General features: G+C 35.5%; 51 protein-coding genes and 2 pseudogenes (1 of these 53 running past the window's edge). 50 read left to right on the top strand and 3 right to left on the bottom strand.

What is annotated here, in order from left to right; translation table 11 throughout:
• A protein-coding gene (locus ABS911_RS03020) for an efflux RND transporter periplasmic adaptor subunit (protein ID WP_350466233.1) crosses the window boundary here: on the bottom strand, positions 1-133 show its 5' portion. 731 nt of this gene lie to the left of the window's left edge; 133 of the gene's 864 nt are visible here — the first part of the coding sequence; it begins with the start codon at positions 131-133; the stop codon falls past the left edge of the window.
• 194 nt (positions 134-327) lie between these two features.
• Here ABS911_RS03020 and ABS911_RS03015 point away from each other — a divergent pair, with 194 nt between their 5' ends.
• The 15 genes from ABS911_RS03015 to ABS911_RS02945 all read left to right on the top strand — a co-directional run bounded on the left by ABS911_RS03015 (position 328) and on the right by ABS911_RS02945 (position 18,330).
• Positions 328-1,062, top strand: a complete 735-nt coding sequence (locus ABS911_RS03015) for a metallophosphoesterase (protein WP_350466240.1) — start codon at positions 328-330, stop codon at positions 1,060-1,062.
• A gap of 39 nt (positions 1,063-1,101) precedes the next feature.
• Positions 1,102-2,082 carry an ABC transporter ATP-binding protein gene (locus ABS911_RS03010; protein WP_350466232.1) on the top strand — a complete coding sequence of 327 codons (981 nt, stop codon included), beginning with the start codon at positions 1,102-1,104 and terminating at the stop codon, positions 2,080-2,082.
• A gap of 1 nt (position 2,083) precedes the next feature.
• Entirely contained in the window at positions 2,084-3,601 is a 1,518-nt protein-coding gene (locus ABS911_RS03005) for an ABC transporter permease/substrate-binding protein (RefSeq protein ID WP_350466231.1), read from the top strand.
• A 64-nt stretch (positions 3,602-3,665) separates the two neighbouring features.
• A complete protein-coding gene (locus ABS911_RS03000; protein ID WP_350466230.1) occupies positions 3,666-4,502 on the top strand; it encodes a metallophosphoesterase in 837 nt (278 codons plus the stop codon).
• A gap of 154 nt (positions 4,503-4,656) precedes the next feature.
• Positions 4,657-6,834, top strand: coding sequence for a Tex family protein (locus ABS911_RS02995; RefSeq protein WP_350466229.1), 2,178 nt, complete (start codon positions 4,657-4,659; stop codon positions 6,832-6,834).
• A 171-nt stretch (positions 6,835-7,005) separates the two neighbouring features.
• Positions 7,006-7,458 carry a SprT family protein gene (locus tag ABS911_RS02990; RefSeq protein ID WP_350466228.1) on the top strand — a complete coding sequence of 151 codons (453 nt, stop codon included), beginning with the start codon at positions 7,006-7,008 and terminating at the stop codon, positions 7,456-7,458.
• Between the two features lie 33 nt (positions 7,459-7,491).
• Positions 7,492-8,913: a glycosyl hydrolase family 28-related protein gene (locus tag ABS911_RS02985; protein ID WP_350466227.1), complete on the top strand. Its 1,422-nt coding sequence runs from the start codon at positions 7,492-7,494 to the stop codon at positions 8,911-8,913.
• Positions 8,914-8,993: 80 nt separating this feature from the next.
• Entirely contained in the window at positions 8,994-10,472 is a 1,479-nt protein-coding gene (locus ABS911_RS02980) for a nicotinate phosphoribosyltransferase (protein WP_350466226.1), read from the top strand.
• 126 nt (positions 10,473-10,598) lie between these two features.
• Entirely contained in the window at positions 10,599-11,426 is an 828-nt protein-coding gene (gene nadE / locus ABS911_RS02975) for an NAD(+) synthase (protein WP_350466225.1), read from the top strand.
• A gap of 125 nt (positions 11,427-11,551) precedes the next feature.
• Positions 11,552-12,502 (top strand): glycosyltransferase family 2 protein, encoded by a 951-nt coding sequence (locus ABS911_RS02970; protein ID WP_350466224.1) that lies wholly within the window; start codon positions 11,552-11,554, stop codon positions 12,500-12,502.
• Between the two features lie 38 nt (positions 12,503-12,540).
• Positions 12,541-14,439 (top strand): LTA synthase family protein, encoded by a 1,899-nt coding sequence (locus ABS911_RS02965; RefSeq protein WP_350466223.1) that lies wholly within the window; start codon positions 12,541-12,543, stop codon positions 14,437-14,439.
• A 74-nt stretch (positions 14,440-14,513) separates the two neighbouring features.
• Complete coding sequence (nagA, locus tag ABS911_RS02960) at positions 14,514-15,644, top strand: N-acetylglucosamine-6-phosphate deacetylase (RefSeq protein ID WP_350466222.1); 1,131 nt, start codon at positions 14,514-14,516, stop codon at positions 15,642-15,644.
• Positions 15,645-15,676: 32 nt separating this feature from the next.
• Complete coding sequence (gene nagB / locus ABS911_RS02955; protein ID WP_350466221.1) at positions 15,677-16,384, top strand: glucosamine-6-phosphate deaminase; 708 nt, start codon at positions 15,677-15,679, stop codon at positions 16,382-16,384.
• Positions 16,385-16,394: 10 nt separating this feature from the next.
• Complete coding sequence (locus ABS911_RS02950; RefSeq protein ID WP_035021369.1) at positions 16,395-17,111, top strand: GntR family transcriptional regulator; 717 nt, start codon at positions 16,395-16,397, stop codon at positions 17,109-17,111.
• A 139-nt stretch (positions 17,112-17,250) separates the two neighbouring features.
• Positions 17,251-18,330 (top strand): glycosyltransferase family 4 protein, encoded by a 1,080-nt coding sequence (locus ABS911_RS02945; protein WP_350466239.1) that lies wholly within the window; start codon positions 17,251-17,253, stop codon positions 18,328-18,330.
• Between the two features lie 44 nt (positions 18,331-18,374).
• On the opposite strand, the gene ABS911_RS02940 is transcribed toward ABS911_RS02945, so the two are convergent.
• Both ABS911_RS02940 and ABS911_RS02935 read right to left on the bottom strand, forming a co-directional pair.
• Complete coding sequence (locus ABS911_RS02940; protein WP_350466220.1) at positions 18,375-19,430, bottom strand: LCP family protein; 1,056 nt, start codon at positions 19,428-19,430, stop codon at positions 18,375-18,377.
• 146 nt (positions 19,431-19,576) lie between these two features.
• Positions 19,577-20,215, bottom strand: a complete 639-nt coding sequence (locus ABS911_RS02935) for a YigZ family protein (RefSeq protein ID WP_350466219.1) — start codon at positions 20,213-20,215, stop codon at positions 19,577-19,579.
• A 182-nt stretch (positions 20,216-20,397) separates the two neighbouring features.
• Here ABS911_RS02935 and ABS911_RS02930 point away from each other — a divergent pair, with 182 nt between their 5' ends.
• From ABS911_RS02930 to trxB, 35 genes and pseudogenes are all read left to right on the top strand, one after another.
• On the top strand, positions 20,398-21,249 hold the full coding sequence (locus ABS911_RS02930; protein WP_350466218.1) for a DegV family protein: 852 nt from the start codon (positions 20,398-20,400) through the stop codon (positions 21,247-21,249).
• 130 nt (positions 21,250-21,379) lie between these two features.
• Positions 21,380-22,729 (top strand): ATP-dependent helicase ComFA, encoded by a 1,350-nt coding sequence (locus ABS911_RS02925; protein ID WP_350466217.1) that lies wholly within the window; start codon positions 21,380-21,382, stop codon positions 22,727-22,729.
• Complete coding sequence (locus ABS911_RS02920) at positions 22,726-23,412, top strand: ComFC family protein (protein ID WP_350466216.1); 687 nt, start codon at positions 22,726-22,728, stop codon at positions 23,410-23,412. Before ABS911_RS02925 ends, ABS911_RS02920 begins: the two co-directional genes overlap by 4 nt.
• Positions 23,413-23,548: 136 nt before the next feature.
• Positions 23,549-24,091, top strand: a complete 543-nt coding sequence (gene hpf, locus ABS911_RS02915) for a ribosome hibernation-promoting factor, HPF/YfiA family (protein ID WP_350466215.1) — start codon at positions 23,549-23,551, stop codon at positions 24,089-24,091.
• Positions 24,092-24,379: 288 nt separating this feature from the next.
• Positions 24,380-26,762, top strand: a pseudogene (gene secA / locus ABS911_RS02910) (preprotein translocase subunit SecA); the annotation flags it as partial.
• A gap of 65 nt (positions 26,763-26,827) precedes the next feature.
• A pseudogene (locus ABS911_RS15370) lies at positions 26,828-26,908 on the top strand (SEC-C metal-binding domain-containing protein); the annotation flags it as partial.
• A 110-nt stretch (positions 26,909-27,018) separates the two neighbouring features.
• Positions 27,019-28,132 (top strand): peptide chain release factor 2 gene (prfB, locus tag ABS911_RS02905; protein WP_350466213.1). Its coding sequence is split into 2 segments (ribosomal slippage): positions 27,019-27,090 and positions 27,092-28,132, totalling 1,113 coding nucleotides; the frame shifts between segments, so codons are not numbered across the junction.
• A gap of 367 nt (positions 28,133-28,499) precedes the next feature.
• Complete coding sequence (gene ftsE, locus ABS911_RS02900) at positions 28,500-29,186, top strand: cell division ATP-binding protein FtsE (protein ID WP_350466212.1); 687 nt, start codon at positions 28,500-28,502, stop codon at positions 29,184-29,186.
• Entirely contained in the window at positions 29,176-30,063 is an 888-nt protein-coding gene (ftsX, locus tag ABS911_RS02895; protein WP_350466211.1) for a permease-like cell division protein FtsX, read from the top strand. Before ftsE ends, ftsX begins: the two co-directional genes overlap by 11 nt.
• 55 nt (positions 30,064-30,118) lie before the next feature.
• Positions 30,119-31,324 (top strand): C40 family peptidase, encoded by a 1,206-nt coding sequence (locus tag ABS911_RS02890; RefSeq protein WP_350466210.1) that lies wholly within the window; start codon positions 30,119-30,121, stop codon positions 31,322-31,324.
• 230 nt (positions 31,325-31,554) lie between these two features.
• Entirely contained in the window at positions 31,555-32,733 is a 1,179-nt protein-coding gene (locus ABS911_RS02885; RefSeq protein ID WP_350466209.1) for a PDZ domain-containing protein, read from the top strand.
• Positions 32,734-32,780: 47 nt separating this feature from the next.
• On the top strand, positions 32,781-33,509 hold the full coding sequence (locus tag ABS911_RS02880) for a response regulator transcription factor (RefSeq protein ID WP_350466208.1): 729 nt from the start codon (positions 32,781-32,783) through the stop codon (positions 33,507-33,509).
• Positions 33,506-35,281, top strand: coding sequence for a two-component system histidine kinase PnpS (pnpS, locus tag ABS911_RS02875; RefSeq protein ID WP_350466207.1), 1,776 nt, complete (start codon positions 33,506-33,508; stop codon positions 35,279-35,281). The genes ABS911_RS02880 and pnpS overlap by 4 nt, the downstream gene beginning before the upstream one ends.
• Before the next feature lie 283 nt (positions 35,282-35,564).
• Positions 35,565-36,467 carry a substrate-binding domain-containing protein gene (locus tag ABS911_RS02870; RefSeq protein WP_350466206.1) on the top strand — a complete coding sequence of 301 codons (903 nt, stop codon included), beginning with the start codon at positions 35,565-35,567 and terminating at the stop codon, positions 36,465-36,467.
• Between the two features lie 239 nt (positions 36,468-36,706).
• Complete coding sequence (pstC, locus tag ABS911_RS02865; RefSeq protein ID WP_350466205.1) at positions 36,707-37,567, top strand: phosphate ABC transporter permease subunit PstC; 861 nt, start codon at positions 36,707-36,709, stop codon at positions 37,565-37,567.
• Between the two features lie 2 nt (positions 37,568-37,569).
• Entirely contained in the window at positions 37,570-38,385 is an 816-nt protein-coding gene (pstA, locus tag ABS911_RS02860) for a phosphate ABC transporter permease PstA (protein WP_350466204.1), read from the top strand.
• Positions 38,385-39,137: a phosphate ABC transporter ATP-binding protein PstB gene (gene pstB / locus ABS911_RS02855; protein WP_350466203.1), complete on the top strand. Its 753-nt coding sequence runs from the start codon at positions 38,385-38,387 to the stop codon at positions 39,135-39,137. The genes pstA (ABS911_RS02860) and pstB (ABS911_RS02855) overlap by 1 nt, the downstream gene beginning before the upstream one ends.
• Before the next feature lie 30 nt (positions 39,138-39,167).
• Positions 39,168-39,833: a phosphate signaling complex protein PhoU gene (gene phoU / locus ABS911_RS02850; RefSeq protein WP_350466202.1), complete on the top strand. Its 666-nt coding sequence runs from the start codon at positions 39,168-39,170 to the stop codon at positions 39,831-39,833.
• Between the two features lie 296 nt (positions 39,834-40,129).
• Positions 40,130-40,993, top strand: a complete 864-nt coding sequence (locus tag ABS911_RS02845) for a phosphate ABC transporter substrate-binding protein PstS family protein (protein ID WP_350466201.1) — start codon at positions 40,130-40,132, stop codon at positions 40,991-40,993.
• A gap of 116 nt (positions 40,994-41,109) precedes the next feature.
• On the top strand, positions 41,110-42,030 hold the full coding sequence (gene pstC, locus ABS911_RS02840) for a phosphate ABC transporter permease subunit PstC (protein ID WP_350466200.1): 921 nt from the start codon (positions 41,110-41,112) through the stop codon (positions 42,028-42,030).
• Positions 42,030-42,914: a phosphate ABC transporter permease PstA gene (pstA, locus tag ABS911_RS02835; RefSeq protein ID WP_350466199.1), complete on the top strand. Its 885-nt coding sequence runs from the start codon at positions 42,030-42,032 to the stop codon at positions 42,912-42,914. The genes pstC (ABS911_RS02840) and pstA (ABS911_RS02835) overlap by 1 nt, the downstream gene beginning before the upstream one ends.
• A gap of 55 nt (positions 42,915-42,969) precedes the next feature.
• The gene (pstB, locus tag ABS911_RS02830) at positions 42,970-43,776 is read left to right on the top strand and encodes a phosphate ABC transporter ATP-binding protein PstB (protein WP_350466198.1); all 807 of its coding nucleotides are present in this window, start codon (positions 42,970-42,972) and stop codon (positions 43,774-43,776) included.
• A gap of 11 nt (positions 43,777-43,787) precedes the next feature.
• Positions 43,788-44,552 carry a phosphate ABC transporter ATP-binding protein PstB gene (gene pstB / locus ABS911_RS02825; protein WP_350466197.1) on the top strand — a complete coding sequence of 255 codons (765 nt, stop codon included), beginning with the start codon at positions 43,788-43,790 and terminating at the stop codon, positions 44,550-44,552.
• 41 nt (positions 44,553-44,593) lie between these two features.
• The gene (gene phoU, locus ABS911_RS02820) at positions 44,594-45,274 is read left to right on the top strand and encodes a phosphate signaling complex protein PhoU (RefSeq protein ID WP_350466196.1); all 681 of its coding nucleotides are present in this window, start codon (positions 44,594-44,596) and stop codon (positions 45,272-45,274) included.
• A 142-nt stretch (positions 45,275-45,416) separates the two neighbouring features.
• Positions 45,417-46,061, top strand: coding sequence for an HD domain-containing protein (locus ABS911_RS02815; RefSeq protein ID WP_350466195.1), 645 nt, complete (start codon positions 45,417-45,419; stop codon positions 46,059-46,061).
• 166 nt (positions 46,062-46,227) lie between these two features.
• Entirely contained in the window at positions 46,228-49,080 is a 2,853-nt protein-coding gene (uvrA, locus tag ABS911_RS02810; protein ID WP_350466194.1) for an excinuclease ABC subunit UvrA, read from the top strand.
• A 443-nt stretch (positions 49,081-49,523) separates the two neighbouring features.
• Entirely contained in the window at positions 49,524-51,119 is a 1,596-nt protein-coding gene (gene liaX, locus ABS911_RS02805) for a daptomycin-sensing surface protein LiaX (protein ID WP_350466193.1), read from the top strand.
• Between the two features lie 32 nt (positions 51,120-51,151).
• A complete protein-coding gene (locus ABS911_RS02800) occupies positions 51,152-51,457 on the top strand; it encodes a PspC domain-containing protein (protein ID WP_502880491.1) in 306 nt (101 codons plus the stop codon).
• Positions 51,457-51,807: a phage holin family protein gene (locus ABS911_RS02795; RefSeq protein ID WP_035021419.1), complete on the top strand. Its 351-nt coding sequence runs from the start codon at positions 51,457-51,459 to the stop codon at positions 51,805-51,807. The genes ABS911_RS02800 and ABS911_RS02795 overlap by 1 nt, the downstream gene beginning before the upstream one ends.
• Before the next feature lie 325 nt (positions 51,808-52,132).
• Positions 52,133-53,068, top strand: coding sequence for an HPr(Ser) kinase/phosphatase (gene hprK / locus ABS911_RS02790; protein WP_350466191.1), 936 nt, complete (start codon positions 52,133-52,135; stop codon positions 53,066-53,068).
• A gap of 16 nt (positions 53,069-53,084) precedes the next feature.
• On the top strand, positions 53,085-53,933 hold the full coding sequence (lgt, locus tag ABS911_RS02785) for a prolipoprotein diacylglyceryl transferase (RefSeq protein ID WP_350466190.1): 849 nt from the start codon (positions 53,085-53,087) through the stop codon (positions 53,931-53,933).
• A gap of 15 nt (positions 53,934-53,948) precedes the next feature.
• On the top strand, positions 53,949-54,953 hold the full coding sequence (locus tag ABS911_RS02780; protein ID WP_350466189.1) for an NAD(P)H-dependent glycerol-3-phosphate dehydrogenase: 1,005 nt from the start codon (positions 53,949-53,951) through the stop codon (positions 54,951-54,953).
• Between the two features lie 45 nt (positions 54,954-54,998).
• Positions 54,999-55,880 (top strand): UTP--glucose-1-phosphate uridylyltransferase GalU, encoded by an 882-nt coding sequence (gene galU / locus ABS911_RS02775; protein ID WP_350451132.1) that lies wholly within the window; start codon positions 54,999-55,001, stop codon positions 55,878-55,880.
• Positions 55,881-56,019: 139 nt separating this feature from the next.
• The gene (locus tag ABS911_RS02770) at positions 56,020-56,451 is read left to right on the top strand and encodes a tetratricopeptide repeat protein (protein ID WP_013710053.1); all 432 of its coding nucleotides are present in this window, start codon (positions 56,020-56,022) and stop codon (positions 56,449-56,451) included.
• Between the two features lie 105 nt (positions 56,452-56,556).
• Positions 56,557-57,522: a thioredoxin-disulfide reductase gene (gene trxB, locus ABS911_RS02765; RefSeq protein WP_350466188.1), complete on the top strand. Its 966-nt coding sequence runs from the start codon at positions 56,557-56,559 to the stop codon at positions 57,520-57,522.
• Positions 57,523-57,671 lie beyond the last annotated feature (149 nt).

The raw sequence follows: 57,671 nt of genomic DNA, 5'->3' as shown, positions 1-57,671 counted from the left end.
CCGTTTCTTGTGATACTTTTGCTGTTTGTACCTTTAGCGTTTCGTCTTTTGTATTGGATTCTGCGATACTGTAAATGATAAATGCTAAGACCGCGATTGCCGCAACTATTCCAAGTCCTTTTTTCCAATTCATAGCCTCTAGTCACCCCTTCTGTAATGTAATCAGTAATGGAAAATAACTTGTTCATTTATAAGGAATATTATAAGGATTATTATTTTTATAGTCTAGACTAATGGCTTATATACAAAAATATGATAAACCGTTATTTTATAAAAATAATTCGACAACTGGTATAATAATGAAAAGTCCTAAAGAGGTGTTGGATGATGAAAAGAGAATTGTTTGCAATTGGAGATGTTCATGGTCAAATTACACTTTTCAAACAAATGCTAACCAACTGGAATGAAGAAACGCAGCAGTTGCTTTTGATTGGTGATTTGGGGGATCGGGGGGAGAATCCAAAAGACTGCATCTTATTGGCACAATCACTTGTAGAAAAAAAAGATGCCATTTATCTAAAAGGAAATCATGAAGATATGTTATTGGCCTTTTTGAACCATCCTGAACAAAACTATGATCTGTATTGTTTGAACGGTGGGATGAAAACTCTAGAAACTTTCTTACATCCGGGCTTAGATGCGGAGTACTCTCCTACAGAAATCGTGATGCTTTTGACTAGTCGTTATCCAGCCTTAAAACCGTTCCTTGAGTCATTGCCTCTTTACTATGAATGGGGACGCTTTTTATTTGTTCATGCAGGCGTGGATTTATCAAAACGCGATTGGCATCAAACATCTAGTGAAGATTATGTCTGGATTCGAGATGCATTTCATGAAATGAAAAATACTACCGGAAAGATCATTGTATTCGGCCATACGATTACGCCATTTTTATATGGAGACAACCAAACAACTGATTTATGGATAAAAGATAACAAAATAGGGATAGATGGAGGTGCAGTATACGGTGGTGCGCTTCACGGGGTACTATTTAATGAAAAAGAGTTAGTTAGAGACATCAAACTAGACAATAAAGGCTATGTTTGGGATGGGTTGACGTAATTGTAGCCTAAATAAAATGGGGTTTAAAGGAGAGCGAAGATGATACTTTTTGAAAATGTTTCTAAAGAATATGAAAAAGGAAAACCAGTTGTATCAAATATCAATTTAGAAATAAAAGACGGGGAATTTTTTGTGTTTATCGGACCCAGTGGCAGCGGAAAAACAACAACATTAAAAATGATCAATCGTTTGATTTCATTAACGTCAGGTTTTATTCGCATTGACGGTAAACCGATCAGCGACTATAATTTACAAGAATTGCGATGGAATATTGGGTATGTACTGCAGCAAATTGCTCTATTTCCAAATATGACGGTTGAAGAAAATATTACGATCGTACCAGAAATGAAAAAATGGTCCAAAGAAGATATGAAAAATAGAGTGACTGAGCTTCTTGAAAGTGTTGGCCTGGAACCAGAAGCATACCGAAATCGTAAAACTTCTGAACTTTCAGGAGGAGAACAGCAAAGAATCGGTGTTATTAGAGCGTTAGCAGCTAACCCGGATATCATTTTAATGGATGAACCATTTAGTGCATTAGATCCAATCAGTAAACGCAACTTACAAAGAGATGTGGCAAAGTTGCAAAAAAAATTGAATAAAACAGTAGTTTTTGTAACGCATGATATGCAAGAGGCGTTAGCTTTAGGGGATCGTATCTGTTTAATGAACAATGGGAAAATAGAGCAAATAGGAACACCAGATGACATTCGAAAACATCCAAAAAACGATTTTGTGCGTAAATTTTTACAAACGGGTATAAGTGAATTTAAAGAAACCCCAACGATTCAACAGATTCTGGCAACTGGAAAGTTAGAAGCTAGTGAATCAGTTGAAGGAATAGGACCCTATTTAGCTCCCCATGATACGATTGACACATTGATCATCGCTTTAGCTAAAGAAGAATTTATTATTATCAAAGAGAATGAAGCCGATGTGATAGGCAAGATCACAAAACAACAGTTGCTTAATTATTTGGCACAAGAAATCCACGTTGAAAAAGAAAGTGTGGTGAACTAGTATGAATGAATTTATCACTACCTTTCAAGAACGTAAAGGTGAATTAGTAACAGCGCTGATTGAACATATGCAATTATCATTTGTCTCATTGTTTATAGCAGTGATTATAGCTATTCCGCTAGCAATCTACTTAACTAGACATAAAAAATTAGCAGCTGTTATGATCCAAATCACTTCTATTTTTCAGACCATTCCATCACTTGCTCTTTTAGGATTGATGATTCCTTTAGTAGGTATAGGATCTGTACCCGCTATTATAGCGTTGGTTCTTTATGCTTTATTGCCTATTTTAAGAAATGCCTACACAGGAATAATGGAAGTTGATCCATCACTAAATGAAGCAGCAGACGCAATGGGGATGAATCGATGGAAGAAACTCATCAGAGTACAAATTCCGATTGCTATGCCAATCATCATGGCGGGGATTCGAAATGCAATGGTGTTGATTATTGGAACTGGAACCATTGCGGCTTTAATTGGGGCCGGTGGATTAGGAAGCCTTATTTTATTAGGAATCGATCGTGGAAATAATTATTTAATTTTATTAGGAGCGATTCCAGCAGCATTACTAGCAATTTTATTTGATTACCTGTTGAGTATATTTGAAAAAATTTCGTTTAAGAAAACAGTGATCACCTTAGGCATCCTCAGTGTTATTATTTTGGCCTTACTGCTTGCACCATTCTTGATGAAAGACAAAGAAGAGCTGGTTATTGCCGGTAAATTAGGTGCCGAACCTGAAATTATTATGAATATGTATAAATATTTGATTGAAGAAGAAACAGATGTGGCTGTCACATTAGAACCTAATATGGGGAAAACAACTTTCGTATTCAACGCATTAGAATCCGGAGATATTGATATTTATACAGAGTATACTGGAACGATTTTGGCAACTTTTTTAAATGAAGAATTAAGTTCAACAGATGAACAAGATGTTTATCAGCAAGCTAAAGAAGGTTTAGCAGATCAGTATAATATGTCCTTGTTGGAACCTATGGCATTTAACAATACTTATACGCTTGCGGTCACTTCAGAACTAGCAGAAGAATACCAACTTGAAACTATTTCTGATTTGATCCCAATTGCAGATGAAATCAAAGCCGGTTTTACTTTAGAATTTTCTGATCGTCAAGATGGATATCTAGGAATCCAAGATTTATATGGATTAACCTTTGGTGATGTCCAAACAATGGAACCAAAACTTCGTTATGCAGCTATTGAAACAGGAGATATCAATTTAGTAGATGCTTATTCAACGGACAGTGAACTTGCTCAATATGATTTAGTCGTTTTAGAAGATGATCAAGGATTGTTCCCACCTTACCAAGGAGCTCCGTTATTATTGGATGAAACCTTAGAGGATTTTCAAGAACTTGAGAGCATTTTAAACCAATTGTCCGGGGAGATTACTGATGCTGAAATGCGAGACATGAATTATGCTGTAAATGTGACTGGAACAAGTGCAAGCGAAGTAGCGCAACAATTTTTAGTTGAAAAAGGATTAATAGAAGAATAAATGATCATCAATAAAGATTAGATCAAAATAATTATTTTTATAAGGTACAATAAAGGAGAACGTTATGAAAATTGGTGTGCTATCAGATTTACACATTGATACCAATAAGAAAAAATTAGCTGAAAATGAAACTTTTGCAGGAATTCTCGTTAAGCAGATTAACCATCAAAATATTGATATCTTGTTAATTGCTGGGGATATCAGTAGCGATTATTTAGTATCTCAACAATTTATAGATGAAGTCACAGAAAGAAGTGGTATTTCTGTTTTGTTTGTCCCAGGAAATCATGACTTTTGGTCATTAAAAAATGGAGAAACAGATACAAAAAAAATCTACCGTTTTTTTGAGAAACAATCCAATAGTTTATTAAATAAACCGTATATTTTGAATGATGAATGGGCAGTTGTTGGTAATGGTGGTTGGTATGATTATGGGTATGCGGATCAAGAGAAATACACTAAGTCAGAATTCGATGACATGAAATTGAGAATTGGAGTATGGCAAGATAAGCGCTATGTTCATTGGGGAGAAGAAAATAAACAGGTGGCTCAATGGATGTTAGATAAGTTAGAAGCAGATCTTCAATCTGTTGGAGAGCGAAAAGTTATCTTGATGACTCATGTTGTTACCCATCCAAAATTTGTTGTACGATTGCCACATAAAATATATGATTATTTTAATGCTTTTTTAGGAAGCTCTTCTTATGAAAAGATGTATCAAAATTACCCAATTGTTTATAGTATTATGGGTCATGTCCATTTCAGAAAAACCTTAGTAGATAACCAAGTGAATTATATTTGTGCTTGTTTGGGAGGCTCGAAACACTGGCTGACCAAAGATCCGGAAGCAGAAGTAGTGAATGCACTACTGACATTTCAATTGCCAGAAAAAACGAAGTAACTAAAAATGAGCTAAGTATGCAAAAAGGTTAAACTCTTTTTGCATACTTTTTTTGTAGTTAATAAATTACAGAGGTATTTAAGAGGAGTTTGGTTAGCCTCTTATGTTTATGGTAAAATAGTTAAGTAAAGTGGAACGAGAGAGGAAGAAATACATGATGGAAACAAACGAATCAATTGTACTAGATTTATTGAAAAATGAATTAAAAAGTTACTCTAAAAAGCAAATAATAACAGTCTTAGATTTATTGGCTGAAGGGAATACAGTCCCATTTATAGCTCGATACCGAAAAGAAATGACCGGTACATTGGATGAAGTTCAAATACGCGAAATAGAAGAGCGTCATCAATACTTAACAAATCTAGAAAAACGCAAAAATGATGTTTTGAGAAGCATTGGAGAACAAGGAAAATTAACACCAGAACTTGAAGGGAAAATTAAAAAAGCAATAAAAATGCAACTTGTAGAAGATTTGTATCGACCATTTAAACAAAAACGACGTACAAAAGCCACGATAGCCAAAGAAAGTGGATTAGAGCCTTTAGCACAATGGTTGTTGTCTTTTCCAACAACCGATGTACAAGTAGAAGCTGAAAAATATATTAATGAAGAATATAAAATTGCCTCAAGCGAAGAGTCTTTAGCTGGAGCACACGAGATTCTTGCTGAACGAATTGGGGATGAACCTACTTACCGAACTTGGATTCGTGAGTATAGTTCTAAAAATGGAGCGATCACAGCTAAAGTTAAGAATGCTGAAAAAGATGAAAAAGGAACTTTTGAAATGTACTATGACTATAGTGAACCGTTGACAAAAGTTGCATCTCATCGTATTTTAGCGATGAATCGTGGAGAAAAAGAAGATATCTTGAAAGTTTCTTTTGATTTAAACGAACAAAAAATTCATGAGTATTTGGAAAAGCAATTAATCGAGCAGTCTAATTCTACGGCGGTACCTTTTATAAAAGCGGCTTTTGAAGATAGTTATAAACGGTTCATCGGACCATCTATTGAACGTGAGATCCGTGCAGAATTAACAGAAAAGGCTGGAGAACAAGCTATTCATATTTTTGGAGAAAATTTACGCAATTTATTATTACAAGCGCCACTAAAGGGAAAGATTGTTTTAGGTTTAGATCCGGCTTACCGTACAGGGTGTAAACTAGCAGTTATTGACCCCACAGGTAAGGTGCTAGCGATTGATGTGATTTATCCACATAAACCAGCAGGTGCAGCTGCACGTGCTGAAGCAGCAATTAAATTCAAACAATTAGTTGAAACTTACCAAGTTGAAATGATTGCAATTGGAAATGGAACAGCTAGTCGTGAATCTGAAACGTTTGTTTCGGAAAACTTAAAAGAAATGGAACGACAAGTTTTCTACGTGATTGTGAATGAAGCAGGTGCATCTGTTTACTCAGCAAGTAAGACAGCTCGAGAAGAGTTCCCTGATCTGCAAGTTGAGCAAAGAAGTGCGGTTAGTATTGCCCGCAGATTGCAAGATCCTTTAGCTGAACTTGTAAAAATCGATCCTAAGTCAGTTGGTGTCGGTCAATACCAACATGATGTGTCTCAAAAACGCTTGGAAGAGCGCTTGGATTTTGTTGTAGAAACCGCAGTTAACCAAGTGGGTGTAAATGTAAATACTGCAAGTACACCATTATTGCAACATGTTGCAGGATTGAATAAAACAACAGCTACCAATGTTGTGGCTTATCGTGAAGAGAATGGTAGATTTGAAAGTCGTGCTCAATTGAAAAAGGTTGCTCGCTTAGGCCCTAAAGCTTATGAACAAGCTGTAGGATTCTTACGCATCATTGACGGGAAAAATGTATTAGACAATACAGGTATCCATCCTGAAACCTATAAAGAGGCAAAACAAATTTTAGAATTAGCTGGATTGACCTTATCAGATGTTGGGAGTCTAGAAGCTAAGAAAGTTTTGGAGAAAATAGACGTAGCACCATTGGCTGACCAAGTTGGATTAGGTAAGGAAACTGTAAAAGATATGTTGCAGGCCTTGTCAAAACCTGGCCGTGACTTAAGAGATGAACTATCAGCTCCGTTATTGCGTACAGATGTTTTAAGTATGGAAGATTTAATACCGGGCATGGAATTAGAAGGAACGGTTAGAAATGTGGTTGATTTTGGAGCATTTGTAGATGTCGGAGTCAAACAAGATGGCATGGTTCATATTTCTAAATTAAGCAAAGGATACATTCAACATCCAACAAATGTTGTTTCAGTAGGCGATGTTGTGACGGTTTGGGTCGATAGTGTGGATCTGAAAAAAGGTCGAATTGCCTTAACAATGTTGAAACCAAAAGAATAAAAATGGATAGCAACATAAATGATTGGTAAAAAAAGGAGTTGGGGAAAATCCAACTCCTTTTTTGCTTAACAGCTTTTAGTTGTGAGACAACCTTTAAACTTGTAAAATAAACCATAAGTAAATCAATAGGAAGCGAAATGAAAATTGAGATTGGAATAGGAAGAGTAAGTTATGAATGAAGCGGAATTACAGACCTTAGTGGAAAAGACCTCACGTGATTTTTTTGGGTTACCTTTTCAACATGAAGCAGTATTTAATTATCGTTTGCGTACAACCGGAGGACGCTATCACCTAAAGTCTCATAATCTAGATTTTAATCCCAGAATTCTAGAAGCTTTTGGAGTGGAAGAATTTTTAGGAGTGATCAAACATGAATTGTGCCATTACCATCTGCATTTATCAGATAGTGGTTTTCAACATAAAGACAAAGAGTTCAAACAATTACTGACAGCTGTTGGTGGATCAAGATTTGTAAAATCGTTAAGCAAACCTCAGGCAGTAAAGAAAAGACTGCTTTACCAATGCCAAGGATGTTCTCAAGTGATTTATCGACAGCGCAAAGTCAATACACAGAAATACGTTTGTGGCCAATGCAGAGGTAAATTAGTGCACGTTGAGATTTAAGAGGAAACGAGTTGAATCTTAGGGGGGAAGAGAATGAATCAAGAGCAAACGATCCAGCAAAGATTAACGGCTATTTTTCCAATGTACGGAATCCCATTACAAAAACAACGAGCAATCAATCAAACGGAAGACTTGTTTCGTACGTTGAATGGCAGATTGGCTGAGCCTAAAAAAAATGGGTTAACGATAAATGTCCCTAGTAGAAATAAGACTGATTTTACTACAGAACGACCTGTCTTGGTTAATCAAAATGGAAAAGTTTCCCCACTTTGGAAGATCGTATTGGACTATGAAATGAGTTGGTTGGAAAATAAAGTAACGTCAGTTTCTGTGGTTGATTATGGGGCAGTCGGAGACGGGAAATCAGATTGTACAAGAGCTTTTAAAAGAGCACTTTCCTCAGGACATAGACGTGTCCTCGTACCACCAGGCAAATACGTTGTCAAAGGAATTGAGATTCCTTCTTATACAGAATTGGTCGGAAGTGGCATAAATGAGACTGTTCTCGTTTTGCATAAAGCGGCTCCCAAAAAAACACGATTGATCACGAATAAACACTATTTAAAAGGAGATCATCACATTCGTATTGAAGGAATGAGTTTAGACTGGAACGTTGCAAGATTGAATGGTCATGATAAAACAGCTAGTGGAGGGACTTTTTCCAGTGGGATCACCTTAGCTCACGTTAAGTATGCCGTAGTTTGTAATGTGAGAATCAGCGATCCAGGACTGCATGGCATTGATGTCACATCTCCAGTGTACAATTATCTTGGCGATGGTCTTAGAGCAAGAGGCGGTAGTCAGTATATCTGGATAGACCAAGTTGAAGTCAGTGGATTTGGTGATGATGGGATAACGACTCACCATAGTGATTATATATTCATCTCTAACTCTTATGCTCATCATCCTAGTGGTCGTGCTCATAAAGAAGGCTATTCAAACTCAAATGGAATTGAGATCGATGACGGTTCACAACATGTTACCTTGACGAATAACCATACGGCTTTTTGTTTTGGAGGAGTCGAAATAAAAGCACATGAAACAAGCTCAGCAGCCTCAGATACTCAAATCATTGGCCATTTTTCGGACCACGACAATCGGTCATATAATTTTAGACACATTGGTCACCACCAAGGTGAGGAGGCGTATTCTAAGTCAGCATTTGGCATACGGGCGACCTTTCTTGCGGCTTGCTACCCGCAAGTGACAAAGTTATATACAGCCTCAACCCCAAGAGCACTAGTGGTATCAGCTTATCAAAAAGTTGCGATCCGACATTTTTTCGCAATAACAAAACCTGAAAATCGTTTAGATAAAATTGCTTTATCTATTCAATACCGTGCAGGAGAAGTAGCCATCAAAGAAATTCGATTAAAAAATTATGAAGGAGCTAGAAAACCTATTCGTCTCGGAAAAGAAACCGGACGAGTATATATAGATGAAGGAAATGAATGAGATAAAATAGTGAAATCATCTTTTTTTTCAAGCTTTTATGGTATGATAAAAAGGAAAAAATGAGAGTTAGGGGAAGAGTAATGAATACGATATATCCAGATGACAGTTGGGCATTACACACTGATCTATACCAAATCAATATGATGAAAACCTATTGGGAGCTTGGAAAAGCAGACACACATGCGGTTTTTGAATCCTATTTTAGAAGCAACCCTTTTAATAGCGGGTATGCTGTTTTCGCTGGCTTAGAACGCATTGTAAATTACATTCAAAAATTAAAATTTACACAAAGTGACATTGATTACTTAAGAAGTTTAAACACGTACCCAGAAGAATTTTTAGATTATTTAAAAGATTTTAAATTCAAAGGAACGATTCGTTCAATGGTTGAAGGAGAAGTTGTTTTTGCAGGAGAACCACTTATTCAAGTAGAAGGACCGTTAGCAGATTGTCAACTAGTTGAAACAGCTATTTTAAATGTTTTAAATTACCAGACCTTGATTGCAACCAAAGCTTCTAATATCAAATCAATTGTAAAAGATGAACCTGTTTTAGAATTTGGTACGAGAAGAGCACAGGAAATGGATGCGGCTATTTGGGGAACAAGAGCTGCTTTTATTGGAGGGTGTGACGCTACCAGCAATACACGTGCAGGTAAAATATTTAATATACCGGTTAGCGGAACACATGCACACTCATTAGTACAAGTTTACCGAAACGACTATGATGCGTTTATAGCGTATGCTACGACACACAAAGACTGCGTTTTTCTCGTTGATACTTATGATACATTGAAATCGGGTGTGCCAAATGCTATACGAGTTGCAAGAGAACTTGGCGAAAAAATCAACTTTTTAGGTGTACGTATTGATAGTGGAGATATGGCATATATTTCAAAAAAAGTACGCCAACAACTTGATGATGCTGGATTTACTGAAGCAAAAATATATGCATCAAATGATTTAGATGAAAAAACAATTTTAAATTTAAAAATGCAAGGCGCTCGGATCGATGTTTGGGGTGTAGGAACAAAACTGATCACTGCTTATGATCAACCTGCTTTGGGAGCAGTTTACAAACTGGTTTCCATTGAAGATGAACAAGGTAACATGGTAGATACGTTAAAACTTTCCAGCAATGCTGAAAAAGTATCAACACCTGGTAAAAAACAAGTATGGCGTATTACTAAGAATGACGATGGGAAGTCAGAAGGCGACTATATCACTCTTTGGGAAGAAAGACCCGACCAAAAGGAAGAATTGTTCATGTTCCATCCGGTACACACCTATATTAATAAAACAGTAACGAATTTTAGTGCCAGACCATTACTGAAAGAAATTTTTGTAGATGGAAAATTAGTTTATGATTTGCCAAAATTAACGGAAATTAAAACGTATGCTGAAGTCAGTCTAGGAATGCTTTGGGAAGAGTACAAACGCAGCTTAAATCCAGAAGCTTATCCAGTAGATCTATCACAATCAGCGTATCACCATAAAATCAAGTCCATTGAAAAAGCACGTGATGACGTGAATAAATTGTCCAAAAAACCAATTATCTAATAGTAAAATAGCTAAGAAAAAAGAATCAGTTACTGATTCTTTTTTTGAAATTAGAAATATTAGAGTCGTAAAAAGAACTATGCTATACTACATTTAACGATTAATCAAAGAGAAGAGGCTACCGTTATGTCAGATTTGAAAAACCAAATTATTGAAGAAATGCATGTTCATCCATCAATTGATCCAAAAGTTGAAGTGCGAAAAAGTGTGGATTTTCTAAAAGACTATTTGAAGAAACAGTCATTTTTAAAAACGCTAGTATTAGGTATTAGTGGAGGACAAGATTCTACATTAGTTGGGAAATTAAGCCAATTGGCTATGACTGAATTGCGCGAAGAGACTGGAGACAGCAGTTATCAATTTATTGCTGTACGACTTCCTTATGGCGAACAAGCAGACGAAAAAGACGCTATGGACGCAATAGCCTTTATCGAAGCGGACAAAGTGGTTAAAGTGAATGTAAAGCCTGGAGTAGATGCAACAGTAAAAACACTAGAAGATAGTGGGACATCCGTGAGTGATTTTGTAAAGGGAAATATCAAAGCTCGTCAACGAATGATTATTCAATATGCGATAGCTGGAAGTCATAATGGAGCAGTAGTAGGTACAGATCATTCTGCGGAATCGGTTACGGGTTTTTATACAAAATTTGGAGATGGTGGTACCGACATCAATCCTATCTTTAGATTAAATAAGCGTCAAGGAAAAGCGTTACTAAAAGAACTAGGAGCGCCTGAACATCTTTACAAAAAAATTCCAACTGCTGATTTAGAAGAAAATAAGCCTTCTTTACCAGATGAGAAAGCTTTGGGTGTCACTTACGACCAAATTGATGACTACTTAGAGGGTAAAGTTGTACCCGAAGAAGCAGCACTGAAAATCGAAAACTGGTACGTGAAAACAGAACACAAACGTCACCTTCCAATTACTATTTTTGATGATTTTTGGAAATAAAAAGAAAAGAAATAGATGGAGATAGGAGACACTCAAAGGCTGGGAAATTTATTCCAGCTTTTTTCTGTTACAGACAAACTGTCATTCATTTATGATTGTTCAAATTAGATAAAGAGGTGAAAGTAGTGGAAACGGAAAAATTATCACTTGTGGTTCCTTGTTACAATGAGGAGCAAACGATTCCCCTTTTTTTTGATGCAGTTGAAAAGATTCGACCAATGTTAGCAAATATAAGTGTTGAATATATTTTTATTAACGACGGTTCGAAAGACCAGACGTTAACTGTGTTAAGAGAAATAGCACTAAGATACCCCGATACTATCCGATACTTATCCTTTTCACGAAATTTTGGAAAAGAAGCAGCGTTATTTGCAGGATTGGAACATGCTACTGGAGATTATGTAGCTGTAATGGATGTTGATTTGCAAGATCCTCCAGAACTATTGCCTCAGATGCTTAATCTTATACGTCAGGAAAAGTATGATTGTGTAGGAACAAGAAGGGTAAGCCGAAAGGGTGAGCCGGCTGTCCGATCATTTTTAGCCAAAGAATTTTATCGTCTCATGAACCGCATTTCAGCGGTTGAATTTGTGGATGGAGCGCGTGATTACAGATTAATGACTCGCCAAATGGTTGAGGCCATTCTTTCTATGACAGAGGTTAACCGTTTTTCAAAAGGGATTTTTAGTTGGGTAGGATTTGATACAACATATTTAGAGTATGAAAATAAAGAGCGTTCTGCCGGGAAAACGTCTTGGTCAATATGGTCCTTATTTAAATATTCATTGGATGCAATTGTTGATTTTTCCGATATTCCATTGGCCATAGCTTCTTTTGTAGGATTAATTTCTTTTTTAATTGCCCTTTTCTTTATGATTGTGATTGTTATCCGAACGGTTTTATTTGATGACCCAACAGCCGGCTGGCCTTCTTTAGTTACCATTATATTGGCCATTGGCGGATTGCAGTTGTTTTGCTTAGGAATAGTAGGCAAATATTTAGGGAAAACTTATTTGGAAACAAAGAAAAGACCGATTTATATTTTGAAAGAAACTGATAGTGATAAAAAAAAGTAACAACAAATCAAGAATTTTTTTTAGTGAAGGTGAATGAAATGAGAAAATTAAATGAGAAACAAACGAATTCATCTACATACCTCAGTCCAACTGTTTTTAAAGAGTGGTTGATTACGATTCTTTTAGGATTGGTTGCTTCATTTACAGGGAACTTCTTATTGCAATTTTTTCAAAATCAATACAGTTTTTCTTTAGCCGTAAAATTTGCCTTTCAATGGCATACGGAGATGTTTTTAATAGGGGTATTTTTGCTATTTACTATCTACTTATGGATAACAGCCATAAGTGGTTCGCGTTGGCTGAGTATCCTTATTCTGACAGTTGGAGTAGTAGCAACAGGTATAACGACACAACAAAAAATGGCTTTACGTGGTGAACCTTTGTATCCATCTGACCTTACTATGATTCAAGAGTTGCCTTTTTTGATCCAAATGATCGATCGTAAGTTGCTTTTAGTCATCAGTATTTTTCTAATCAGTGCCATCATACTGAGCATGTATATTTTTATTAAGCATAAAAAAAGATCGAAATCCTTTACTGATTCTAAACAAAAAAAATGGAATTGGTTTGTAAGAGGAACCACGTTCATTGTGACTAGCGCTATTCTTTTTTATAGTTTAGGGTTTAATCAGCCAGGTAATTTGGTGAAATCTGCTTATGATCGACATGCTTACTGGATTCCTTACAGCCAGCAAATGAATTATTACAACAATGGTTTTATAGGCGGATTTTTGTATAACCTAGGTGTGGAAGCTATGACTAAACCAGCAAGTTATTCAGAAGAACAAATAACAAAAGTTGTTCAAGAATATAAAGAAAAAGCAGCTAAAATAAATCAAACAAGATTGGCATCAATAAAAGATGTAAATATCGTTTATGTCATGAATGAAAGTTTTTCAGATCCATCAGCTCTTGAAGGAGTTACCGTTTCAAAAGATCCGATTCCAAAGCTACGAGTATTAAAGGACACTGCCTTAAGTGGAACGATGTTATCTCAGGGATACGGAGGCGGAACGGCCAATATCGAATTTGAAGCTTTAACGGGCTTGTCAATGGAACCGATGACGGCTAGTTTAACGACTCCGTATACGCAATTGGTTTCTAGAATGAGTGAATTGCCGTCGGTTGTTTCTTATCTAAATCAGCAAGGACATGCCACAACAGCTATTCATCCTTATGATACAACGATGTATAAACGAAATGAAGTCTACCAAAATTTAGGATTTACAACATTTTTGACGGAAACAAATATGGAGTTTCTAGGTAAAAAAGATCGGAATCCATATATTTCAGATGAGTCCGCTTATCAAGAAGTCTTGCAACAAATGAGGACAACACAAGAATATGATTTTATCCATCTGGTTACGATGCAAAACCATATGGTTTACAGTGGTAAATACCCTAATACAAATTATTCCGCTCAAGGAACAGGGAATGCTAAAGAAGCAGCTAATTACCTGCAAGATTTAGCGTATAGTGATGATGCACTGGATGTATTTTTAAAGGTAATAGATCAATCAACTGAAAAAACAATTGTTGTTTTTTGGGGAGACCATTTGCCAAGCTTTTATAGTGAGACTGTAGTGGAAACGAATGGAAGTTTAAAAATGCATCAAACGCCATTACTCATCTATTCTAATTTTGCTGAAAACTACGATACAATGGGAACCATTAGTCCTATTTATTACATGAATCATATTTTAGACATTGCAGATGCTCCAGTTACTCCTTTCCATGCTTTTTTAATGGAGTTGGAAGAAACAGTGCCTGCGTTTGAAAAAGGCACATACCTTGAACGAGATTCAAAAGTTGTAGCTGAAAAACGAGAAGACCTTTCAAAAAAAACACAAGAGTTGTTAAAGGTGTACGATATGATCCAATACGATGTAACAGTGGGTGAAAACTATAGTAAAGCACATGATTTTTTTGAAGATTAAGTGCTTTACTTTTTTACTTGCTTTTTTGGTCTATACCATTTATAATAATAAAAAAGAGCAAAGGAGAATACAAAATGGCTAATGTATTAATAAATGCAACTATTTACACAGGAAAAGAAAAAATTGAAGATGCATTTGTTCGTTTTTCTGAAGAAATTTTAGCTGTAGGAAAAATGAGCGATTATAAAATAGAACCAACTGATCAAGAACAAGATGCTGCTGGAAAAATAATTTTACCTGGTTTTATAGATGTTCACAGTCATGGCGGTTACAGTTACGACAACATGGACAGCAATGCAGATGAAATCAATCAGATGCTTCAAGAAATGTATAAAGAAGGCATCACTTCTTACTTTGCGACAACAATGACACAATCTTATGAAGCGATTGATAAAGCACTTATTGCCATCAATGAAGCAGCCAGTAAAAATCCTGTGATTCAAGGAATTCATTTAGAAGGTCCTTTTGTTTCTAAAGTTTTTAAAGGAGCACAACCTGAACAATACATTCGTGTGCCGGACGCAAAACAAATGGAAAAATGGAATAAGTTAAGTGGAAATCGTATTCGCTTAGTCACTTATGCTTCTGAAACAAGTGATGCGTCAGAATTTGAAGATTATTGTATGAGTCATAACATTGTTCTTTCAATCGGTCACAGCAACGCAACTAGAGCTCAGCTGATGGACTCTAAAGCTTCTCACATTACACATTTGTATAATGCACAAAGAGGGCTGCATCATCGTGAGCCAGGAGTAACAGGACATGCCTTTTTAGAAGACGCTATTTATACAGAAATGATTGTTGACGGCTATCATATTCATCCTGATATGGTCAATTTAGCGTATAAAATTAAAGGACCAGACCGGATTGAAGTCATTACGGATTCGATGCGTGCAAAAGGTTTACCTGATGGCGAGAGCGAATTAGGCGGGCAAAAAGTCCTAGTAAAAAATAATCAAGCCAGATTAGAAGATGGAACGTTGGCAGGCAGTGTATTGACGTTTAATGATGCATTTAAAAACATCATGGCATTTACAGGTTGCTCCACTGAGGACGCTGTAAAAATGACTTCTGTCAATCAAGCAAGAGAATTCGGTTTGAATAAAAAAGGCAGTCTCGAAGCGGGTAAAGATGCCGATATGATCGTGATGAATAGTGAATTCGATGTAGAGCATACATTTAGTTTTGGGAAAATGGTTTATTAAACTAAAATTGAAAAGAAAAGGTGGAAATTAAAATGGAAATAATTATTGTGAAAGATAACGTAGAAGGCGGAAAAAAAGCCTTTGAACTGATTAAAGAAGGCATGGACCAAGGAGCAAAAGTACTAGGATTAGCTACAGGGAGTACACCTGTTTCGTTGTATCACGAAATGATCGAAAGTGACGTAGATTTTTCAGATATGACAGCTCTTAATTTAGATGAATATGTAGGACTTGCTCCTACAGATCCACAAAGCTACCATTATTTCATGGAAGAACAGTTATTTTCTAAAAAACCATTCAAAGAAACATTTGTGCCCGATGGAATGGCTAAAGATGCAAAACAAGAATGTGAACGTTATGATCAAATTATTGAAACACACCCGATTGATATTCAAGTTTTAGGTATTGGAAGCAACGCACATATTGGATTTAATGAACCTGGCACTTCTTTTGATTTAACAACACATAAAGTAGAATTATTGCCATCTACTATTGAAGCAAATAAACGCTTTTTTGATAATGCTGAAGATGTTCCACGTTTAGCTTATTCAATGGGAATCAAATCAATTATGCAATCCGAAAAAATTATTTTAATGGCTTATGGTGAAACAAAAGCAGAAGCTATTAAAAAAGCTGTAGAAGGACCTGTAACACAAGAAGTTCCGGCAAGCATCTTGCAAAATCATAAGAATGTGATTATGATTGTAGATGAAGAAGCAGCGAAATTAATGCAACGATAGGAGCGAAATCATGGCTAAGGCGACACCAATTTATATTCAAATTCATAATCAGATACGAAAAATGATAGAACAAGAAGTTTGGAAAATAGGAGAGCGTATTCCTTCTGAAAGAGATTTAGCTATCCATTTTAATGTCAGCCGAATGACCTTGAGACAAGCCGTACAAACTCTGGTAGATGAAGGAATATTAGAGCGAAAAGTAGGCTCTGGAACCTATGTATCTAATAAAAAAGTACAAGAAAAAATGGCTGGTATTCAAAGCTTTACAGACATTATGACTTCACAAGGAAGAAAACCTACAAGTAAAACGATTTCTTATCATGTCAAGCCTGCGAGTGTAAGTGAAGCAGAAAATTTAAAGCTTGAACCAGAAGAAATGGTTTTAAGAATGGAACGTATTCGATACGCAGATGATATTCCTATTTGTTTTGAAGTGGCAACGATTCCGTATCACCTTGTTGAATCATTAGGAAAACAAGAAATTACTAAATCACTTTACAAAGTTTTAGAAGCGGAACAAGGCATTACGGTTAAACGAGCGGAACAAACGATTTCCGCTATGCGTGCTTCTGAAAAAATTGCGGAGTATTTATCTATAAAACGTGGTGAATCAATTCTTCAGTTGAAACAGATTAGTTACTCAGAAGAAAACTTACCCTTTGAGTATGTTCGTACTCAATATGTAGGGGAAAGATTTGAATTTTATTTAGAAAAGGATTTACGCTAAGCAACAATTAGCGTAAATTTTTTTGTTGTTAAAGGTCCTCAGTCCAGTCAAAACTAAATTGCAATTGTATTTTAGCCATTAAGTTTGTATAATGAGAGCAAGAATGGCTTTGAAAGTAGGTTTCTCTTTTATGTATAATATGTTTCAAGTATTGGTGTTCTGCTTATTAACGATCATAATCAGTTTTATGCTGACACCGCTAATAAAAAAATTGGCATTAAAAGTAAATGCTATAGACAAGCCTGGCGAAAGACGAGTAAATGTAAAGGCGATGCCAACTTTAGGTGGGTTGGCGATCTACTTGTCTTTTTATTTTTCCCTATTTTTTTTGCAGCCGATCCCATTTAAACAAGTTCTGCCGTTATTTATTGCTTCTACTGTAATTATTATTACAGGAATGATCGATGATTTAATCGAGCTCTCCCCAAAAATGAAGTTATTGGGCATCATAATAGCTGCATTAATCATTTACTATGTAGCTGATATACGAATGGATCTCGTCACCTTGCCATTAATTGGAAAAATACAGTTAGGAGTCTTTAGCTTACCTATTACTTTAATATGGATATTAGCTATTACGAATGCTGTCAATTTAATAGATGGCTTAGATGGGCTAGCAACTGGAGTTTCAATTATTGCTCTAACAACCATGGGTATTATTGGATTCTTCTTTTTAACGATAGCTGACGTGGCTGTTCCCATCATGATTTTCACTCTTGTTGCAGCATCCATTGGATTTTTGCCCTATAACTTTTTTCCAGCGCGTATTTTTTTAGGCGACACAGGCGCTCTATTTTTAGGCTTTATGATATCTATTATGTCGCTTCAGGGACTGAAAAACGCAACGTTGATCACCGTGATTATACCGGTCGTCATACTAGGCATACCGATTACAGATACGGTTGCAGCCATATTGAGAAGACGGTTAAATCGAAAACCAATTTCGAGTGCAGATAAAATGCATTTGCACCACCGTTTAATGACGCTAGGCTTGACCCACAGACAAACGGTACTTGCTATTTATAGTATTGCCGCTATGTTTTCATTAATTGCATTGATGTATCCTTTGTCTACTTTTTGGGGGTCCATTATGTTAACAGTAGGCTTACTACTTGGTCTAGAGTTGTTCATGGAATTGATTGGGTTAGTTAGTGAAGAAAGAAGACCCCTATTATCTAGATTCAGACGTTTTGCCAAAAAATTAAATCGAAAAAGATAACTAAAAAACGGGTACAAGACGTAAAAGTCTTGTGCCCGTTTTTTTTAGTAAGCGTAATTTGTTATGCCGTTTGTTTCAAATTCATAATCGTCAGCATCCCGTTCATCTAAAGAATCTAATCCAAGAGCTACTCGGAAACGATGACTGACAAAATCAACGCTGTCTGGATAAAGTTCAACCATGCTTGCGCCATTCAACATGAAATCTGTCCATTCAAATGTGTAAGAGTTAAAGGCGTAAGAGCCCTCTAGTCCTGTTTGAGCTATTCCCAACATCTCATTGAAAGTCAAATCAGTACGCATATTTGAACCAACTGCTTCTATAACGTCTGTATATTTTGATATAGAACCAACACTTAAAGCTTTTTCAACAATTGCTTGTATCAACAATTGTTGTCTTTCTCCACGCATAACATCGTTATCGATTTTTCTTGTACGAGCTAATGCTAATGCTTCTTCACCGTTTAATGTTTGGTAACCTTCTTCTAAGGTGATTTGATTCATCTTGCCATCAGAATTTTGTTCTGAAAAAGCTATTGGAACATCCATTTCAATGCCGCCTAATGCATCTATGATTTTTAAAAAGGCGTCAAAATCAAAGGTCACGTAATAATGAATAGGCACGTCTAACAATTCTTCAACAGTCTCAATCGTTGCTTGTTCTTCTCCCTTAGCATAAGCTGCATTGATTTTATCCTCATGCAAGTATTCTCCTTGATACATGATTGGAGTATATGTGTCTCTAGGGATGCTGATCATGTTAACTTCATGGTTATTTGGATCGATAGTCAAGTAGATTAACGAATCGGTTCTTGCACTTCCAAGATCGCGTTCTTCTGTATCATCAATACCCATGATTAAAATAGAAGTGGTTTCTTTAATTGGATCTACTACAACTTCTTTACTACGGTCTAATTCATGATAAGAATCGTCAATCGTTTTTTGTGCAGTTGCATAAAGCTTAGCTGCATAAACAGCTGCCCCTAAAATGATAATCATAATTGGAATCAAGATACTGAGAATGATTGTATTCTTTCTTTTTTTTCGTTTATCAATATATGACGCACTTCTACTAGTATTAGGATGTTTCTTCACACTCATTCTCCTTCAGAAAAATCATTTACTTTTAAATTGATCAAGGCGGTGCTTGTTATCTAGATGCGTATAGCCTAAAATATCCTGTTTATTCTATCACGAATAAATACAAGTAGGAAGATTATTCGAAAAAAGTAACCATTTCTTAATATTTAACTTAAAACTTTTTTGTCACAATATACGTCTTCTCCTAGTTTAAAAGTTACTTGACCATTGAGCCACTCAATAACTTCTGCTTGGAAAGTAATTAATTGTTCGTGATCGATAAGACACAAAAAGGAAACAACGTCAGAATAAAGAGTATCCTTAATGGCATAGTTCGCTTCACGAAGAGAATTTTCCAATTTCCCTGAGACTGGATAAGCAACAACAATCGTTACTTGAGTGTGCAAACGTCTTTCAACAACTCCAATCTCATTCAATCCTTGACTGACAGCTTTTCCATAAGCACGTATCAAACCTCCTGCACCAAGCTTGATACCTCCAAAATAACGTGTGACAACAACCACAACATTTTTAAGTTCTCTTTTTTTCAGGACTTCTAACATAGGAACCCCAGCTGTACCAGAGGGTTCTCCGTCATCGTAAGCACGTTGGACTTCATTATGATCGCCAATTAGGTAAGCTACACAATTATGGTTAGCTTTGCTATGTTCTTTTTTTATAGACTGAACAAATTGTTGAGCTTCTAATTCATTCGATACATGTTTTAAGTGACAAATAAAACGAGATTTTTTTATTTCTAATTCAAATTGTCCGTCTTTTTCAATGGTATAGTAATGAGTTAACATAATTAATCCTTTCACCAAACTAAATAATTGCTTTATACAAATAGTGTACCTTTAGTGTAAGAGTTGAACAAGAACAATAGAAAAAGAATCTACTAAAGAAGGAGTTTTAACAAAAAAAGAAGTATGATATAATTTTAACTTGGACACTAGACTGTGGGAAAAATTAATAGTGAGGTGATAAATTGAAAATTGCAGTGGTAACAGATAGTACAGCTTATTTAACTGATGAACAGTGTGAAATGTATTCCATTTATAGATTACCGTTATCGGTTATAATGGAAAAAGAAATTATTGAAGAAACAAAAATAGACCCGACTACTTTTTTTGAAAAAGTTAAAACAATGGAGACTTTACCGACAAGTTCACAACCACCTATAGGTGAAGCATCTGTGTTGTTTAATGAGCTATTTAGAACGTATGATGCTGTTATAAGTATTCATTTATCGAGCGAACTGAGTGGAACTTACAATACGATAAAAAGTTTAGCTGCTATATATGAAGATTTTAAGATTTACCCATATGATTCGGGAATCAGTTGTTCAGCACAAGGTTACTTTGTATTAGAAGCAGCAAGAATGGCTAAAGAAGGTTTTACTGTTGAAGAGATTTTTCATACATTCGAAAAAATACAAAAAACCTTGCAGGCTTATTTTGTGGTAGATGATTTAAATCATTTGGTTCGCGGAGGACGACTGTCTAATGGGTCAGCAATGATTGGTTCATTATTGAAGATAAAGCCTATTTTGCATTTCGAAGATAAAAAAATTACGGTTTTTGAAAAAATAAGAACGAAGAAGAAGGCTCTTAAAAGAATCGAACAACTATTAGGAGAAGATGTCGCAAAAGGTTATCCGATTGTTACAACGATTATTCATGCTAATGCTGAGCAAGAAGCTCTAGCGTGGATGGAAGATTTAAAACAGCAGTACCCAACATTACGTTATGAAATTAGTTATTTTGGTCCAGTTATTGGCACACATTTAGGTGAAGGTGCTTTAGGAATGACTTGGGCAGAAGATCAGACAAGAAAATAAAGCCATTATATTATTTTATACAAATAAAAGTAAATGACATTCTAGAACGAATGGTTGAGTAGGTAAAGGTTTGGGATAAATAAAAGCCCGAGCCTTTTTTTGCGTACAGTAAAAAAGAGGTGATGGAAAAATGAATCATTTTTTGATGGGAAGAGAGCTGTTATTGAGTGAATTAAAAGAAGATTGTCTTAAAGAGGACAATGGTATGACTTCAAAAGGTTTTATAGAAGTAGGCCAACAACAGATTTGCCGGCGCTGTGGATCTAATCAACCAAAAGATCGACAAGCAGCTCCTTGTACCTGTGGAAAAAATTGTTTTTATTGCATACGCTGCCTTCAAATGGGAAAAGTTAAACAATGTAGTAAGTTTTACCATATTTCTGAAAAAAATCAGTTTATCCCAATAAAAGAACCTATTTTGACTTGGCGAGGTCAACTATCGCAGCAGCAAGAAAGTGCATCTAAAGAGATTGAAACAACTATAAAAACTGGCCAAACAAGACTGATATGGGCTGTGGCTGGTGCCGGGAAAACAGAAATGCTTTTTAAAGGAATAGAATGGGCAATCAAAAGTGGGAAAAGAGTCTGTATTGCTTCTCCGAGAACGGATGTGTGTCTAGAATTAGCCCCTCGTCTAAAAAGCGCTTTTCAATATGTAGAACAAATCACTCTTTATGGAGAGATGGAAGAAAGTTACAGCTACACCCAATTAGTTATTGCGACTACTCATCAGCTTATGCGATTTAGAGAGGCATTTGATGTCTTAATTATCGATGAAATTGATGCTTTTCCCTTTGATACAGATAAATCCTTGCAATATGCTGCACAAAAAGCTAAAAAAACTACAGGAACCCTTATTTATTTATCTGCTACTCCAAACAAAAAAATGCGGCAAGATATTGCGCAAAAAAAATTAACTGCTTCAGTTTTACCAGCGCGCTATCATGGATTTGAGCTACCTGAACCTAAAGCTATTTGGGCAGGTGATTGGCGTAAATCTATTGTGAAACGGCAAAAAAATGCTGTGATATTCAAAGAGATTCAACGTTTGTTACAAGCAAAACGTCGATTCCTAGTATTCGTTCCTAATATTGAATTAATGCTTGAATTTTCAAGCTGTCTTGCAGATTTTTTTCCAGACTGTTCATTTACAAGCGTTTCTTCAGAGGATGAGCAACGCAAAGAAAAAGTACAGAAGATGCGTGATGAAAGCTATCAGTTCATGTTGACAACAACTATTTTGGAGCGAGGTGTTACTTTTCGAGATATTGATGTCCTAGTAGTAGGTGCTGAAGATCGGACGTTCACAGAAGCCGCATTGATTCAAATTGCCGGTCGTGTTGGTAGACATCGTGATTTTCCAACAGGAGAAGTGCATTATCTCCATTATGGACAAACAAAAGCGTTGAAAGATGCTATCGCCCAAATAAAAAAAATGAACCAATTAGCTCGTGAAAGGGGATTGTTGATAGGGAAATGAACTGTCTATGGTGTGGAAAGACAACTAAAGAAGGCATACAATTAAGAGAATTGGTGTCTTTTACCAGAGTTGAACCAATGGTTAGATGTGATTCTTGTTCAAGTAAATTAGTGTCGTTACAAAATGTTCCCATTTGTCGAGGATGCAGTCGGCATTGGATAGAAGAAGAGCTTTGTTCAGATTGCCAAAAATGGAAAGTTGAATATCCAAGCTATCCCTTCAAACATACAGCGTTATATCAATACAATACATTTATAAAAGAGTGGATAGAGGCTTACAAATATACGGGAGATTACCGGTTAGGTGAATTATTTAAAAAAGAAATTCAATCCTTTTTTTTTAAGCAAAAAAAACAAGTTATCCCCATACCGATAAGCGATAAAAGCAAACAATTAAGAGGATTTAACCAAGTAGAAGGTTTGCTGGAATTTGCCGGGGTAAGTTACACAGCCGTTTTAATTCATTGTGGGACCGGAGAAAAACAATCAAGTAAAGATCGGAAAATGCGCATGCTCTCTCCCCAACCATTTGTGGTTGACAAGAGTCTTCAAATGAACATAAAAGGAAAACACCTAATCCTAGTGGATGATATCTATACGACAGGTCGAACCTTTTTTCATGCAGCTGACTGTTTGATGAGAAACGGGGCGCAAAGTATTGAAACATTTTCTGTTTCTCGCTAAAGTTAGCCAAATGTAATCGATTTTATTTGCAATCTTTGGGTGTTGATATATAATTAATTTAAGCATATCATCATTTGAGTGGTCCAATTGATGATGCTGATTCTGATACACAATCAGATGAAAGGGGAGAGTGTTTATGTTTAAATATAATGTCCGTGGCGAAAATATTGAGGTAACTGCAGCTATTCGTAGTTATGTTGAAAAAAAAGTGGGGAAAGTTGAAAAATATTTTAATGATGTACCTGAAGCAACAGCCCACGTTAATTTAAAAACGTATTCCGATAAAACTGCTAAAGTGGAGGTAACGATTCCTTTACCTTATTTAGTTCTACGTGCGGAAGAAACCTCGCCTGATTTATATGGAAGTGTTGATTTGGTAACAGATAAACTTGAACGCCAAATGAGAAAATATAAAACTAAAGTTAACCGCAGATCTCGCGGATCCAACGTTGTTGTTCCACCTTCTTTACCAGGGGAAGAGGAAGAATTAATGGAAGATGAAGTAAATATCGTTAGAACGAAACGCTTATCATTAAAACCAATGGACAGTGAAGAAGCGGTATTGCAAATGGATATGTTAGGACATAATTTCTTCATTTTTGAAGATGCAGATACAAATGGTACAAGTATTGTATACCGTCGTAAAGACGGAAAATATGGATTAATTGAAACCGAATAACTTAAAGTACTGAAAATGAAAAAACTTCAAGGCAAGAGAAACTTCTTTCTTGCCTTGAAGTTTTTTGAATTTTCTTTTTTACTAAAAAGCATCTAGATAAGGAACGCTTAATGTAGATAAAAAGGTTTCAATTGTGAATCAGTAATGATAGAATTAATAAGAATATTGACTATTGTCATAAAAACCGAAAGTTCTAGCGTCAAGCTGAAGTCAACTAGTCTACTAACAAAATGAAACTTAACTTAAACTAAACAGAAATATAGATAAAGATATAGGGGAGAAAGATTAATGGCTAATTTTTTACGTAACTTAATTGAGAACGATAAAAAAGAATTAAAAAGCTTAAGCAAAATAGCTAAGCAAGTTGAAGAACTTGCGGATGAAATGGCTAATTTGTCTGATGATGAACTAAAAGCAAAAACACCTTTATTTAAGAAAAGATATCAAGATGGAGAAACGTTAGATGCGTTACTGCCTGAATCTTTTGCGGTTGTCAGAGAAGCAGCTAAACGTGTACTAGGATTGTATCCTTATCACGTACAATTAATGGGTGGGGTTACGCTACATCGTGGAAACATTCCTGAAATGAAGACTGGTGAAGGTAAAACGCTAACTGCAACAATGCCTGTTTATTTAAATGCGTTAACAGGAGAAGGCGTACACGTTGTCACAGTAAATGAATATTTATCTAGTCGTGATGCTACTGAAATGGGAGAGTTGTATGAATGGTTAGGCTTAACAGTAGGCTTAAACTTAAATTCAAAATCTTCAGAAGAAAAACGTGAAGCTTATTTAGCGGATGTTATGTACAGTACGAATAACGAATTAGGATTTGATTACCTTAGAGATAATATGGTTGTCTACAAAGAACAAATGGTACAAAGACCATTAAATTATGCGATCGTCGATGAAGTCGATTCTATTTTAATTGATGAAGCTAGAACACCATTGATCATTTCAGGTCAAGCAGCGAAATCGACAGCTCTATACAATCGAACAGATTTCTTTGTTAAAGGATTAAAAGAGGAAGAAGATTTCACAATTGACATTCCTTCTAAAACGATTGCTTTAACGGAAACTGGAATTGAGAAAGCTGAAAAAACGTTTAGAATAGATAATTTGTATGATGTGGAAAACCAAGCGCTGACACACCATATCGATCAAGCTTTAAGAGCTAACTTTATTATGCATCATGACGTAGATTACGTTATTCAAGATGGTAAAGTAATGATCGTAGACCAGTTTACTGGTCGTATTATGGAAGGTCGTCGCTATTCTGATGGTTTGCACCAAGCTATTGAAGCTAAAGAAAATGTAGAAATACAAAATGAATCAAAAACAATGGCGAATATAACGTTCCAAAACTACTTCCGTATGTATAGAAAATTAGCAGGTATGACAGGTACAGCTAAGACAGAAGAAGAAGAATTCCGTGAAATTTATAACATTCACGTAGTGTCTATACCAACAAATAAACCATTGATTCGTGATGACAAACCAGATTTACTTTACCCAACATTGGAAAGCAAGTATCATGCTGTAGTTGAAGAAATCAAAGAACGACATGCTAATGGCCAGCCAGTATTGGTAGGAACGGTAGCGGTTGAAACATCTGAACTAATAGCCGGTTATTTAAGAAAAAATAACATTCCTCATCAAGTTTTGAATGCCAAAAATCATTTTAAAGAAGCTGAAATTATTACAAATGCTGGCCAAAAAGGCTCAGTTACAATTGCGACCAACATGGCTGGACGTGGAACAGATATTAAATTAGGTGCAGGTGTTCGTGAAGTAGGCGGACTATGTGTTATTGGTACAGAACGACACGAATCACGTCGTATTGATAATCAATTGCGTGGACGTTCTGGACGACAAGGTGATCCTGGTGTTACTCAATTTTATCTTTCATTAGAAGATGAATTAATGAAGAGGTTTGGTTCGGAACGTATCCAAGCTGTTCTTGAACGTCTTAAAGTGAGTGAAGAAGATGCTGTAATCCAAAGTAAAATGATTTCACGCCAAGTTGAATCTGCTCAAAAACGTGTGGAAGGAAACAACTATGATACACGTAAAAATGTTTTGCAGTATGATGACGTTATGCGTGAACAACGCGAAATTATGTACAATCAACGACTTGAAGTGATCATGGCTGAAGATTCATTGAAACATGTCACTGTTCCAATGATCCAACGTACGATAGCACGCATTGTACAAATCAATACCCAAGGACCAAAAGAAGAGTGGAAATTACAAACTATTCTTGATTTTGCACAGGCTTCGCTGGTTCACCCAGATGATATTGCCATGAGTGATTTAGAAGGTAAAACAGTTGAAGAAATTGAAACAGTCTTATTGGATGCTGCAAAATCAATCTATGCTGAAAAAGAGAAACAATTAAATGGTAAAGAACAAGTTCTAGAATTTGAAAAAGTTGTTATTTTACGTGTAGTGGATAGCAAATGGACAGAGCACATTGATACAATGGAACAACTGCGCCAAGGTATTGGACTGCGTGCATATGGACAAAGCAATCCATTAGTTGAGTACCAAGCAGAAGGGTTCAAATTATTTGAAGAAATGATTGGTTCTATTGATTACGAAGTGACTCGTCTATTGATGAAATCACAAATTCGTCAAAACTTGCAAAGAGAACAAGTTGCCAAAGGAACAACGGCACGTTCAACAGGTGACGGACAAGTTGTTAAAGAAGCTCAAAAAAAACCAATGAAAATAGATAGTTCAAAAGTAGGACGTAATGATCCTTGTCCATGCGGAAGCGGCAAAAAATATAAAAATTGTCATGGAAAATTGGATTAAACAAACCATTAATGGTTCGTTCAATTACCACATCAACTAAAAAAATATAATATAGGAAAGAACACGATTTGTAAGATGAGTCGTGTTCTTTCTAAATTGGAGTGAAGATAATGGAATTAAGTGATATTAGAAATAATTTAGAAACTGCGAATAAAAAAATAAACGGTTTTGGGAGGTCTCTTTGACTTAGAAACATTAGAAAGAGACATTGCTGAATACAATGATAGAATGGCAGAACCAACATTTTGGGATGATGCACAAAAAGCTCAAGCGATTATCAATGAAGCAAATGAATTAAAAGAAAAATACAATCAATATAAAGACCTTTTAACTGAAAAAGAGGAATTAGACCTATTGCTAGAAATGGTAAAAGAAGAAAACGATGAAGAACTAGTAAAAGAATTGAATAGTAAAATCAATCCCTTCCTAGATAAACTAGATCAATATGAGCTGGACCTACTATTGAGTGATCCATACGATAAGAACAATGCGATTATTGAACTACATCCAGGAGCAGGTGGAACTGAATCACAAGATTGGGGCAACATGCTACTTAGAATGTACACACGCTGGGCTGAAAAAAGAGGATTTAAGATCGAAACACTGGATTACCAATCTGGTGATGAGGCAGGGATAAAAAGTGTAACATTGCTGATTAAAGGAATGAATGCTTATGGATACTTGAAAGCTGAAAAAGGCGTTCATCGTTTAGTACGAATTTCTCCATTCGATTCTGCAGGGCGCAGACATACCTCTTTTGTTTCCATTGATGTTGTACCCGAGCTAGATGACAGTGTGGATATAAAAATCAATTCGGATGATTTAAAAGTAGATACGTATCGGGCCAGTGGAGCTGGCGGACAGCACATTAATACAACAGATTCAGCTGTCCGAATCACACATATGCCAACTGGAGTTGTAGTTGCTAGTCAAGCACAACGTTCACAATTAAAAAATAGAGAACAAGCAATGAGCATGCTAAAAGCGAAATTACATCAACTTGAGGTAGAAGAGCATGAAAAAGAAATGGCTGCTATTAGAGGCGAACAATTAGAAATTGGTTGGGGATCACAAATTAGATCTTATGTCTTCCATCCCTATTCAATGGTAAAAGATCATCGTACAAATTATGAAACAGGTAATATCAGTCAGGTTATGGACGGCGGAATTGACCCGTTTATACAGGCTTATCTGAGAAGTAAAATCTCAACAACTGAAGAATAATAAAAAAAGTCAAAATTCCGACAAATTTAGCTGAGTTGTCAGAATTTTGATTTTTTTGTTTGTAACAAAAGAAATCTATCGAATCCCAAAAAAAGAGCTAAATAAAAGGTTAAGTGGTAGAGCCTTTCCTTATTAAAGCGAATTATATGTTTTTTTTAAAAAAAAAGACTTAAAATTGTTCAGCACATATAAACAAGACAGTAACGTTACAAAAAGAATACAGATTGAAATGAATTTGTAAAGTAAATACAACTGACAGAATTTTTTATAGTGCTATAATGATTAAGCATTGAGGCAAAATACCCATGGCGGTAGAATAAACACCTGAATTGTGTGTTAGAAACTAAAAAAGTTAGGTGATAAAAAAATGATTGAAATGCAAAATGTTTATAAGAAGTATCCTAACGGTATTACAGCAATCAATGGTTTGTCTGTTCGTATAGAGCCAGGTGAATTTGTATATGTTGTCGGACCTAGTGGAGCTGGTAAATCAACTTTTATAAAGATGATTTATCGTGAAGAAAAAGCAACTAAAGGAACAATTAAAGTCGGAGATTTTGATTTAATGACTATTAAAGAAAAAAGCATTCCTTTTTTAAGACGTTATGTCGGAGTTGTTTTCCAAGATTTTAAATTGCTTCCAAAATTAACAGTTTATGAAAATATTGCTTATGCGATGGAAGTTGTCGAAAAAAACCCTAAAGCCATTCAAAAAAGAGTATTAGAAGTTCTCGAACTAGTCGGCTTAAAACACAAAGTGCGTATGTTTCCTAATGAATTATCAGGTGGAGAGCAACAGCGAATTGCCATTGCAAGAGCCATTGCAAATACTCCTCATATCTTAATTGCAGACGAGCCAACAGGGAACCTTGATCCAGATACATCATGGGAAATCATGAAAATTTTGGAAGAAATCAGTAATCAAGGAACAACCGTGATTATGGCAACTCATAATAGTCAAATCGTTAACGTTGTTAAACACCGTGTACTTGCGGTTGAGAATGGACGCATTGTCCGAGATCAATTGGAAGGAGATTACGGTTATGAAGCTTAGAACAGCAAAAAGACATATTATTGATAGTTTTAAAAGTTTGAAAAGAAATGGTTGGATGTCACTTGCAGCTATTAGTGCTGTAACAGTAACTCTACTGTTAGTTGGATCATTTATCGCTATGTTAATGAACGTAAACAAGCTAGCTACTGATATTGAAAATGATGTAAGTGTTAGAGTGTATATTGATTTAGCCGCAAATGAAGAACAACAAAAACAATTACAGTCAGAATTAGAAACGCTTGATAATGTTGAAACGGTTGAATTCTCAAGTCGTGAAGATGAATTAAAGCAAGTAGTCGGCAGTTATGGTGATGAATTTAATTTATTTGATGGAGACGATAATCCTTTATATGATGTATATATTGTGAATACAGATGTCCCAGAAAATACAGCACCTGTTGCAGAACAGATTGAAGAGTTAGATTATGTCACTCAAGTCAATTATGGTGGAGCGACTGCAGATAACTTATTTAAAACAATGAATACGGTTCGTAATGTTGGAGCAGTGGTTATTGTTGCGTTGATCTTGACAGCTGTATTTTTAATTTCAAATACGATTCGAATTACGATCTTTTCACGCCGTACTGAGATTGAAATTATGAAATTAGTCGGTGCAACAAATTGGTATATCAGATGGCCTTTCTTAATTGAAGGAGCTTTAATAGGGCTGATTGGTGCAATCATACCAGTAACGATTTTGAGCTTTGTATACATTGCATCATTTGATGTATTAACAGATTTCTTAGCAGGTACGTACTTTGCACTCCTAACGCCAAGCCCATTCTTATACCAAGTTGGTGGATTAATGTTGGCAATCGGAATTATTATCGGTGCAATCGGATCATTCATGTCAATTAGAAAATTCTTAAAAGTATAATTACGTTAACTAAAGACAAAAACTAAACTATTTGGGAAAACGGGGGATAACAAAATTGAATAAAAAGTTCATTAATATAGCATTAGTTGCAGCATTAGGTTTTTCAACTTATGTTGCGCCTATGACAGCATTTGCAAGTACAGATGAGGATATCCAAACATCTACAGAAAAATTGGTTGATCTTGAAAAGAAAGAAGCTTCAGCAGAATCTCAGTTAGCAACCATTACAGCTACCATCACTGATAACGAAAATAATGCGAAATCATTGATGTCTGAAATGAAAGAAACACAAACAAGTTTAAAAGAATTGGAAACGGAAGTTTCTGATTTGACTACTGCTATTGAGCAACGCGAAGCTAAATTGCAAGATCAAGCACGCTCTGTACAAGTTGATGGAGATAATCAAAATTATGTAGATTTTATACTAAATGCTGACTCAATTGCTGATATTATTGGACGCGCTGATGTCGTTTCCCAAGTGGTATCTGCAAATCAAGATTTAGTAAAAGCTCAAGCAACTGATAAAGAAGCTGTAGCTGCAAAACAAAAAGAAACTGCAAAAAAAGCTGAAGAGCAAACTTTATTGGCTGCAAAATTAGAAGCTTCTAAGACTGATTTGGAACAACAAAAATTAGAAAAAGAAGCAGTTGTTGCATCTATTGCTGCTGAAAAATCTATTGTAACAAATGAAAAAGAAAAATTTTTAGCTGTTAAAGCTGCAGCTGAAAAAGGAGCAGAAGAATTAGCACTTGTTAAAACAACATCTTCTGTTGAAAATACAAGTTCTGCAACTGTTGAACTAATGAGTTCTGAACCTAAAGCAAACGAAGCTTCAGAGTTAACAGCTAAACCAGTTGAAACAAAAAAAGCTGCTTCAACAGCAGTAACTTCTTCAAATGGTTCATGGGCAACAATTAAAAATGCAGCCTATGGGGTTCTTGGAACACCGTATCTTTATGGTGGAACAACTACCAGCGGTTTTGACTGTTCTGGTTTCACTAGCTATGCATTTGCAGCAGCTGGTATCAGTCTTCCACGTACAGCAGGTGCTCAATATGCAGCATCAACAAAGATTTCGCAATCTGAAGCACAACCTGGTGATTTAGTGTTCTTTAATCAAACAGGAAGTATTGATCATGTAGGTATCTATCTTGGAAACAATCAATTCATTGGTTCACAATCTTCAAAAGGTGTTTCAGTTGCAACGATTAGTCAAGCTTACTGGGCTCAATACTTAGTTGGTTTTGGCCGTATAAACTAATTCGCTTAATAAAATACAGAATTTTATTCTGACCGTTTCCCAAAAACGTTTTAAACCAATCGCTAACATCGTGTTAGCGATTGGTTTTTTTTATAGATAAAAAAATAAATATAGGGTATAAACTGCTTTTCATTGTAAAAATCATGTAAACTATATTTAGAAATAGATAAATTCATGATTATATTGATTTAGTTTGATAAAATAGAAAAGAAGAGAAGGAGTAGATGCAAATGGCAGCAAATTTTTTAATTGCGCTAGTGCTGTTTTTTATCCAACCTACATTTATAGTGGGTTTAGTTTTTGCAATTTGGACAAGTCACCGTCGGATCAGCAATGAAAGAAGTAATCATCGCGTAGCTGTTTATAATACATTGTACGAAATTAAAAATTATTTACTTTTAGGGCTTCTTTCTGGAGTGATTGGTTCAATTCTTTTAACCATTGTCGGCATTCCAGTTACAATGGATTGGATTATTGTGTATCAAATTGTAACAATTTTGAGCCTAGTTGTTGGTTATCGCTTTGTTCATCCGATATTTACAGTTTCAATAAGTTCATTAATTCTGTTAGGACTACCATTAGTTTTAGACAGCCATGATTTTTCTTTTATACCGAATAATTGGTATCAGCCTTTAAGTCAAAGTGAATTTATTGGCACGCCCTTATTTATGAATAGCTTCATTATTCTTATTCTTTTATTAGGGGTTTCTATTTTTACCATTAAAAGAAAAGCAGATACTCATTTATCTGCCCGCTTTTTAAAAACAAAACGAGGAAAACGGATTGCGAAATATCCAATAAAACCTTTTTGGGTATTGCCATTGTTATTAGTTGTTCCAGGTGATGGTTTTCAAGCATTCTTTAGCTGGTGGCCAGTTTTTTCAATCGGAAATGAATTGTATTCTTTCTTTTGGTTGCCGATTTTAATAGGTTTTCAATTTACTATCCAATCTCAAGTACCAAAAGCTGCTGTTTCAAAGTTAGTTAATGATTTAGTAGTATTAACAGGATTGGCAGTAATGATTGCCATAACTTCCATTTGGATCCCGTATGCTCCGATCTTTGGATTTGTGTTCTTGATTATTGGTGGAGTGATTGTATTGTATCGTCATCGTAAACGAGAAAAAAACTGGAGTGTTCTTTTTGGACCTGCTGAAAATGGGATAAAAATTATTGGGATTCGTCCGGATACGCCAGCGGAAAAGATGAATTTAGTAGTTGGGGATACAATTGTTAATTGCAACAATTTGCCTATTGAAACCGAATCTGATTTTTATCAAGCATTATCAAAAAACAGTGTCTATTGTCATTTGAAAGTTAGAGGTGTAGATGGTGAACTTCGCTTAACTGAAACAGCTATTTATGCAGATTCTCCTCATGAGATTGGTGTAGTGATCTTAGAAAAGTAGGTTAAGGAAAAAGGGGAAATTAAAAATATCAATATAGGCGGGATAAAATGAAAAAAGTATTAATTGTCGATGATGAACAATCTATTTTAACATTGTTAGCTTTTAATTTGGAAAAAGAAGGTTATCAAGTAGATACAGCTTTGGACGGTTTAGAAGGATATGAAATGGCTTTAGCTCATCCGTATGATTTTATCATTTTAGATTTAATGCTTCCGTCAATGGGCGGAATGGATATTTGCAAAAAATTGCGACAAGAGAAAATTGAAGCGCCGATAATGATGCTAACAGCTAAAGATGATGAACTCGAAAAAATTATCGGACTTGAATTAGGTGCGGATGATTATATGACCAAACCATTCAGTCCGCGTGAAGTACTTGCAAGAATGAAAGCTATCATGAGACGAATGAGTAGCAAAAGCAAGGCAGAAGAAGCTTTAAAAGAGGCTAATAGTACAGCAGAACAGGATGAATTAATTAAAGTAGGAGATATCCAAATAGACCCTAGCCAGTATGAAGTGATTGTAAGAGGAGAAAAGATAGATGTTACTCCTAAAGAATTTGAATTACTGATGTATATGATCAAACGAATCAATCGCATTCTCAGCAGAGAACAATTGCTGGATGCAATATGGAACTTTGATTATGCAGGTGAAACCCGAATTGTTGATGTGCACATTAGTCACTTAAGAGAAAAAATAGAAGTAGACACAAAAAATCCAGCTTATATTCGAACAGTAAGAGGTTTTGGCTATAAATTTGAGGCTCCAAAAAAATGAGGAAACTTCAATTTCGAATCTTAGCTATTTTCATTGCGATATTCACTATTTTTAGTTTGTCTATTGGACTTTTTTCGATTAATTTACTACAAGATTATGCTAGTAACAGTCAAGAAGAAGAGTTGATCAAACAAGCTAAAACAATAGCAAGCTTACTCCCTATGAATGCGGAGGACCCAACAAATTTAGAAGCTGCAACAAATGAAGCAACAGCTCTTGAGATGCAGTCAGATGAAAGATTAACGATCATTGATCTTTCTGGAGTTGTCGTTTTTGATTCAGTAACAAATAAAGAAACGTTGGAAAACCATAGCAATCGCGAGGAATTTCAAGCCGTGTTAGCTGGAAATGAAGTAGGTGTTTCAGCCAGAAATAGCGAAAGTACCAATGAAACGCTGTATTATGTCGCAGTTCCTTTGCTAGGAGAGCAAAATGAATTAGCGGGGGTCTTGCGTTTATCTAGACCAGTAGCTGAAATCAATCAAATTAGTGAACAAATAAAAAACTCTCTATTGCTGTTTAGCTTATTAGCTCTTATTTTAACTACCTTAATCACACTAATTATAACAAAACGTATAGCAAAACCCATTAATGATATTATGACTGTTGCTAAAAGTCTTTCCGATAAACAGTATGAGATCAGATATAATGGAAATGCTTATGGGGAAGTAGCGGATTTAGGGAAAACGATAAATGAACTAGCTACAAGTTTAGAAGAACAAACACAAGAAATCGAGCAAAATGACAAGAGGCTTTATGAGTTGATCAATCATTTAGTTATTGGCGTGATGCTGATAGATGAACACCGAACTATAAAAATGGTGAATCCGGCAATGAGTGTTATTTTAGGGGAAGATGTCACCAAACTTGTTGGAAATTCTTATGTTGAAGCAACAAAAAGCTATGGATTAAGCCACTTGATTGAAATAGCTTATCAACAAAACGAAAAACAAAATGATGAAATTTACTTTTATTATCCCAAAGATAAAATTGTTGATGCGAATATTGTTCCAATTGATGGGAAAGAACCAGGAGAGCAAAATTTAATTGTCTTGTTGTATGATATTACAGAAATTAGAAGACTTGAAAAAGTCCGGACAGATTTTGTAACCAATGCTTCACACGAATTAAAGACTCCTGTTACAGCCCTTAAAGGTTTCTCAGAAACATTATTGGACGGAGCAATGGAAGACAAAGAAGTATTGAAACAATTTTTAGAAATTATGTTGGCTGAAAGTAGTCGTTTAGATTTTTTAGTGAACGATATTTTAGAGTTGTCGAAACTAGAGCAAAAACAAGTTCCTATGAACATGCAAGAAGTCAATCTTACCGAAGCAGTCTTATCTACCTTTCAACTCGTGAAACAAACAGCAGATGAAAAAGGGATGAAACTAAACTTGATTGAAGAAGACACTTTACTTATTACAGTAGACAGCAGTCGATTAAAGCAAATACTAGCTAATCTCATTAATAATGCAGTTGTTTATACTCAAGAGAGCGGAGAAGTAACGGTTACTATAAGAAAAGAAAAGAATCAAGCTGTTATCTTTGTTTCAGATAATGGAATAGGAATACCTGAAGATGAACAAGATCGGATTTTTGAACGTTTTTATCGAGTTGATAAAGCTCGTAGTCGTAATTCTGGTGGAACAGGATTAGGATTATCGATCGTGAAGTATTTAGTAGAGAACTTGAATGGATCGATTACTGTTAAAAGTAAAATTGGGTTAGGGACAACATTCATTGTAAGACTGCCTATCCAACCAAAATAACTAGTTAAATCAACGTATCATTAAACTAGATTAAAACTTAGCAAAAAAGCCTTGAGTAAATCTCAAGGCTTTTTTGTTTAACAAATGGTGTTGGTGTTTCAGCTAAAATGACAAAGCTTTTTAGTATAGGTATACAAAACATCTTTACATAAAGTTAATACTCTTTACAATAATCTACAAAAACATTACATAAAGCGAGAGTAAAATTAATATTCATTCGTTAAGATATGTATGTGGACGAGGGGTATAAATGTCCAACACTAATACTAAAAGGATGGGTAAAATGACTATTACAAAACTATCAAAATTAACTTTAACTTTAGGCTTAGGCTTAACATTAGCAGCTTGTGGAGCAGAATCAGATTCTGCAGGTTCATCAGAAAACACGGAAGAATTTGACACAACTCAAACAATCAATGTTATTTCACGTGAAGATGGTTCTGGTACTCGCGGAGCTTTTACTGAAATTACGGGTGTATTAGTTGAAGATGGCGATACTGAAACAGATAACACATACTCTGGAGCGACTATTCAAAATAGTACTAGTGGTGTGATGACAACAGTAGCTGGAGACCCAGCATCAATCGGGTACATCTCTTTAGGTTCATTAGATGACAGTATTAAAGGTGTGAACATCGAAGGCGTAGAAGCAACTCCTGAAACCGTACAAGATGGTTCATATGCTATTTCTCGTCCATTCAATATTGCTTACAACGGAGAATTAAGGGAAGTCGCTCAAGATTTCTGGACGTATATTATGAGTGCTGAAGGACAAGAAATCGTTGTAGGTGAAGGATACGTTGAAGCAGTAACAGATGCACCTGCATATGAAGCAGCTGAAGATATGACTGGAAATATCAGTATTGTTGGTTCAACTTCAGTAACGCCAGTAATGGAAGTTCTAGTTGAAGAATATACAGCTCTTAACCCAGAAGTTACAATCGATGTTACGTCAAACGGTTCTTCTGCTGGTATGACTGCTGCAATGGACGGATCGGCTGATATTGGAATGGCTTCTCGCGAATTAAAAGATGAAGAGTTAGAAGTGTTAACAGCTGAACCACTTGCTATTGATGGTATCGCTGTAATTGTTAATAATGAAAACTCTGTTGAAGATTTAACAATGGATCAAGTAAGACAGATCTTTACAGGTGAAGTAACAACTTGGGATGAAGTTGCTAAATAATAACTAGGTAAAACATAAAAATAACCAGAGAGATTCTGGTTATTTTTATGAAGTGAGTTTCTGTCAATTGGGAAATTGACAAATGAATCCAGCCTATCAACTTGGATACATCAAGGTAGGCTGGTTTTTCATATATGGGGATAAGAGTAGGTAAAAAAATTTACAATTATCCATAAATACAATTGAAAAAGAATGTATTTATGGATGATTTATTCTGTTTTATGTTAAAGGAGATCAATATGAAGACGAAAAAATTAGATGGATTTATGAAAGGTGTCTTTTTTGTATCTGCACTGACATCGGTCTTAGCTATCGTTTTAATCTGTATCTTTATTTTTGCAGGTGGTGTTCCATTTATGGTTGAATATGGAGTGTTTGATTTTTTATTCGGTCAAAAATGGGCACCATCTAATACCCCAGCCTCATTTGGAATATTGCCAATGATCATGGGTTCATTAGCTGTAACTTCCGGTGCGATTGTTGTTGGGGTGCCAATAGGAATTTTAACGTCTATCTTTATGGCGGAGTTCTGTCCAGCTTGGTTATACAAAATTCTAAAGCCAGCTGTTAACTTAATGGCAGCTATTCCTTCCATCGTCTATGGATTCTTTGCATTACAAGCTATTGTGCCAATCATGCGTAAGCTAGTTGGTGGTACAGGGATGAATATGCTGACAGCCATCATCTTACTTGGGATTATGATCTTGCCAACGATTATTGGATTGTCCGAATCATCTATACGAGCGGTTCCTAGAAGTTATTACACTGGAAGTATGGCTCTAGGAGCGACGCACGAACGCTCAGTCATGAAAGTAGTAGTACCTGCTGCTAAATCCGGAATCATTTCCTCAGTTATTTTAGGAATTGGACGTGCAATTGGAGAAACCATGGCCGTCGTTTTAATCGCTGGAAACCAACCCATTATGCCAGAGAGTTTAACATTAGGTGTTCGTACATTAACAACGAATATTGTACTGGAAATGGCTTACGCAAGTGGTTCGCACAGAGAAGCACTTATTGCAACGGCAGTGGTATTGTTTGTATTTATTTTAATCATTAATGGTACTTTCTTAATCATTAAGAAAAAGGGGGCTAAATAATCATGGCCAGTAAATTAATGAGAAGTTTAATTTATTTAGCAGCAGCTATAACCTTTGGGTCCCTGTTTTATATCGTAGGATTCATTTTAGCTAAAGGGATACCTTATATTACTCCGGAAATGTTTGCTTGGAAATATACAACAGCTAATGTTTCATTGATGCCGTCTCTAATTACAACCCTTATTGTAGTGGGTATGACTTTACTGATTGCGACTCCCCTTGGTGTGTTTACAGGGTTCTATTTAGTAGAATATGCCAAAAAAGGAAATAAAGTCGTTGAAGTTATTCGTATTGCAACGGATACCTTAGCCGCTGTTCCTTCTATTGTATATGGACTTTTCGGAATGTTATTTTTTGTTACCTTCTTAAACTTTCAATATTCCGTCTTAGCAGGAGTGCTAACTTCGGTAATAATGGTTTTACCATTGATTATTCGTTCCACAGAAGAAGCGTTGCTATCGGTGAATGACTCTTTACGAGAAGCAAGTTTTGCTTTAGGAGCAGGCAAATTAAGAACAATTTTTAGAGTGATATTACCCGTTTCTATGCCTGGAATCTTATCGGGTGTCATTTTAGCAAGTGGGCGAGTTGTTGGTGAAACAGCTGCATTATTGTATACGCTAGGAAGCTCAACAAACTTACCAGACAGCTTATTTTCATCAGGAAGAACATTAGCTTTGCACATGTATGTTCTATCAAGTGAAGGAATGCATGTAAATGAGTCCTATGCAACAGGAGTTGTTCTGATTTTATTTGTTTTAATTATTAATGGTTTGTCAACATTTTTGAGTAATAGACTGACAAAGGGGACAAAATAATGAGTAAATTAAGTATTAAAAACATGGATTTATTTTATGGTGAGTTTCAAGCCTTGCACAATGTGAATTTAGAAATTCCTAAAAATCAAATTACAGCTTTTATTGGGCCGTCTGGATGTGGCAAATCAACATTAATCAAGAGCTTAAATCGGATGAATGATTTGATTGAAGGCTGTAAGATAGAAGGATCTATTTTATTAGATGAAGAAAATATTTATAAAAAAGACTTTGATGTCAATGAGTTACGTAAAAAAGTCGGTATGGTTTTTCAACAACCGAATCCGTTTCCGATGAGTATTTACGATAATATTGCTTATGGGCCAAGAACACATGGTATCAAAGATAAAAAATCGTTGGACGCGTTAGTTGAAAAAAGTCTTCGAGGAGCAGCCATTTGGGAAGAAGTAAAAAATGATTTGAAAAAAAATGCGTTATCTTTATCAGGTGGACAACAACAAAGAATTTGTATTGCACGTGCGTTAGCAGTTGAACCTGAGATCTTACTGATGGATGAACCTACAAGTGCATTAGATCCCATTTCGACTGCTAAAATAGAAGAGCTGGTTACAGTGTTGAAAGAAAATTACACCATTGTAATGGTTACACACAACATGCAGCAGGCGTCTCGTGTATCAGATAGAACAGCCTTTTTCTTAAATGGAAAAATTGTCGAAACTGGGGAAACAAGAAAAATATTTACAAATCCTCAACAAAAACAAACAGAAGATTATATTTCAGGACGTTTTGGTTAATCATCTTAATAAGAAATGGAGGGAAATAATTTGAGAAGAGTATATGAAGAAGATCTGGCAAATTTACATGTTCATTTCTCGGAAATGGGTATGATGGTTAATGAAGCTGTTTATAAGTCAGTCAAAGCATTTACTAATCACGACAAAGAACTTGCCCAGCAAGTAATCGATAATGATATCATGATCAACGCACGTGAAACTGAGTTAGAAAAAAAGTGTTTTGAGTTAATTGCATTGCAACAACCGGTTACAAGTGATTTGCGTAAAATAGTAACGGTTATGAAAGCTAGTGCTGATCTAGAAAGAATGGGGGATCATGCAGTAAGTGTCGCAAAAGCCGCCATTCGAGTTAAAGGTACAAAACGTGTTCCAAAAATTGAAGCCGATATAGCAGAGCTTTCAGAGAAAGTAAAAGTAATGGTTGAAGGTGTGCTAGAAGCTTATATCAAGGAAGATGCCAATAAAGCAAAGAATTTATCAACAGCTATTAACGACATTGATCAGGAATTTTATGGCATTTATCAGCAATGTATTGATGAAATGAAAGCAGATCCTGAATTGATTTTAGGAGCGACAGATTACATGTTGGCTGCAAGATATTTAAAGCGCATCGGTGATTATGTTACAAATATCTGTGAATGGATCGTTTATTTAAAAACGGGTAAAGTTGTAGAGTTGAATACAAGTAAACGATAAAAGAAATAGTTTAAGCTGATATCTATAAAAATTAAGTGGATTTAAATTGGAAAGAGATAAAAAATCTCTCATTTGATTTTTTGGCAGTAAATTAGAGAAGCAAACAAAAAAGCGTAGACCAGAGATAAAACTCTATCTAACGCTTTTTTCTTTGCTCTTTTAATTTAAAAAAGCTAGAATGATAATAAGGTACATTGTGCCTTTACACAAAATTTACAATTACGCTATTTAATTTTTACAATAGTACGTTATTATTAAGAAGTATGTAATTTAGGTAAATGCCTAGGAGGTATAAAATGAAATTAATAAATAGTCGATTTCTGTTGATCATTGCATTTGGATTTATTCTAACAGCATGTGGACCTGTAGTAGAAGAAGAATCGATTACTGCAGTTGGGTCATCTGCTTTACAACCACTTGTAGAAGCTGCTGGTGAACAATTCAGTTCTGAAAATGTTGGGAAATTTATTAACGTACAAGGTGGAGGTAGTGGAACTGGGTTAAGCCAAATTGCTGCAGATGCAGTAGATATTGGGAATTCAGACATTTTTGCTGAAGAAAAAGATGGCATTGATGCCTCTAAATTAGTTGATCATCGTGTGGCTGTTGTCGGAATCACACCAATTGTGACACCCGGTACTGGAGTTACTGATATTAGTATACAAGAATTACAAGACATCTTCACAGGTGAAATCACTAACTGGTCAGAATTAGGCGGAAAAGATTTGCCAATAACGGTTTTGAATCGTGCAGCTGGTAGTGGAACACGTGCTACATTTGAACAATGGGTCTTAGAAGAAGGTCAAAACAGCATTATTACGCAAGAGCAAGAATCAAGCGGGACAGTACGTCAAATTGTTGCTAGTACACCTGGAACAATCAGTTATGTAGCTTTCTCATATGTAAACGATGATGTGGTCGCTTTAACAATAGATGGAATAGAACCAATAGATGAAAATGTAAAAACCAATGAATGGCCGATTTGGTCTTATGAACACATGTATACGAACGGAGAACCAACTGGTTTAACAAAAGAGTTTCTGGATTACATTTTATCGGACGAAATTCAAGCTACACTGATTGGAGCCTTAGGCTATATTCCAACTAGTCAAATGGAAGTTGAACGAGATGTGGAAGGAAATACAGTACCTATAGAGTAGAGCACTAAATAAAATGGATAATGAGATAGAAAAGATAGCATGAAGCTGAAGACGATCTTTCAATATGAAAAACCGTCTTTCAGCTTGTTGTATTTGAGATAAGAGGAGGGCTTCTTTTGGAAGAGATTCAAGCAAGATTACTTGGAAACTCAAAAAAAGGTAGACTGGAAAAATTAGGAAAAACCGTTAGTTTTATTTGTATCGCTATTATTGTACTTGTAGTTGTATCGATCTTGTATTTCGTTACGAGCAAAGGTCTTTCTACTTTCTTTACTGATGGAGTTTCTTTTTGGGGCTTTTTAACTGGTTCAGTCTGGAATCCAGGAAATGTTAGTGAAGACGGATTGCCTCTTGTAGGTGCACTTCCAATGATTACAGGATCATTTTTAGTTACACTGCTATCGGCAGCATTAGCGACACCATTTGCAATCGGTGCGGCAATTTTCATGACTGAAATTTCACCATCTACTGGGAAAAGAGTTTTACAGCCGGTAGTTGAATTATTAGTAGGTATCCCATCTGTAGTTTACGGATTTATTGGGCTGACCGTCGTTGTTCCTTTTGTTCGTTCTATTTTTGGAGGAACTGGTTTTGGTATTTTATCTGCAACTTTTGTGTTATTTGTTATGATTTTACCTACTGTAACAAGCATGGCAGTGGATGCTTTAAACTCTGTACCAAGACATTACCGCGAAGCTTCTCTTGCTATGGGTGCAACAAGATGGCAAACTATTTATAAAGTTGTTTTAAGAAGCGCAATGCCAGGATTGTTGACAGCTGTTGTTTTTGGAATGGCTCGTGCCTTTGGAGAAGCTCTTGCTGTTCAAATGGTTATTGGTAATGCGGCGTTGATGCCGACAAGTTTGATTACTCCTGCATCTACATTAACCAGTATTTTAACTATGAGCATGGGGAATACAGTAATGGGAACACTAGAAAATAATGTTCTTTGGTCACTAGCCTTAATTCTAATGGTTATGGCACTATTCTTTAATATCTTAACGCGTTGGATCGGTAAGAAAGGGGCTATAAAATAATGAATGCAAAAAAATGGGATAAATTCGCAGTCGGTGTCTTATATGCTTTATCTATGTTCATCGTTCTTATTTTATTCAGCCTACTAGCCTTTATTTTATGGCGAGGTGTACCGCAAATTTCGTGGGAATTTTTAACTCAGCCTGCAAGATCGTTTCAAGTGGGAGGCGGGATAGGAATTCAATTATTCAACTCATTTTACTTGTTACTTTTAACGATGGTGATTAGTGCACCTTTAGCTTTGGGTGCTGCTATTTATTTGTCAGAATATGCAAAACAAAATTGGGTGACTGATATCATCAGGACAGCGATAGAAGTGTTGAGTTCATTGCCTTCTATAGTTGTTGGGCTCTTTGGTTTTTTGATTTTTGTTATTCAATTTGATTTTGGCTTCTCGATCCTTTCTGGTGCTCTTGCATTAACGATCTTTAACTTGCCATTGTTAACACGAACAATAGAAGACTCACTTCAAGCCATACCCGGTGTTCAAAGAGAAGCTGGATTAGCTTTAGGGTTGTCTCGTTGGGAGACCGTTACTCGCATTATTTTACCTGCAGCATTGCCTGGTATTCTAACAGGAATGATTTTAGCATCAGGGCGTATTTTTGGTGAAGCAGCAGCATTGATTTACACAGCTGGACAAAGCGCACCAGCGTTAGATTTTGCCAATTGGAATCCACAATCAATCACAAGTCCGTTGAATATTATGAGACCGGCTGAAACATTGGCTGTTCATATTTGGAAGATCAACAGTGAAGGTGTTATGCCCGATGGAGCACAAGTATCTGCAGGAGCTTCAGCTGTTCTGATCATTGCAGTATTATTATTTAATTTAGTCGCTCGTTACCTAGGAAGAAAACTTCAAAAGAAAGCTACTTCTGCTTAGTAAAAGAAATGAATTGTGGAAGTAAGGATTCAGTTAGATAAGGAGGATTTAAGGAATGCCCAATCAAGCTAACCTAGAGACAAATGTTTTAAAAATGGCCCCCGGTAAGAAAATCGATTTGTCAACCGAAGATCTACATGTATGGTATGGAGATAATGAAGCAATCAAAGGTGTTTCGTTAGAATTTGAAGAAAATAAAATCACCTCTCTTATCGGACCAAGTGGGTGTGGAAAATCAACTTACTTGCGTTCTTTAAACCGGATGAATGATGAAATTGAATCAGCTAGAGTAACTGGGAAAATTATGTACGAAGGTATTGATGTAAATGCGTCAAATATCGATGTATATGAAATGCGTAAGAATATTGGAATGGTGTTCCAACGCCCTAATCCATTTAGTAAATCGATTTATGACAATATCGCTTTTGCTTTAAGAAGACATGGAGTCAAAGATAAAAATACGCTAGATGAAGTAGTGGAAACTAGTTTAAAACAAGCTGCTTTATGGGACCAAGTGAAAGATCAATTAAATAAAAGTGCATTGGCCTTATCTGGAGGACAACAACAACGTTTATGTATTGCAAGAGCGATTGCTCTTAAACCGGATATTTTACTCTTAGATGAACCAGCAAGTGCATTGGATCCAATTTCTACTAGTCAAGTGGAAGAAACACTATTGCAATTGAAAGAAGATTATTCAATTATTATCGTTACTCACAATATGCAGCAAGCTTCAAGAATCAGTGATTACACAGCTTTCTTTTATGTTGGAAACGTGATCGAGTACGATGAAACGAGAAAAGTTTTTACTCGTCCAAAAATTCAAGCAACAGAAGATTATGTATCTGGTCATTTTGGGTAGGAGGAAAAAGAGTGAGTAATAAAAAATTTATTATTGAATCTAAAGATGTTCATTTATACTATGGAAATAACGAGGCACTGAAGGGTGTTTCGCTAGACTTTAAGCCTAAGGAAATTACTGCATTGATTGGACCAAGTGGTTGCGGAAAATCTACTTTTTTAAGAACTTTAAATCGAATGAATGATTTGATTCCGAATGTGACGATCACAGGTAACGTAAAATTTGAAAATAAAGAAATCTACAGTCCTAAAATGGATACTGTTGAATTAAGGAAAAAAGTCGGTATGGTATTTCAACAACCGAATCCTTTTCCATTTTCAATCTATGAAAATGTTGCTTATGGTTTGAAAATTGCAGGAATGAAAGACAAAGCTAAGATAGATGCAATTGTGGAAGAAAGCCTAAAAAAAGCAGCAGTTTGGGAAGATGTGAAAGATAAATTGAATAAAAGTGCTCTTTCACTTTCAGGTGGACAACAACAAAGAGTGTGTATTGCACGAGTATTAGCAATTGAACCGTCTGTTATTCTACTGGATGAGCCGACAAGTGCTCTAGATCCTATTTCGAGCGCAAAAATTGAAAACATGTTATTAGAACTAAAAAAAGATTATACCATGATAATCGTTACCCACAATATGCAACAAGCTTCAAGAATATCTGATAATACAGCATTTTTCTTAAATGGACACTTGATTGAACATGGGGAAACAAGACAAATTTTTACAAGTCCTAAACAAAAAGAAACAGAAGACTATATTTCTGGACGTTTTGGGTAATTCGTTGCATAATTAAGAAAATGGTATAGGAGTGATGGAAAGTGAGACGAGTATTTGAAGAGGAACTAAATGATTTACACGTTCATTTTTTTGAAATGGGAAAAATGGTTAACGAAGCAATCTATAAATCAGTAAAAGCCTTTGTAAATCATGATAAAGAGCTCGCTCAAGAAGTGATTGACGGGGACTTGGAAATTAATAGACACGAAGTTGAGTTAGAGAAACAATGTTTCGAAATGATTGCGTTACAACAACCGGTCACAACGGATTTAAGAAAAATTGTAACGGTTATGAAAGCTTGTGCTGACCTTGAAAGAATGGGTGATCACGCAGTTAGTATTGCAAAATCAACTATTCGAGTAAAAGGGAATAAACGCATTTATGAAGTTGAAGCAGAGATTGCTGAAATGTCTGAAAAAGTAAAAGTTATGGTTCAAGGTGTTCTAGATGCATACGTTAATTTTGATACAGAAAAAGCTAAACAAATAGCTTTGAGTGATCGAGCAGTAGATAAGGATGCGAAAAAAATCCACCACGACTGTATAGAACATATGAAAGTTGATTCGGAAATTGTATTAGGTGGATCGGATTACATGCTTGTAGCTGGATACCTAGAACGAATTGGGGATTATGTAACAAACATTTCTGAATGGATCGTATATTTAAATTCTGGTAAAGTTGTTGAATTAAACACTCATAATAAAAATAGTCCTATAAATTAATCAGCAAAAACGACTGGATAAAGTATTCCAGTCGTGTTTTTAAACCATTTTGGATAAAAGGTATAGTTGTCAAGGTTTTTTGCTTTCTTAAGCATTCTATGTTAGGATAATAAAAATTTAGCAAAATGGAGGATGAGGTAAAATGGGGATGCATCAGTATATTAAAAGCTTGAGTGATTTAGAAAACATCTTTCGTTGTCCAGGGAAGTTTAAATACGAAGACCATTCTGTTGCAGCGCATTCGTTTAAAGTTACTCAAATTGCACAGTTTCTAGGAACTGTAGAAGAACAAGCAGGCAATGAAATCAACTGGAGAGCACTATATGAAAAAGCGCTCAACCATGACTATACAGAACTTTTCATAGGAGATATTAAAACGCCTGTTAAATATGCGACACCTGAATTAAGAGGAATGTTAGCAGATGTTGAAGATTCAATGACGGAAAACTTCATAAAAAAAGAAATTCCAAAAGAATTCCAAGCTGCGTACTTTGAACGATTAAAAGAAGGAAAAGACGAAACTTTAGAAGGTCAAATTTTATCTGTTTCAGACAAAGTTGATTTACTTTATGAATCTTTTGGAGAAATTCAAAAAGGGAATCCGGAACGCGTTTTTACTGAAATATATGAAGAATCTTTAAAAACAATTTTAGAATTCAGACATTTGACAAGTGCACATTATTTTTTGAAAGAAGTACTTCCTGATTTGTTAAGTGGGAATTTTACAAATCAAGATCAATTACAAAAAATAACACAACGAATCGTGAATGATTCATTAAGCGACTAACAAGTAATCAAGGATGAACAAACGTTCGCCAAAAATAATAAAATATGATAAACTAGTAAGATAAAGATAGGATGCATGTAGCTATCCTATTTTTTGTGTTTTCGTTAAACTATTCTTATAAACTAAATTTGAAGCGTAAAAAAATAACTAAAAAGGAAGTAAGCAAATGGCACATGATAAAATTACCGTCAAGGGCGCGCGTTCACATAATCTAAAAAACATTGATGTAACGATACCAAGAGACAAACTAGTAGTTGTTACCGGATTATCAGGGTCTGGTAAAAGTTCTTTAGCTTTCGATACTTTGTATGCTGAAGGACAAAGACGTTATGTTGAAAGTCTTTCAGCTTATGCTCGTCAATTTCTTGGCCAAATGGATAAACCAGATGTGGATAGTATAGATGGATTAAGTCCAGCTATCTCGATCGATCAAAAAACAACCAGTAAAAATCCACGTTCTACAGTAGGAACGGTAACGGAAATCAATGACTACTTAAGATTGTTGTATGCTCGTATTGGTCACCCTATTTGTCCAAATGATGGTACGGAGATTTCTAGTCAGTCTGTTGAGCAAATGGTGGACCGTGTACTAGAATATCCTGAGGGAACGAGAATTCAATTACTAGCTCCTATTATTGTTGGAAAAAGAGGTCAGCACAAGAAAGTTTTTGATAAAATTAAAACTGAAGGCTACGTTCGTGTACGAGTAAACAAAGAAATGTACGATATTACTGATGATATTGAGTTGGAAAAAAATAAAAAGCACGATATTGAAATTGTTATTGACCGAGTTGTAGTCAAAGAAGGCATCCGTTCGCGTTTATTTGATTCATTCGAAGCAGCCTTACGCTTAGCAGAAGGCTATGCGATTGCAGATGTTATGGGTCAAGAAGAAGTATTGTTTAGCGAGCATTACGCATGTCCTTACTGTGGGTTTACTGTTGGTGAATTAGAACCTCGATTATTTTCATTCAATGCGCCATTCGGTTCTTGTCCCGATTGTGATGGATTAGGTATTAAATTAGAGGTAGATGTTGACTTAGTTGTGCCAGATAAAAGCTTATCGTTAAAAGATGGGGCTATTTTGCCATGGAATCCAATTAGTTCAAATTACTATCCACAAATGTTGGAACAAGCTTGTAAACATTTTAAAATTGATATGAACATCCCATTTGAAGAATTGCCCGAAGAAGAGCAAGAATTTATTTTGGAAGGTTCAAAAGGAGAATTATTCCATTTTCATTATAAAAATGATTTTGGTGGTGTACGTGATGTCGACATTCCATTTGAGGGTGTATTGACCAATATTGAAAGACGGTACCGTGAAACAAGCAGTGATTTTACAAGAGACCAAATGAGGTTGTACATGACGGAATTGGCTTGCCAAACTTGCGGTGGAAAACGATTAAATCCAGAAGCATTATCAGTAAAAGTAGCTGGAAAAGATATTGGGGAAGTATGTGAATACCCGATTGAAAAATCAATGCAATTTTTCGATGAATTGTCTCTATCTGAGCATGATGACATGATTGCAAAGCCTATCTTGAAAGAAGTAAACGATCGATTGAGTTTCTTGAAAAATGTCGGGTTGAATTATTTAACCCTAAGTCGAACTGCCGGTACTTTATCTGGGGGAGAAGCACAGCGTATTCGTTTGGCAACTCAGATTGGATCTAATTTGTCGGGTGTTTTATATATACTAGACGAGCCTTCAATAGGGCTGCATCAAAGAGATAACAATCGGCTTATTGAATCATTGCAAAAAATGCGTGATTTAGGAAATACACTAATTGTGGTCGAACATGATGAAGATACTATGAGAGCTGCCGATTATTTGATTGATATAGGACCTGGTGCGGGTGAAAAAGGTGGAGAAATCATGGCCATTGGAACACCTGAAGAAGTAGCTAATAGTAAGGATTCCTTAACTGGAGCCTACTTATCGGGGAAAAAATTTATACCTGTTCCTAAAGAGCGCAGAGCAGAAGATAAAGGTACCATTCGCGTTAAAGGGGCAGCTGAAAACAACTTAAAAAATGTAAATGTTGATTTTCCGCTAGGCCGATTTGTAGCTGTTACGGGTGTTTCAGGATCTGGTAAAAGTTCTTTAGTTAATTCTATTTTGAAAAAGACATTATCTCGTGATTTAAATCGTTCAAAACAAAAACCTGGAAAATACAAATCATTAGAAGGCCATAAAGGATTAGAAAAAGTTATTGATATTGATCAAAGTCCAATAGGGCGGACACCACGAAGCAATCCAGCAACGTATACAAGTGTATTTGATGATATCCGTGACTTATTTGCCCAAACAAATGAAGCTAAAATAAGAGGGTACAAAAAAGGGCGTTTTAGTTTTAATGTGAAAGGTGGACGTTGCGAAGCGTGTAGAGGAGATGGGATTTTAAAAATTGAAATGCATTTTCTTCCTGATGTGTACGTACCATGTGAAATCTGTCACGGGACCCGTTACAATTCTGAAACCTTAGAGGTCAGATACAAAGGGAAAAATATCTCTGAAGTACTAAACATGACAATAGAAGAAGCGGTCGTCTTTTTTGAGAATGTTCCTAAAATTCGCAAAAAATTACAAACGATCATCGATGTTGGATTAGGATATGTAACACTAGGACAACCGGCTACCACATTATCAGGTGGGGAAGCGCAACGGATGAAGTTGGCTAGTGAATTACGTAAAAGTTCAAACGGAGATAACTTCTATATCTTAGATGAGCCTACGACAGGATTGCATACGGATGATATTGCGCGACTATTGGTTGTGCTAAATCGATTAGTTGAAGCTGGCAACACAGTATTAGTTATTGAACACAATTTGGATGTGATTAAAACAGCGGACTATGTGATTGACTTAGGACCAGAAGGTGGAGCTGGCGGAGGTACGATTATTGCTACTGGAACCCCAGAAGAAGTCGCTAAGGTCAAGAAAAGTTTCACTGGACAATACCTGAATGAAATCTTGAAAAGAGATAAAAAACGCGCAAAATTGATGGGAAATTAATGGCTGCTTAATTAAAGGATTTGGAATTTAAAAGAAATTATTTCCGAAATGAAAGTGATTGCTTGTAGAGAGCTGTGGAAGCATCTGAAGAAATCCTTAGTCCTTCAGAAATTTCAAGTAAGTAATTAAACTCATCTACTATTAAGAAGTAAAAGCAAAATTAATAGAACAGATAAGGACGAATCCAGCTGTGATCAATCAGCTGAATTCGTCCTTTTTAAAGTATTTCTTTTTTAAATCTAGTTGTTTCATGTTAAACTTAACGTGAAAACTGACCTCCTATTCAGACTATGTAACGATAATAAAATCGTACTTAAGTCCTATGACAAATTTCCTTAGATGACGCATAATAATGATAACAACAAAGACAGTATACAACTAACTTTTAACATTATCAGGCAAACACTATTAGAGGAATTGAAAATTTTGAGGAGGAAATGACCATGAAACAAAGAGAAAGAATACTCGAACTAGTTAAACAAGGGATCATCTCTACTGAAGAAGCCTTAGTTTTACTAGAAAATGCAGCAAAAAAAGAAGGCAAAGAAGCTATTAAAAAAGAACAAGCTCATACGCAAGAGGTGGAAGAACAAACTGCTACACCACCTAAACCTGAAACACCATTGTTCAATGAAGAGACGGAAACTGATTCAGAGTTCTTAAAATCAGAAGAAACTACTCAAGATGAAGCATTCTCTACTGAAGAACAAAGAGATCGGGATCAACTTGAAAAAATATTAGAAAGTTTGTCTAATGAAGCATCCTCTTATTCTGTTAAATTAGACGAAAAGAATCTAGAACTTGCTACACTTAAAGCTAAACTTAAAATGGTAAAAGAAAAATTAATGGTACTTGAAACCAAAGAAGATTTAGATGAATTGCATCCTGAAAAAGCACCTGAAATGAATCAAATGAAAAATGAAATCAATGAGTTAGACGTTCAGCTAAAAGACTTAGAAGAAGAAAAAACTGAATTAGAAAATCAATTAAAAACTGTAAAAAGAAAACAATGGGGTACTCAAAAGAAACAAATTTCAGAAAAGTTTGAGATACCAGAAGATTGGAAAGAAACTGCCAATGAAACATTGAATCAAGTAACAGGAAAAGTAGTGGATACTGGAAATCAATTTGGTAAGTTCATGAAAGAAACGTTCTCTACAGTGATGGAAAATATGGATTGGAAAGATGTTAATGTTCGTGTACCAGGTTTAGCATCAACTAAATTCACACATGAGTTTAATTATCCTGAAAGTACAGCATCTATTTTAGATGTAAAAGTTGCAAACGGAAATGTACTATTTAAAAACTGGGATAGCCAAGATATCAAAGTTGAAGCTGATGTTAAAATTTATGGTAAATTGGACACTGCAACACCGTTAGAAGCATTTGAAAAACGTAGCACTGTGGAAGTAACGGATGAAAAAATGGTGTTCCATGTTCCAAACAAACGGATACGTTGTGACTTAGTATTTTACCTTCCTGAAAGAGTATACGATCATACCGCAATCAACCTTTTGAATGGAAATGTAAAGTTTGAAGATTTCGAAGGAAAAGATTTCTATGTTAAATGCACAAATGGGAATGTGTTTTTTCAAAATCTAACGGCTACCATGTTGGAAACTGATGGCGTTAATGGTACCGTTACAGTACTAGATAGCACAGTAAGAGATCTGATGGTGAAAAGTGTTAATGGTGGAATTGTTACACATGGTAAAATTAAGAGTGGAAATCTTTCAACGGTCAATGGTACTGTAAAAGTTACATTAGAAGGTGAAGATTTAACACGTATGGCAGCTTCTTCTGTTAATGGAAGTGTAAAAGTTTCTTTTCCAAAACAGTATAGTATAGAAGGCGAAGCAAAAAGTAATTTAGGAACGATCCAAAATAGAGTAGCAAATCTTGAAACACTTAAAGAAAGAAAAGACCGTACAAGTCAACTTCTAGAGTTTAGAAGAATATCTGATACGCAACTATTAGTGTTGAAATTAGAAACAACAACAGGTAATATTTTATTAAAAGAAGCAGATGAACTAGTTTAAAACAGTGTGAAAACTCAGAGAGGTGAATGAAAATGAAAAAATTGACTAAATCAAGAGACAATAAAATGGTGAGCGGTGTCTTAGCTGGAATCGCAGAATATTTCGGATTTGATCCAACGATACTCCGTATTATTTATGGAGCAGCTACTTTAATCGGAGTCGGTTCGCCGTTTATTCTGTATATCGTGCTAGCTATCGTGATTCCAGAAGCACCTAGAACTAATAATTCTGCAAATACAGGAACGTATGGATTCAAACCAGGAAATAATCGACCAGAAAAAAAAGAACCACGTAAAGAAGCTGAGAAAGTTAAAGAGGAAGACTGGAGTGACTTTTAGTGAGATTCTGGCAAAAAATTATTGTTAATGCATTGATTTTCTTAGCCTTAGCTGGTTTTTTGCAAAATATGTTCTATGTGGAAAGCATATGGGTAGCGTTAGGAGCCAGCCTTGTCTTAGCCATTTTGAATATGGCTGTAAAGCCGATTTTGTTTATCTTATCCTTACCCATTACTCTTTTAACTCTTGGACTATTCACTATCGTTATTAATGCAGCCATGTTAAGTATGACCGCTGCGATTGTAGGGAGCGGATTTGAATTTTCATCATTTGGAGCAACGATGCTTGTGGCCATCTTGATGTCGCTAGTTAATATGTTATTAAATAGTCAACTAAGACAGCCTAAGTGATTTGGTAATGTAAGAAAAGTGTATTGTGACCCGAGTTTTCTAAATTAGATACCGGGTCTTTTTTTGAATGCATTTTAGAAAGAATAATCAGATAGGCATAGAAGTTGGAACGGTTGTTTCATTTCTTATGCCTATTTTTTTTTGTTGTTAAAAGAAATTTAAACTTATAAAATGAGTAAAGTTGAAGCTTTTTACTATTTGAATAGGTTTTCTTTCGATTTCCTTTAAACAGAAGGATTAAAATGGTAAAATGAAAATCATGTAGTAGTTTTAAACTGTTAAAATGAAATTAAAAAAAGATCTTTAAACAGAGGAGAAAAAAATTATGACTAAAAGTGTAACTGTAAAACAATTAGTAAACTCTCTGAAGTTAGAAGTACATAACGGAGAGGAATTTCTTGATCGTAAAATTTTAACAGATGATATTTCACGGCCAGGTCTTGAACTTACTGGTTATTTTAATTATTATCCTCAAGAACGGATACAATTATTTGGCAGAACGGAAATTTCTTTTTCTGAGCAAATGACTAGTGATGAACGGTTAATTGTGATGCGAAGAATGTGTCAGCCAGATACACCTGCGTTTCTTATTTCAAGAGGCCTAACTCCTCCAAAAGAGTTGGTACAAGCAACAACTGAAAAAAGTATTCCTTTACTCTTATCTCCACAATCAACTACACGTTTATCTAGCAATGTAACGAATTTCTTAGAAGCTGAATTAGCTGAACGTATTGCTATGCATGGTGTGCTAGTAGATATTTATGGGATGGGCGTTATGATCACTGGAGACAGTGGAGTGGGTAAAAGTGAAACGGCATTAGAATTAATCAAAAGAGGCCACAGACTAGTTGCCGATGACCGTGTTGAACTGTATGTAATCGATGATAAAAAAGTTGTAGGTGAACCACCTGAAATTTTAAGTCATTTAATGGAGATTCGTGGAATAGGTATTATAGATGTCGTAAATCTATTTGGGGTTGGATCAATCCGTTTAAGTAAAGTGGTTAATTTAGTGGTTAATTTAGAACTTTGGGATAAAGAAAAAACGTATGATCGATTAGGTAGTGGAGATGAAAAACAACGTATTTTAAATGTTGACGTACCAAAAATTTCGATACCGGTTAGAACGGGACGTAATTTGGCGATCATTATTGAAAGTGCAGCGATGAATACCAGAGCAAAAATCATGGGATACAACGCTACTGAAACATTCGAACGCAATCTAGAAAAATTAATCAAAAAAAATTCAACTGAACAGTAAGATTGGAGATTAAAGTATGAGCAATCTGTTAGGAGCAATTAATCCGATTGCCTTTTCATTAGGACCTCTTGATGTATATTGGTACGGAATCATTATCGCTGCAGCTATATTTGTAGCAATTTTTTTAAGTACACGAGAAGCTGAAAAAAGAGGGATTGATGGAGAACATATCGTGGATATGGCTCTTTGGGCGCTCCCAATAGCTTTCATTGGGGCACGTTTGTATTATGTAGTATTTGAATTAGACTATTATCTTCAAAATCCTGGTGAAATCATAGCAATTTGGAATGGCGGTATAGCGATTTATGGTGGATTGATTGCGGGAGGATTAACTGTCTACTGGTACACAAAGAAACATGGGATTCCACTTTGGTTAATGTTGGATATTTTAGCACCAAGCGTATTGCTAGCGCAAGCAATTGGACGTTGGGGCAATTTTATGAATCAAGAAGCCCATGGTGGAGAAGTAACGAGATCGTTTTTAGAAAACCTATTCTTGCCTGAATTTATTATTAATCAAATGGAAATTAACGGCCTGTACTACCACCCTACTTTTTTATATGAATCTTTATGGAGTTTAGTTGGTTTTGTACTAATTGTTATCTTGCGAAATAAGAAACATTTATTTAGGCAAGGTGAAGTGGCATTGAGTTATGTACTATGGTATTCTCTTGGACGTTTCTTTATTGAAGGTCTTAGAACAGACAGCTTATGGATTTTTGATTTTATTCGCGTATCGCAAGCTTTATCGCTTGTTTTATTTATAGGAGCACTTAGCCTATGGATTTACAGAAGAAGAGATTATCCGCCTGTTCCGTATTATTTAGATGGAATGAATAAACCAGAAAAGAAACAGTCGAAATAAAGGAGCCTGAGTAAAATGTCAAAGAAAGTAGCCGTTTTAGGAGCTGGTTCTTGGGGAACTGCTTTAGCAATGGTATTAGAAGAAAATGGAAATGATGTTCGTATATGGAGTCATAAAGCAAAACAAGCAGATGAAATTAATCTTAAACACACCAATAAATTTTATTTGCCTGCAGTTGTTTTAGCGGACAGCATTAAAGCGACTCATCATATTGAAGAAGCGATTAAAGATGCTGAAGTGATCGTTTTTGTGGTTCCAACAAAAGCTATTCGTGAAGTCGCTAAGAAAGTTGCACCATTTTTAACTAAGCCAACGGTCATTGTTCATGCAAGCAAAGGGTTAGAGCAAGAGAGCCACAAACGTATTTCAGAAATTTTAGAAGAAGAAATTCCCGAAAGCAAACGCCAAGCGGTAGTAGCTTTATCTGGTCCTAGTCACGCTGAAGAAGTTGCGCTTAAAGATTTAACGACCATAACTGCAGCTTCAAAAAATGAAGATGCGGCTAAAATCGTGCAAGAATTATTTATGAACGATTATTTTAGAATTTATACCAACGATGATATTATCGGCGTTGAATTAGGAGCAGCTTTGAAAAATATTATTGCAGTAGGAGCCGGAGCACTTCAAGGGTTAGGATATGGTGATAATGCAAAGGCTGCTTTAATGACTAGAGGGTTAGCTGAGATAAGTCGTTTAGGTGTAGCCTTTGGTGCAGATCCAATTACTTTTCTTGGATTAAGTGGTGTAGGTGACTTAATTGTCACTTGTACAAGTATCCATTCTAGAAACTGGCGAGCTGGTCACATGTTAGGCAAAGGCAATAGCTTGAAAGAAGTTCTTGAAAGTATGGGAATGGTTGTAGAAGGGATTGCAACCACTAAAGCAGCATATGAATTAGCTCAGGAAAAAGGGATTGAGATGCCAATTACTGCAGCAATTTACGAAGTATTGTATAATGGAGCTAAAGTGGAAGATATTATTGTCTCATTGATGCAAAGAGAAGGAAAATCTGAAGCATAAGGAAAGAAATACCCATTATCTAAATCAATTGGAGGAATAAAAGACATGCAAAAAGTACGTAAAGCAATTATCCCCGCAGCAGGATTAGGAACACGATTTTTACCAGCGACAAAAGCTATGGCTAAAGAGATGTTGCCAATTGTAGACAAACCAACGATTCAGTTTATTGTAGAAGAAGCAATCAATTCAGGGATTGAGGATATTTTAATTGTAACTGGGAAAAGCAAACGACCTATTGAAGATCACTTTGACTCAAATCCAGAACTGGAAGCTAATCTAAAATCTAAAGGGAAAATGGAACTTTTAGAATTAGTCGAAGAAACAACCGGCTTAAATTTATTTTTTGTTCGTCAATCGTATCCAAAAGGTTTAGGCGATGCAGTCTTACAAGCTAAAGCATTTGTTGGGAATGAACCATTTGTTGTTATGCTTGGAGATGACTTAATGGAAGATGAAGTTCCGCTAACCAAACAACTGATTAACGGGTACGACAAAACCCACGCATCAAACATTGCTGTCATGAAAGTACCTCATGAAGAAACATCTAAATACGGAATCATTGATGTTGAAGGACAAGTAGACGAAACAACCTATAATGTTCGTCGTTTTGTTGAAAAACCAAATCCAGAAGATGCACCAAGTGATTTAGCGATCATCGGACGTTATTTATTAACTCCTGAAATCTTTGATATTTTAGAAACACAAGAACCAGGTGCTGGAAATGAGATTCAATTAACGGATGCAATCGATACTCTAAATAAAACGCAACGCGTTTTTGCACATGAGTTTAAAGGAACTCGTTATGATGTTGGAGATAAATTTGGCTTCTTAAAAACAAGTATTCAATATGGTTTGAAACACCCAGAGATAAAAGATTCTTTAAATGAATACATTATTGAATTAGGTAAAAAATTAGAAGCTGAATAACAGATACTAAATAAAACACAAAGAGGTGAGCGAAAAATCGTTTGCCTCTTTGTGTTTTTCTGCCTTGAACAAGACCTATTAAAAATACCACCTATATGCTATACTGATTAGTAAATGTTACTTTAGAGGAGGATTGCATATGTCTGAAATTGAAAATCAAAAGGCGACGATTATAGAAGTTATTCCAACAAGTGAATTTTATTTTAAGCGTGGAATTGCTGCATTTCAAAAAAATGAAATGGATCGTGCAAAAAAATACTTCTCACGAGCAGTAACTTTATCAAAAAATGAAGAGGAAAGTATTTTTGCCTCGTGCCAATTAGCTATTTGTTATCAACATACTGGTGAATACGATGAATCAATCAAAATTTTAGATGAACTAATTAAAAACAGTGGCGATATTTTCGCAGAAGCCTACTATTTCCAAGCCAATAATTATGCTTTTTTAGAAGATTTAGAACAGTCATTAATATTAGTGGAACAATATCTGACTTTAGACCCAGACGGTGACTTTGTTGACGAAGCATCTGAGTTGCAAGAAACACTAAAAATGGAATTAAATGAGTTTTAATAGCAAATGCTCATTCACTTCTAATTTGTAAGCAAATAAATAGCGATTCTTTCCAAAAAGGTGTAAAGTAAGATAAAACGATTAAGGAAAATGAGGGGTTTTATAATGGAAACAGATGAAAAAATTTATGATGTTGTTGTTATTGGAAGCGGCCCAGCAGGGATGACAGCTGCTTTATATGCTTCAAGATCAAATTTATCTACGCTGATGTTGGAACGCGGAGTACCCGGTGGACAAATGATCAATACAGCAGAAATTGAAAATTATCCTGGATTTAATAGTATCGTAGGACCAGAGTTGTCTGAAAAAATGTTTGAAGGTTCTAAACAATTTGGAGCAGAGTATGCATATGCTGATGTCAAAGAAATTCAACAAGGAACAGAATACAAAACAATTATTGCTGGGAAAAAAATCTTTAAAACGCGCTCGATCATTATTGCAACAGGTGCAGAACACCGTAAATTAAATGTTGGTGGCGAAAATGAATACAATGGTCGTGGTGTTTCTTACTGTGCCGTTTGTGATGGGGCCTTTTTCCGTAATAAAGAATTAGTAGTTGTTGGCGGAGGAGACTCGGCTGTTGAAGAAGGAACTTATTTAACTCAATTTGCTAAAAAAGTTACGATTATTCACCGTCGTGATGAGCTAAGAGCTCAAAAAATTCTTCAAGATAGAGCCTTTAAGAATGAAAAAGTTGATTTCATTTGGGATTCTACAGTAGAAAATATTTATGGTGATGACAACAAAGTAACAGGTGTCAAAGTTAGAAACGTTCATACAAGTGAAGTCAAAGAATTTCCTGCAGATGGCGCATTTATTTATGTAGGTATCTTGCCAAATACAGATAAATTTAGAGACTTAGGTATTACGGATGAAGAAGGTTGGATTCCAACTAATGAAACAATGGAAACTTCACAACCTGGAATTTTTGCTATTGGAGATGTTCGTTTAACTCCTTTACGTCAAGTTGCAACAGCTGTTGGTGATGGCAGTTTAGCAGGGAATGCCGTTTTCCATTATGTTGAGAAACTGAAGGAAAGCCTAGAAGCAAAAGCGATTAGTTCAAAATAATATCAAAGTAAAAATAATTTTAAAAAGTAATAAAAAAAAGAAACAAGAGAAATCTTGTTTCTTTTTTTATGGGTTGTATGACAAATAGTGTTGGTGCATCAAACTAAACTTTCTTCTGGAATGAACGGGTTTGCTTGTACAGAGCCATG

This window comes from Carnobacterium sp. (assembly GCF_040274425.1).
This window is presented reverse-complemented; position numbering and strand designations above follow the sequence as displayed.

Excerpts from the sequence above, each read along its gene's own strand:
- ABS911_RS03000 (WP_350466230.1), top strand. The coding sequence starts at position 3,666 with ATGAAAATTGGTGTGCTATCAGATTTACACATTGATACCAATAAGAAA.
- ABS911_RS02845 (WP_350466201.1), top strand. The coding sequence starts at position 40,130 with ATGAAATTAATAAATAGTCGATTTCTGTTGATCATTGCATTTGGATTT.
- ABS911_RS02935 (WP_350466219.1), bottom strand. The coding sequence starts at position 20,215 with ATGTTAACTCATTACTATACCATTGAAAAAGACGGACAATTTGAATTA.
- ABS911_RS02965 (WP_350466223.1), top strand. The coding sequence starts at position 12,541 with ATGAGAAAATTAAATGAGAAACAAACGAATTCATCTACATACCTCAGT.
- ABS911_RS02945 (WP_350466239.1), top strand. The coding sequence starts at position 17,251 with ATGTTTCAAGTATTGGTGTTCTGCTTATTAACGATCATAATCAGTTTT.
- ABS911_RS02995 (WP_350466229.1), top strand. The coding sequence starts at position 4,657 with ATGATGGAAACAAACGAATCAATTGTACTAGATTTATTGAAAAATGAA.
- nadE (WP_350466225.1), top strand. The coding sequence starts at position 10,599 with ATGTCAGATTTGAAAAACCAAATTATTGAAGAAATGCATGTTCATCCA.
- ABS911_RS02870 (WP_350466206.1), top strand. The coding sequence starts at position 35,565 with ATGACTATTACAAAACTATCAAAATTAACTTTAACTTTAGGCTTAGGC.
- ftsX (WP_350466211.1), top strand. The coding sequence starts at position 29,176 with ATGAAGCTTAGAACAGCAAAAAGACATATTATTGATAGTTTTAAAAGT.
- ABS911_RS02985 (WP_350466227.1), top strand. The coding sequence starts at position 7,492 with ATGAATCAAGAGCAAACGATCCAGCAAAGATTAACGGCTATTTTTCCA.
- pstB (WP_350466198.1), top strand. The coding sequence starts at position 42,970 with ATGCCCAATCAAGCTAACCTAGAGACAAATGTTTTAAAAATGGCCCCC.
- uvrA (WP_350466194.1), top strand. The coding sequence starts at position 46,228 with ATGGCACATGATAAAATTACCGTCAAGGGCGCGCGTTCACATAATCTA.
- pstA (WP_350466204.1), top strand. The coding sequence starts at position 37,570 with ATGGCCAGTAAATTAATGAGAAGTTTAATTTATTTAGCAGCAGCTATA.
- lgt (WP_350466190.1), top strand. The coding sequence starts at position 53,085 with ATGAGCAATCTGTTAGGAGCAATTAATCCGATTGCCTTTTCATTAGGA.
- ABS911_RS03010 (WP_350466232.1), top strand. The coding sequence starts at position 1,102 with ATGATACTTTTTGAAAATGTTTCTAAAGAATATGAAAAAGGAAAACCA.
- ABS911_RS02800 (WP_502880491.1), top strand. The coding sequence starts at position 51,152 with ATGAAAAAATTGACTAAATCAAGAGACAATAAAATGGTGAGCGGTGTC.
- ABS911_RS02950 (WP_035021369.1), top strand. The coding sequence starts at position 16,395 with ATGGCTAAGGCGACACCAATTTATATTCAAATTCATAATCAGATACGA.
- liaX (WP_350466193.1), top strand. The coding sequence starts at position 49,524 with ATGAAACAAAGAGAAAGAATACTCGAACTAGTTAAACAAGGGATCATC.
- pstB (WP_350466203.1), top strand. The coding sequence starts at position 38,385 with ATGAGTAAATTAAGTATTAAAAACATGGATTTATTTTATGGTGAGTTT.
- pstA (WP_350466199.1), top strand. The coding sequence starts at position 42,030 with ATGAATGCAAAAAAATGGGATAAATTCGCAGTCGGTGTCTTATATGCT.
- ABS911_RS02885 (WP_350466209.1), top strand. The coding sequence starts at position 31,555 with ATGGCAGCAAATTTTTTAATTGCGCTAGTGCTGTTTTTTATCCAACCT.
- ABS911_RS02990 (WP_350466228.1), top strand. The coding sequence starts at position 7,006 with ATGAATGAAGCGGAATTACAGACCTTAGTGGAAAAGACCTCACGTGAT.
- ftsE (WP_350466212.1), top strand. The coding sequence starts at position 28,500 with ATGATTGAAATGCAAAATGTTTATAAGAAGTATCCTAACGGTATTACA.
- ABS911_RS03015 (WP_350466240.1), top strand. The coding sequence starts at position 328 with ATGAAAAGAGAATTGTTTGCAATTGGAGATGTTCATGGTCAAATTACA.
- ABS911_RS02780 (WP_350466189.1), top strand. The coding sequence starts at position 53,949 with ATGTCAAAGAAAGTAGCCGTTTTAGGAGCTGGTTCTTGGGGAACTGCT.
- ABS911_RS02980 (WP_350466226.1), top strand. The coding sequence starts at position 8,994 with ATGAATACGATATATCCAGATGACAGTTGGGCATTACACACTGATCTA.
- hprK (WP_350466191.1), top strand. The coding sequence starts at position 52,133 with ATGACTAAAAGTGTAACTGTAAAACAATTAGTAAACTCTCTGAAGTTA.
- ABS911_RS02925 (WP_350466217.1), top strand. The coding sequence starts at position 21,380 with ATGAATCATTTTTTGATGGGAAGAGAGCTGTTATTGAGTGAATTAAAA.
- ABS911_RS03005 (WP_350466231.1), top strand. The coding sequence starts at position 2,084 with ATGAATGAATTTATCACTACCTTTCAAGAACGTAAAGGTGAATTAGTA.
- nagA (WP_350466222.1), top strand. The coding sequence starts at position 14,514 with ATGGCTAATGTATTAATAAATGCAACTATTTACACAGGAAAAGAAAAA.
- nagB (WP_350466221.1), top strand. The coding sequence starts at position 15,677 with ATGGAAATAATTATTGTGAAAGATAACGTAGAAGGCGGAAAAAAAGCC.
- ABS911_RS02940 (WP_350466220.1), bottom strand. The coding sequence starts at position 19,430 with ATGAGTGTGAAGAAACATCCTAATACTAGTAGAAGTGCGTCATATATT.
- ABS911_RS02815 (WP_350466195.1), top strand. The coding sequence starts at position 45,417 with ATGGGGATGCATCAGTATATTAAAAGCTTGAGTGATTTAGAAAACATC.
- ABS911_RS02920 (WP_350466216.1), top strand. The coding sequence starts at position 22,726 with ATGAACTGTCTATGGTGTGGAAAGACAACTAAAGAAGGCATACAATTA.
- galU (WP_350451132.1), top strand. The coding sequence starts at position 54,999 with ATGCAAAAAGTACGTAAAGCAATTATCCCCGCAGCAGGATTAGGAACA.
- pstC (WP_350466205.1), top strand. The coding sequence starts at position 36,707 with ATGAAGACGAAAAAATTAGATGGATTTATGAAAGGTGTCTTTTTTGTA.
- ABS911_RS02880 (WP_350466208.1), top strand. The coding sequence starts at position 32,781 with ATGAAAAAAGTATTAATTGTCGATGATGAACAATCTATTTTAACATTG.
- pnpS (WP_350466207.1), top strand. The coding sequence starts at position 33,506 with ATGAGGAAACTTCAATTTCGAATCTTAGCTATTTTCATTGCGATATTC.
- trxB (WP_350466188.1), top strand. The coding sequence starts at position 56,557 with ATGGAAACAGATGAAAAAATTTATGATGTTGTTGTTATTGGAAGCGGC.
- hpf (WP_350466215.1), top strand. The coding sequence starts at position 23,549 with ATGTTTAAATATAATGTCCGTGGCGAAAATATTGAGGTAACTGCAGCT.
- ABS911_RS02770 (WP_013710053.1), top strand. The coding sequence starts at position 56,020 with ATGTCTGAAATTGAAAATCAAAAGGCGACGATTATAGAAGTTATTCCA.